This is a genomic window from Mesorhizobium sp. B2-7-1, from assembly GCF_006440735.1.
Classification (GTDB): Bacteria; Pseudomonadota; Alphaproteobacteria; order Rhizobiales; family Rhizobiaceae; genus Mesorhizobium.
In genome coordinates, this window is sequence record NZ_VFUA01000008.1 from 57,672 (window position 1) to 112,992 (window position 55,321).

Below are 55,321 nucleotides of genomic sequence, written 5' to 3' on the forward strand. Positions count from 1 at the left end.
GCTGCAGCGTCCGACGATTTCGTACGTGACCGGTTCAACGGTTACGCGCACATGCCGCGGTTGATGGTGCTGACCAGGAGCGGAACGAAGATCCAGTGTGTTCCCGACGGTTACCGAGTGATTCCGCCAGAGGATGTGGCGCAGAATAGCACTTACCTCGCCATAGCCGGACAATACGGAATTACCAATGACCTGCTGTCGATCGCGAAAGTTTCGGCCGATAGCCCATCGATGCTGCGGACCGGATCGCTATTGGTGGTAAGTTCCTGGGCGAACTCATCGCTGCCGGACTTTAGTTCGATCGCGTATCTCGCAACTTTCAGCTCCACAGCCTCGAGACGCTCTCGATCAATAGTCGGTGACGATAGCAGCAATCCGACTCGCTATGGGCAAATGCTCTCTCGGTCAAAAGTAACTATTCGGCCGACAACAGTTTGTACCCAACGACTGATAGGCGAGATCGGCTTCGCCGGCCGCCAATTATCGAGATGCTAGACCTGCCTCCACCAACCGGCGGAACGCTTCCGATCTAGTAGGAAGATCAGGCTGATTGCGACGCCACTCGTCAACCCGAACTAGCAAATCGCTGGAGAGTCGCAACTCAAAGCGCTCTGTTTTGGTGTCAGCAGGATCAGGCGTATTTGACAATGTGGGTATCCGTAATGTACGGTATGTACGTAATTTGTGGTTTGCGATACTCAGCCGAACGACGTGCTACGACACGCCGTTCGGCCTAACCACATCCCAAGCTGTCTGGAGCTCGGATCATGGCTGATTCCGACAATAGCACGACTTTGCCTTTCGTCACGCGCAGGAGGACACTTCCCCGAGCAGCAACTGCAACGGTGGGGACGCAGCAGGAAGCGCTTGCCCACAGCGACTTAGAAAGAGACCAACCAGCCGATCCAGCGGTGGCGATGTGGCGTAAGTGGCAAGCTGCTTACGAGGAGACTGAACAACTGAGCCGCGAGCAGCAGCGTTTGGAGCGGAAGCTTGCTGAAACCGTTGGCTTTCCCAATATGATGATCCAGTTGACCGATGGTAAGACCGCTACGGTGCTTTCACTTGAGGCGCTTCGCGATGTGCTTCGCGCCGGTTCTGTTGACGTGGCGGTCGGTGCGAAGGCCGAAGCCGATTTCGCGGCGCATCAGGCGCGCTGGGATGCCTTCGACCAAGTGATTGGCTATTCCGCCACGTTGTGTGCTGAATGTGAGGCGGCCGATCGGGCGGACACGTTGCTTGAGTCATTGGCAGAAACGCCAGCTACCTCCCTTGCCGGCGTAGCAGCCAAGCTTGACGCCGTACTCAGGGAGGGGCAGCCGTCGAAAGACGATGCCGAGTTTCCTTGGCCGCAAATCCGCTCGGTCCTGGAGGACGTTGGTCGGATCGGTGGGCAGACAGAGCCGAACTGACTGTGCAAGGCCGTTTCTCGCGGTTATCAACTCCCTTTCATTCGGAAGTTTGGCTAGTCTCGCGAGGGGGAACCTGCCGCGACCAACTTTTCCAAAGGAGTGATGCAATTGCGAAAGGCATTGGCGGAACCAACACGCCCCGCGTCTTCCAAGCATGGCCAAAGCCCAGCAGTAGCGCATCGAATTTATCGCCAGCGCGGAAGGCCGGCGCCTCATTGAAGGGCTGATGCAGCTTCGTCCACGGGTGCGTGGCCGTGTGGCGTCCTTGATTTCCACCTTGGGGGAGGAATTGGCGTTACTTGATAAGAATACCGAGACGACCGACGAATCCGTCCCGGCTGACCGCAAGACCGGCTGACAGATCGTTGCGACTGTCAGCAGCCTGCGACTATAGTCGGTAGGCAGTCACAGTAGGGCGGTTCCCATGCCCCAGCTTCGCACCGGCCACCTTCCCTTTGCGTCCTTCTCCTCTACCGTGAAGTAAAAATCCCTGAATCGTTTCGCCTCGAAGCGTGGCAGCATGTCCGAAAACTGCGCTCTGGTGACGTCGAGGGATAAGCTCAGCGACGGCAGCTCTGCGGTTTGAAAAAGAACGCCCGCGTCGGGATGTTCCGTCTTCATGGGAGTGGGGGCCATGATCATAACGATCCCGGGCCATCTGAATGCTGCATTCGGCATGATGAGCGACGCAGGCAGTATGACATAGGTGAACTCGACTGATTGACGGGGCGGGCCTGGCTGCACGACCTGGCCAAAATTGACGTTGGCTGAGCCGACGATCTCACCGCGCCATTCGCCAGCGACGACCGGCGGCAACTGAAGACGGTTAGCCTTTTTTCGGACTGTCATTCCCTCCGTTTTGCGTCAGGAAGCCGGCAACATCAACACTAGTGCCCATGCGCGTACCTAGCGACCGCGACGACCGCCAGCCCGATCCGTGCGAATCTGATCGAGTCGTCTGTTGACCAACAGGCGGGCCACCATTCGCCAGGCTGCGATATGGTTCGAAGGAATGTCCGTTCTTCCAAAACCGGCTGAAAAGCCGGCTGAATTCTGGAATTCACGCCGGTGCAGTTGCGTTGGCGAAGCCAAAAAGGCAAGCAATTTCAATTGGATGGAATGGCGTGCCCGAAGAGATTCGAACTCCTGACCCCCAGATTCGTAGTCTAAAGGTCCCAGCAGTTTTGGCGCACCCGACAGGATTCGAACCTGTGGCCTTCGCCTTCGGAGGGCGACGCTCTATCCAGCTGAGCTACGGGTGCATCTCACTTACGCAGTGCTTACGCGGAATTTCCGCGACTGTGAGGGACCGGACTTCCCTCGTGTAAGTTCTTGATCTTCTAAGTTCTTTTTCTCTCCATTTCGTCACCCACCGGCTTGACACGTGCCTTCGGAGGGCAGCGCTCTATCCAGCTGAGCTACGGGTGCTTCCCGGGAAACCGGAAAACGAACTAGCCGGTGAGCCGGCCAGCCACGGCTTCTTAGCGGAAGCCGCTGCGGGCTTCAACGGCCAATTGGCGATTGTGCGCGGGGCTGGTGGGTTGATCGCCGTTCCGACGACGATCGGATAGGGCGCTCCCCTCTCCGTCTCGGCTTCGCCGAGCCACCTCCCCACTGCATGGGGCGAGGAACCCAAGCTCCTCGCCTCACGCCTCCGCCGGCGCCTTCGCCGCCTTGCGCCTCACGGCCCGCTTTGCCGCGTGCTTCTGCTTCTTCGCGCTGGCCAGCTCGTTCATCGCGTCGAGCTGCATCTGCTGCATTTCGGCCAGCCGCGTCCATTGGCGCGAGATCAAATAGTCGAGCTTTTCGTGCAGGTGGCGCACTTCGAGCTCGGCCTTGAGGTTGACGCGGTATTCGTTGAAGGAGCGCAGGCGGTCTTTCACCTCCTGGCGCTTCTGGCTCATCATGATCACCGGCGCCTGGATGGCGGCGATGCAGGACAGCATCAGGTTGAGCAGGATGAACGGGTAGGGGTCGAATGCCTTGGATTCGCCCTGGACGAGGTTGAGGCCGATCCACACCAGGAGGATGGTTGCGAAGGAGATCAGGAACCACCAGCTGCCGCCAAAGGCGGCCATCGAGTCGGAGACGCGGTCGGGAAACGTCCGGTGTTCCTCGAACTCCTCTTCCGAGTTTTCCGAGATCGTGTCCTGTTTGGCGATCGATTCCACCACCTGGCGGTCGAGCTCGGAGAATTCGCCGTGTTCCTGCTGCAGCAGTTCTTCCATGTAGCGCATGCGGTAGCGGCCGAGCTCCTCGCGGCTGACGCGGGCGCCGCGCGGCAGGTCGGGATGGTCGGAGCGGATGCGGTCGGCGAGGCTCGGCCGCAGATCGTCGACGCGCACCAGGTCGCGCTTGCGAAATTTTCGCCCCGATATCGCCGAGGGTTTTTTCTTCGGCTTGATCCTGGGAGCGCCGGGAAGATGAGGTTCGGAATGCGGTTCGGAATCCGGTACTTCCGGTGCTTCGAGGATCTCGTCGGCGGCGTGCTCGTCGCCCTCCGACACGGTCTCGGCCTCGAGATATTCGCCGGCGATGTCGTTCTCGTTGTCGGCTTGCTTCTGCGCGGGTGCTTTCGGGTCGCCGGCCATGCTCAGTGCTCCTGTTCGCGGGGCTTCGCGGCTACGATACGCCAAGCCGGCGCGGCATATCCATGGTCAGTGTGAAGAGCGTGTGACGGAACAAGTTCTTGTGATTGGGCGGGGGGGCGGCTGCTGAGGCAATTGCATAGGCCTGCGCAGCCCCCGCTCCGTCCCGGCGCTGCGCGCCGATCCACCTCTCCCCCATTTCATGGGGGCGAGGAAACGCCAATCGCCGAGGGCGCGACCTCCCAAGCTTGGGTTCCTCGCCCCCGCCAAAGGCGGGGGAGAGGTGGCTCGGCGAAGCCGAGACGGAGAGGGGAGCGCCGCTGGCGATCTCGCGCCCACCCCCTGGCGCAATCGTCTCCGCCGGCTGGCCTTGATCCAGATCAAGCCGGCCCCTGTGGCTGGCCTGATAGGCTGACTATATCGAAACCAGGCCTGAGCGTTCAGGCTCCGCCAGTTGGGGCGCGTCGCCCCGAGAAATGAGGGATCGCCACCATGTACAAGAAAATCCTGATCGCCACCGACGGCTCGGAACTCGCCGGCAAGGGCGTCGCCCACGGCCTGGAGCTGGCCAAGGGCCTCGGCGCCAGCGTTGCCTTCGTCACCGTCTCGGAGCCGTTCCCGGCGCTTGCCTGGGGCGGCGCGATGGCGGGCTATGTCGCCGCCGACGAGCTGGTCAATTACGAGGAAAGCGCGCGCAAATATGCCAGCGAGCTGCTCGCCAAATGCAAGGCCGAGGCCGAGGCGAAGGGCGTCGGTGCGAAGACCCTGCACATCGAGAACCGCACCCCCGCCGAGGCGATCCTCGAGGTCGCCGGCGCGGAAGGCAGCGACCTCATCGTCATGGCCTCGCACGGCCGCCGCGGACTGGGACGGCTGGTGCTCGGCAGCCAGACCGCGGAAGTGGTGTCGCTGACGCAGATCCCGGTGCTGGTGGTGAGATAGGGCTAGGGAGGCGCGCCTCCGCGCTTCGTCATTCCAGGGTTTGCGCGCCGCTTCGCTCCTTGCTCCGCCCTGGAATGACGAAGGAACGGACTTCGCCGTCCTTCAGGCGTCATTCCGCAGGAGCGGCAGGCGTTCCTCGCGACCCGCCTCTACTGCGTCGGCAGCAGCGGCGAAGTGGGCGACGCCAGGTCCGCCGACGGCAGATCGGACGCCGGCGAACCCGGCAGCGGTGATGCAGGCGCGGCCGGAGGCGGCGGCAATCCCGGCAAGCCAGAGTCCGCCTGCGGCAAGCCGGGAAGCGGCGCGGCCGACGGCTGCTGCCCGGAATACATCAGCCTGGGCTGGCCGGCATCCGCCGTCATCGGGCCCACGCTGCGCTGGATCAGCGCCTCGACATGGTCGTTGCGCTGGCGCGCCGAGTCGGCGCCCATCACCACCACGATCAGGTGCCTGCCATCGGCATTGTAGGAGGTCACGATGTTGTAGCCCGAAGCCCTTATGTAGCCGGTCTTGATGCCGTCGACGCCACGCACGCGGCCCAGCATGTCGTTATGGCCGCGCACCAGCTTGCCGCGGAACATGAAGTCGCTTTCGGAGAAATAATGGAAATGCTGTGGGAAGCGCTTTTCCAGCGCCATGCCCAGCACCGCCATGTCGCGCGCCGTGGTCACCTGGCCGTCGTCGGGCAAGCCGCAGGCGTTGCGGAAATTGGTGCCGCTCATGCCGAGCGAGCGCGCCTTGGCGGTCATCATGGCGGCGAACTGGTCCTCCGAGCCGCCGCCCAGATATTCGCCCACCGCCACCGCCACGTCGTTCGCCGACTTCACCACCATGGCGCGGATGGCGGAATCGACGTCGATCGTCTCGCCGCGCCGGAAGCGCAGCTTGGTCGGCGGCTGCGAGGCGGCGTGGTCGGAAACCGGGATACGCGTCTCCTTGGTCACGCGGCCGCTCTCCATCGCCTCGAACAGCATGTAGAGCGTCATCATCTTGGTCAGCGACGCGGGATAGCGCTGCGACCTCGAATTGACCTCGAACAGCGTCTTGCCGGTCGAGGCATCGACCACGATCGCCGCATATTTCTGCGGCTGCGCCGGTACGGTCAGCACGCTTTCCGGCGGCGCGGCCGTCGTGCAGCCGGCGACCAGCGCGAGCAATGCCAATATGGCGATGAGTTTTTGCAGGAGAGGGAAGGGACGGGGCAAGACTTGTTCTAAAACTGTTGCTGAGACGCGGCGAAGCTAACGTAACCCATCCGCCGCGTCCAACTGGTTAACGCGCATGACAAGGCATTTGCCCAGCTTTCGGGGGCTAAGCAGGCTCCTTTGCCTTCGATGTTGGCGCCGCCCCTCATCCGGCCGCTTCGCGGCCACCTTCTCCCGAGGGGAGAAGAGGTTGGCGCCGGCGTCGACAATCTCCTCTCCCCTCGGGGAGAGGTCAGCCGAGCGAAGCGGAGGCTGGGTGAGGGGCCGTCAGCGCCCGGCTCGACCCGCTTTGCCATCCGCCCCACCTTTCCGCTAATATGTCGCGGCTTGGTTTGGGGGGATCGGCATGTCGGAAATCGCCACGGGTACGACCTCGCTGCTCAGGGCGTCGCTCAGCCGCACCGGCAAATGGGCGGCGAGTTTCGCCTTTGTCAGCGGCGCGGTCGGCGACGTGCTCAACCCGCTCGGGCCCTTTGCCGCCTATATCGCGCTCGCCGCCGCCGTCACGGCTTTGATCATCGCCATCGCCATGGTGCTGCGCCTGGTGCTGGCGGCGAAAGCCATGCCGGCGCTGATCTTCGCCACCAGCGCCGCGGCGATCGCCGGCGGCGTCTACGGCATCCAGCAGGAGACGAATTCGCAGAACGGCGTCATCGCCAGCCTCGTGCCGGCGGTCGCCGAGCTGCAGCAGTCGCTGGGCATCGTCTCCGAAAAGGTGGCGAAGATCGAAAAGACCGTCACCGAAACCCAGAAGGCCGTCGAGGAGGTCAAGAAATCCACCGACACGGTGGCGAAGACGACCGAAGAGATCGCGCAGACGCAGACCAAGCAGACCGAACAAGGCGCCGAAACCCAGAAAACGGTCGAAGCGGTGAAGCAGACCACCGACACCTTGGCCGCCGGCCAGCAACAGCAGCAGGCGCAGGCGCAAAAGCTGCAGGCGACGACCGAGCAGATCGCCGTTTCCATCGACACGATCGCCAAGGGCTTTGCGCAGCTTTCGGCGCAGGGCGGCGCGATCGCCGACCCGAAGCGCCCGGACGAGTTCTACCACAATGCCCGCGTCTACGAGCTCGCCGGCGATATGCTCAACGCCCGCCGCTCCTACCTCGCCTTTGCCGGCTTCGATGTCGACGCCATCGACCCCTATACGCGCTTCGCCACGCTGCTCAGGGTCCAGGACGGCAAGGCCGGTGCCCGCGAAGTCTTCGGCCAGCTTGCCGAAAAGGCCAAGTCGCCTTCGATCAAGCTCGTCCATCTGTTGCAGTTCGACGATGCGCAGCGGCTCGACAAGCTCAACGCCTTCATCGCGGCCAATCCGGAATACGCGCCGGCTTACTTCCTGTTGGCGCAGGAATTCTCCGAGGATCGTCTCGGCAGCCAGACGCTCGCCGACAAGCGCAGCGAGGCGCAGGCACTGACCAAATTCGTCTCCTATGAGAAGGACGGCGGCCTGCTCAAATATTTCGTCGACCAGACGCAGCTGGCCGACTGGCTGGACCGCAGCCGAACCCGGCTGACGGCGCTGGGCGACGTGCTCGACCCGTCGCGCTTCGTGCCGACATTGACGCCCATGCGCTCCAATGCCGGCTGGTCGATGACGATCTCGCTGCCCGAACCGGCGACGGCAATCTCCTGGCGGCTCGGCGACAGCGGTCCGTTCACCGACACCGGGGTGATGGCGATGAACGACCAGCGCACCGGCAAGCCGATGCCCAATCCGAGCTTCGAATTGCCCGACAGCACCGCGGCCACCAACATCGCCGTCAAATATCTCGACATCAGGGGCCGCGAGACCGGCCCGTTCGACATCCGCTTCGACCCGGACGGCGCGCTGCAGCAGGGCAACAAGCAGATTCTCGACCAGTTCTGGACCTCGTGGATCGCCTTCGATTCCGGTGGTAATCGCGGCCTGGTCTATTTCACCCAGATGCTGTCCTACCGCTGCGCCATCAAGGCGGTGCATTACAGCCTGAACGGCACGACGCTCGACAAGGAGATCAAGATGCCGCCCTGCGACGCCAAGGACCCCTATGCGATTCCGTCCGACTACCAGCCCTACTTCAAGGTCAAGGGCGACGTGACATCGATGGCGGTGCAGGTGACCTATACCGACGGCACGAAATCGCCGGTCAGGGAGTATAAAAGGCAGTAGCAGGCTTCTTTCTCCCCGTTAACGGGGAGAAATGCCCGGCAGGGCAATGAGGGGCAGCGCCTGCGGCCATAAGTTTGCGGTTCGGGTCGTGCCTGATGCAAAATGCCGGTCATCCCGCTTGCGCGCGCTCCAACGGTCAGGTTTTCCTTGCGCAAAGATTCGCGGGAGGCATCCATGGACACCGTCACGATTGGCGCAAAAGGCATCTCGGTCTCGCTTGATCTCGCGGTCGGCCATGTCGCCGCCATGGACATCGAAGCCGACGGCCGCGTTCTAAAACCCCTGCACCGCGCGCCCTGGGTCGGTTCGCCGCGCGAAAGCCTGCCGGAAAACCTGCCCGAAGGCACCGTGCGCCTCTCAGGCGATTTCCTCTGCGCGCCATTCTCCACCAGCGATGTCGAGGCTGCACCCCTGCATGGCTGGTCGGCTAATAGTGGTTGGGACGTCGTCGAGAACGGCGCGGTTGCCGGCGGCTGGCGGGCTGTGTTCCGGCTGCGCCGCAAGGTGATGGGCGCCACCATCGACAAGGTCTTCACGCTGCGCGACGGCCATCCCTTCCTCTACCAGGAGCACATATTCTCCGGCGGTTCCGGCGCGATCTCCGTCGCCCATCATCCGATGACGGTGATGACGGGCGGCGGCCGGTTGGCCTTCTCGCCCAAGCGCATGGCGGTCACGCCCCCGACGCCGCCGGAGCCCGATCCGGCGCGGGGCCGGTCCATGCTGGCCTATCCGGCCCGCTCCAGTGACCTCACGCGGTTCCCGCTCGCCGCCGGCGGCACCACCGACCTCACCGACTACCGCATGGAGGACAGGCGCGAGGATTTCATCACGCTGGTCGAGGCGGATCACGGCGGTCCGGGCTGGACGGCGATTGCGCGGCGCGCCGAGCAGAATCTGGTGCTGGTGCTGAAGAACCCGGCCGAACTGCCGGTGACGATGCTGTGGTTTTCGAATGGCGGCCGCGATTACGCGCCCTGGAGCGGCCGTCACGTCGGCGTGCTCGGCATGGAGGACGGCCGCACGGCCGTCGGCCACGCCGCCTCGCTCGGCGACAACTGGTTGAAGCAGGAAGGCGTGGCGACGGCCTTCGCGCTCGCCGAGGGACGGTCGGTGTCGTTTCGCCATGTCATCGGTGGAGTGCCGTTCGCCGAGGCCGAGCCGCCGGCCGGGGTGGAATCGGCGTTTGACCGCCTGCGCGTCCTCGCCACCGGCGGCGCGGCGCGGGAGTTGCCGTTCGACGGCGGCTTCCTGCGCATCGGCCGTTCTGTTCCGGCGTAAGGCTCAGGGGCAGAGCGTTCCAGGAATTCGTCATTCCAGGGCTTCGCCCGTGGATGACGAACGGACAGGCGTCCCGGCTAATCTCGAAGGCGGGAAACTGCCAAACACGCGGTCGAAACCTTGGCATCTAGAACGAGGTTTGAAATTTCCGCCTTTCACCGCCAAGATGCCGGCCGAACCGCAGCCGGAAAGCAGCCGATGTCCGAGATCGCCCATATCACAGCCGCCATCTTCAAGCGCGCCGGTAGGGCCAAGCGCTTCGTCGTCGCCATCGCCGGTCCGCCCGGCGCCGGCAAGTCGACGCTGTCGGCTTCCTTGCATGAGCTTTTGCCTGAGGGCAGCGCGGAGGTCGTGCCGATGGACGGCTTCCACTATGACGATATCATTCTCAACCGCCGCGGCCTTCGCCCTCGCAAGGGCGCGCCGGAAACCTTCGATTTCGCCGGCTTCGAGACGTTGTTGAAGCGCATCCGCTCGGGCGAGCCCGACATCGCCATCCCGGTGTTCGATCGCAGCATCGAACTGTCGCGCGCGGCGGCCGAAATCGTCGGCGCCGACACCAAGTTCATCCTGGTCGAGGGCAATTACCTGCTGCTCGACGAGGAGCCGTGGTCGCGGCTGGCGCCTTTGTTCGATTTCACCATCTTCGTCGACGTGCCGCGCAATGAACTCGAGCGCCGCCTGATGGAGCGCTGGCGGGAGCATGGCAAGTCGGACGAGGACGCCCGCGCCTGGATCGCCTCCAATGACATGCCCAACATCGAGCGCGTGCTGGCGCGGCGCCGGCAGGCCGACATGGTCATTGGCTGATGACTGGGTCATTGGTCAATGACCTCGGTGATTGGTTAACCTGCTCAATTTTCAATATTTTCCGGCGGGAACTTTAAGGTTTTCACGCCGTTATGACCCTGTCCCGAATTGTCCGGCATCCGAGCAATTCCAGGAAGGTGCACGCCGCTTTCCGTCCCGAATTGCGAAGAAAAAGAGCAGGAGCCGTCAGATGGCAACCAACAGCAGAAAACCCGTGGCCAAGAAAAGCAGGGCCAACCAATCCGGGACGACGCAGGCTCAGCCTGGCGCCGGCCCGGCGACAACGAAAGACGCAAAGCCGAGTTTCGGCAAGGCGGCGCCAAAGAAAGTGACGCCCGGCGCGATCCACAAGGTCGCGGCCAAGAGCGCCAAGCATGCCAAGCCGGCAACGCGGCCGGCGGCAGGCAAGTCGGGTCCGATCCGCACCGTGGCCAGCGTCGCCACCGGAGCGGTCGTCGCCACCGCAAGGCTAGCGGCCTCCGTATTCGGCCGGGGCGGTACGAAGGCCAAGGCGAAATAGGCCATTGAGAGTTTAAACAAATCGGGCGGCGCCGAAGCGCTCGCCGCTAGCACGGTTTTCCGAAGCCAGCGTCAGCCCTTCGCGGGGATGGTGAGGCCCCGCTTCACCGCCGGCCGTGCCAGGCCGCGTTCCAGCCATTCGGCGACGGTCGGGAAATCGTCGAAGCCGACCAGGTCGCGCGCCTCGTAGAAGCCGATCAAATTGCGCACCCAGCCCAGCATCGACACGTCCGCGATGGTGTAATCGTCGTCCATGATCCACTTGCGGCCCTTCAGCCGCGTTTCGAGCACGCCGATCAGCCGGCGCGATTCGTCGCGGTAGCGCTCCAGCGGTCGCTTGTCGGCAATCTCGCGCCCGGCGAATTTGTGGAAGAAGCCGACCTGCCCGAAGATCGGGCCGATCGCCGCCATCTGGAAGAACACCCACTGGATCGTCTCATAGCGCCGCGCCGGATCGGCGGGGATGAGCTTGCCAGTCTTGTCGGCCAGGTAGAGCAGGATGGCGCCGGATTCGAACAGGCCGATCGGCCGGCCGCCCGGACCATCCGGATCGATGATCGCCGGGATCTTGCCGTTCGGGTTGAGTGACAGGAATTCCGGCGTCCAGCTCTCATTCTTGCCGATATCGACGTAATGCGGCTCATAGGGCAGGCCGATCTCCTCCAGCGCGATCGACGCCTTCACGCCGTTGGGCGTCGTGGCGGAATAAAGCTGCAGGCGCTCGGGGTGCTCGGCCGGCCAGCGCTTGGCGATCGGAAAGGCGAACAGGTCGGTCATCGGAAACTCCGGAGGCGGATTGGCGCCGGGCGGCGCTCATGGCGGGTGAAGAAAGAATTAGGACCCTGGCCGACCAGGATCAATACACCGGCAAGCGGCTGGAGCAATTCCAGGAAAAGCGGTTTTCCGTCCGGAATTGCGTAAAAACAAAGAGATAGAGCGGTTCGCCGTTTCCGTGAAACGGTGGACCGCTCTATCCGTGCACACACAGTCAACCCAATGGCTGCGATCAGATCGCCTTGAAGGCCAGCACCGCATTGGTTCCGCCGAAGGCGAAACTGTTGCTGAGCGCCGCGCGCACCTTGCGCTCGCGCGCCGTGTTGGGCGTCACGTCGAGGTCGCATTCCGGGTCCGGCTCGCGGTAGTTGGCGGTCGGCGGCACGACGCCGTCGCGGATCGCCATGACGCAGGCGATCATCTCCAGCCCGCCGGAGGCGCCGAGGCAATGCGCATGCATCGACTTGGTCGACGACACCGAAAGCGAACGGGTATGTTCGCCGAAGACCCGTTTGATCGCCGCCGTCTCGATCTGGTCGTTGGCCTTGGTGCCGGTGCCGTGCGCGTTGAGGTAGTCGACGTCTTCCGGATTGAGTCCGGCATCCGCCAGGCAAAAACGCATCGCCGCTTCCGGTCCCTCGACGGTCGGCGCGACGATGTCGGAGGCATCGGCCGAAAGCCCGACGCCGCCGATCTCGGCCAGAATGGTGGCGCCGCGCGCCATCGCGTGATCGTAGCTTTCCAGCACCGCCATGCCGGCGCCCTCGCCGAGCACCAGGCCGGCGCGATCGGCCGAGAACGGCCGGCAGGTGTCGGGCGAAAGCACCCTGAGCGCCTCCCAGCCCTTCAGCACACCCCACACCAGCGGCGCTTCGGTGCCGCCGGCGACCATCACGTCGGCGCGGCCGAGCCTGATCTGGTCGACCGCCGAGGAAATCGCGTGGTTGGCCGACGAACAGGCCGAAGTGGCGCCGAAAACAGGGCCGCGCAGGCCGAGCGCCATGCTGACCTGGCCGGCGGCCGCGCCCGGCATCACTTTCGGCACGGTGAAGATGGCGGCGCGGTTGCGCCCTTCGAGCAGGATCGCCCGGTAATTCTCCTCGATGGTCTCGAAGCCGGCGACGCCGATGCCGACGATCGCGCCCATCCGGTAGGTGTTGTCGGCATGCGCGACCAGTCCGGATTGCCGCATCGCTTCCCGCGCCGCGATCACCGCCAGCAGGCTGAAACGGTCCATCGACACGACCTGCTTGCGGTCGATGCCGTGGTCCGGCAATTCCTTGATTTCGCAGCCGGTCTTGACCTTCAGGTCATGCAGCGACGGATTGTCGATGGGGCCGATGGCCGAGCGGCCGGCGCGCATGGCGTCCCACATCGCCGGCGCATCGTTGCCAAGCCCGCAAATCCCGCCGATACCGGTGATGACGACGCGTTTTTGCATGCAGTCAGGCTTTTTTCGCGATCAGTTCGCGAACCGCCTCGACCATGTCGCCGACGTTCTTGAGATTGCTCCAGGCGTCGACCGTGTTCATCTCGATCTCGATGCCGTACTTTTCCTCGAGATCGAAGATGATCTCGGTCAGTTCCAGCGAATGGATGCCGAGCGTGCCGAGATCGGTGCTGGTGGTGATCTCCTCGCCGCCGGTATCGGCATGCGCTTTGATCTTTTCGATGATCTCGGTCGTCAGCTGGTCAGCCATTCGGTTTCTTCCCTGTCGTTTCCCGACGCCGACTGATCAGCGCCCCTTTTTGATCCCCGGATCCAACAAACGCCGCGCCCTTACCTCGCCAGGCACCACGCGACCGCTCCAAGGTGGCTTCCCTCTATAGAAACCGAAACGATGTCAAGCAACAAGCGATATCGACAAAGCCACCGGAGTGCTTAACCTGGGATCATGGATAGGATCGGCAACACCTCGACATCCCAACCTGCCTCGCCTTTGGCCACCGCTTCCTTGCCCGCCACGCAACGTGTTGCCGGCCTGGGTAGGCTTTTGTGCGGCAAGATTGGCGGCCGCACGCGCCTGCAGCGGCTTTACCAGGACGGATCGGCCAAAATCCGCCTGCCGGCGGTGCAAGGCGATCCGCTCGAGGCGGTGCTGATCAACACCGCCGGCGGGCTGACCGGTGGCGACCGTCTCGGCTGGGCGATCGAGGTCGGCGCCGACGCTTCCGCTTCCGTCACCACCCAGGCCTGCGAGAAGGTCTACCGCGCCGCCGCCGACAGGGCCGAGACGAGCGTTGGCCTGCGGGTCGGTCCGGGCGGCCGCATCGCCTGGCTGCCGCAGGAAACCATCCTTTTCGACCGCGCCGCTTTCGCCCGCACGCTGGATGTCGATCTCGCCGAGGATGCCGAAGCGCTGATACTCGAAGCCACGCTGTTCGGCCGGCTGGCCATGGGCGAGCGGACGCTCTCCGGCAGTTTCCATGACCGCTGGCGGGTTCGCCAGGGCGGCGCGCTGATCCATGCGGAGGATTTCCGGATCGGTCTGGATATCGCGGCAACGCTCCGGCGGCCGGCGGCGACTGGCGGCGCGCTGGCCGTCGCCACGCTGCTGCTCGTTTCGCCGCAGGCGGAAAGCCTGCTGGAGCCGGCCCGCGCCATCATCGGCGATTCCAGCATCAGCGGCCGGGGCGGCGCCAGTTTCTGGAGCGTCGGCCGATCTGGCAAGCTTCTTGCGAGGCTTTGTGCCGGCGACGGCTACCAGCTCCGCAAGCGGCTGGTTCCGCTCGTCGAACTGCTCAATGGGCGGGCGGGCCTGCCTAAATTGTGGTCACTCTGACCTGAAATACCGGGACATCGCATGAATCTGACGCCGCGTGAAAAAGACAAGCTGCTCATCGCCATGGCGGCGATGGTGGCGCGCAAACGGCTGGAGCGTGGCGTCAAGCTCAATCATCCCGAAGCCATCGCCCTGATCACCGACTTCGTCGTCGAAGGCGCGCGCGACGGCCGCCCGGTCGCCGAGCTGATGGAGGCTGGCGCCCATGTCGTCACCCGCGCCCAGGTCATGAACGGCATTGCCGAGATGATCCACGACGTCCAGGTCGAGGCGACGTTTCCCGACGGCACCAAGCTGGTGACCGTGCACGAACCGATCAGGTGAGGAGAACGACCCGTGCTGGAGCTCAGGCCGAATTGCGAATGCTGTGACAAGGATCTGCCGCCGGAGGCGAGCGATGCGCTGATCTGCACCTTCGAATGCACGTTCTGCGCCGACTGCGTCGAGAATGTGCTTGGCGGCGTCTGCCCCAATTGCGGCGGCAATTTCGCGCCGCGGCCGATCCGGCCGGCGGCGAAGCTGGCGAAATATCCGCCGTCGACCAAACGCGTGCTCAAGGCCGAAGGCTGCGGCCCGCGCAAAGCCGCTTAACCAGATCAATTGGAAGGGCATAAAGATGATCCCCGCCTCGATGAAACGCAGCACGCTCGCCGTCATCCTGTTGCTCGCCGCGGCGATGCCGGCTGAAGCCCATGTCGGCATCGGCACGACCTCGTCCTTCGCCGCCGGCTTCGCGCACCCGCTGTCCGGCCTCGACCACATGGCGGTCATGATCGCCGTCGGCCTGTGGGCGGCTATGAAGGGCGGCAAGGCCATCTGGGCCTGGCCGCTCGCCTTCGTCGGCGTGATGCTGGCCGGCGGCGCGCTCGGCATGCTGCATGTGCCGGTGCCTTTCGTCGAATCGAGCATCCTTGCTTCCGTCGTGGCGCTCGGTCTGCTGGTGGCGCTGGCGGTCGACCTGCCGGTCTCGGCCGGGGTCGCCATCATTGGCCTGTTCGCGCTGTTCCATGGCCATGCCCACGGCACCGAAGTGTCGGAAAATGCGGGCGGGCTGGAATATATGGCGGGCTTTGCGATGGCCACGGCGCTGCTCCACGGGATCGGCATTGCGGCCGGTCTCGGCTTCGGCCTGCGCTTCCGCGGCCTGGCGCGCGCCGCCGGCGCCGCTTGTGCTGCGGTCGGCGTCGGCCTCGCCTTCGGCGTTCTGTGAGGGCGCGATGATCCCCGGCGAAGTCATCGCGGCCAAAGGCGACATCGAGCTCAACAAGGGGCTGCCGACAGTGACGCTCAAGGTCGCCAACAGTGGCGACCGGCCGGTCCAGGTCGGCAGCCACTATCATTTCTTCGAGACCAATGAGGGTCTGAAATTCGACCGCGAACGCGCGCGCGGCATGCGGCTCGACATCGCCGCCGGCACGGCCATGCGCTTCGAGCCGGGGCAGGAGCGCGACGTCACGCTCGTGCCGCTGGGCGGCAAGCGCGAGGTCTATGGTTTCCAGCAGAAGGTGATGGGCAAGCTGTGACGGCGGCCGGCGCGCCCACATCGCTTCGGCGGCCATCACTTCGGGGGCTTGGCGGCGGCATAGATGACGATCCTGCCGGGATTGTCGAACTCCACCGCGAGCACGTCCTCGGCCTGCACACGGCGCGAATCGATCGCGTTGAAGAGCAGGGCATTCGCCTCGATCTCCTGGCGCAGTTCGGCCACGTCGTCCTTATGCTGCTTCACCTTGTTCTCGATCGCCGGCGGCGGTCCGCCTTCGCTGCGCGCCGCATCGGTCAGGAACACGATGTCGACCGTGTCGAGCTTGGTGGTCTTGCGCACCGTGCCGATATTCTCGCGGGTGCGGTCGATGGCCGTGATGACCTTTCCGGCTTCCGTCCTGGAGAGCGTCTCCTCCTGGCGGATGTCGGAATCGACGATTGCGGTGGCAGGCTTGTTGCTGTCCAAGGGTTGCGCCGCGGATACCGCATAGGGCACGGCCATGAGAACCGTCGCGACAACCACGGAACTCCATTTTGCAAAGGGCGGGGCATTCGCCATCGCTCGCTCCTGACTGAACTCGTGGCGGGGCGAAAACAGCGAAACGGCCCTGCCTGGCCGCAGGTTCCCTTCAAAAGCTGGCCGGCGGACCGCAAGGCGGCCCGCATTCTCTTCAAAATATGGTTGGCGGACCGCAAGGCGGTCCGCCAGGGCGCGCAATCAGCTGGCCTTCTTGGTGATCAGCGTCAGCGCGCCGTCGGGCTGCATGCTGGCGGCGATCACCTGCGCCGAGCTGACGCCCTTGGCTTCGAGCGCGGATTTCACCTTGGGCGTGGCGTCGATCGACTTGCGCAAGGTCTGCAGGCCGGCATCGCCGCGCTGCGCCACGATCTGGTTGACCTGCGTCTGCGTGTCCTTGGGCAGTTCGGTGATGTCGACGATGTTGACGCTCTGGATCGCCGGCACCGCGGGCTGGCCCTTCGGCGCGGCCTGAGCGGGCGCGGTCGGCGCCGGGCTGGGCTGCGGCGTCGGCTGCTGCTGGGCGCCGGCAGTGCCTGCCATCATCAAGGTGGCGGCTGCGGCAATGACTATCGTTCTGCGCATGGATGTTCCTTCCATCGGTTTGGCAAACGGTCGTTTTGGGCTGACTCGGGCACCTCAACCGCCAAATGGGCGCGCAAGGTGTCGCCGAACGGGTCATTGCGTGACCATTGGATGGCGACAATGTGCAGCCCTGGCTCAGACAAGCTTACTTTTGGCAACCTTGTTTTTGGCAACCTGAATTCCGGGAGCAATCGCTGATGGCCAGGATAACCCGCGCGTCCTATGCGCAGATGTATGGCCCGACGGTCGGCGACAAGGTGCGGCTTGCTGACACCGAGCTCTTCATCGAGGTCGAGAAGGACCTCACTGTTTATGGCGAGGAAGTGAAATTCGGCGGCGGCAAGGTGATCCGCGACGGCATGGGCCAGAGCCAGGTCACACGGGCGGGCGGCGCGGTCGATACCGTCATCACCAACGCGCTTGTCGTCGATGCGCTCCTAGGCATCGTCAAGGCCGATATCGGCCTGAAGGACGGTCGCATCGCGGCGATCGGCAAGGCCGGCAATCCGGACACGCAAGCCGGCGTCACCATCATCATCGGCCCCGGCACCGAGATCATCGCCGGCGAAGGCAAGATCCTGACGGCCGGCGGCTTCGACGCGCATATTCATTTCATCTGCCCGCAGCAGATCGAGGAAGCGCTGATGAGCGGCATCACGACGATGCTTGGCGGCGGCACGGGTCCCGCGCATGGCACGCTGGCCACCACCTGCACACCAGGCCCTTGGCACATGGCGCGCATGATCCAGTCCTTCGACGCTTTCCCGATGAATATCGGCCTGTCCGGCAAGGGCAATGCGTCGAAGCCGGCGGCGCTGGAAGAGATGGTGCTGGCCGGCGCCTGTTCGCTGAAGTTGCACGAGGACTGGGGCACGACGCCCGCGGCAATAGACTGCTGCCTGTCGGTGGCCGACGACTACGACGTGCAGGTGATGATCCACACCGACACGCTGAACGAGTCCGGTTTCGTCGAGAACACTGTTGCCGCCATCAAGGGCCGCACCATCCACGCCTTCCACACCGAGGGCGCCGGCGGCGGCCATGCGCCCGACATCATCAAGGTCTGCGGCCTGCCCAACGTCATCCCGTCCTCGACCAATCCGACGAGGCCCTACACGGTCAACACGCTGGCCGAGCATCTCGACATGCTGATGGTCTGCCACCATCTGTCGCCGTCGATCCCCGAGGACATCGCCTTCGCCGAGAGCCGCATCCGCAAGGAGACCATCGCCGCCGAGGACATCCTGCACGACCTCGGCGCCTTCTCGATCATCTCCTCCGACAGCCAGGCCATGGGCCGTGTCGGCGAGGTGGCGATCCGCTGCTGGCAGACCGCCGACAAGATGAAGCGCCAGCGCGGCGCGCTGCCCGGCGAGACCGGCGACAACGACAATTTCCGCGTCCGCCGCTACATCGCCAAATACACGATCAATCCGGCGATCGCGCATGGCCTGTCGAAGGAGATCGGCTCGATCACGGTCGGCAAGCGCGCCGATCTGGTGCTGTGGAACCCGGCCTTCTTCGGCGTCAAGCCGGAGATGGTGCTGGTCGGCGGCTCGATCGCCGCGGCGCCGATGGGCGACCCGAACGCCTCGATCCCGACACCGCAGCCTATGCATTACCGGCCGATGTTCGGCGCCTACGGCAAGGCGCTGACCAATTCCTCGGTCACCTTCGTCTCGAAGGCGGCGCTCGACGCCGGCCTGCAAGGCAGGCTGGGCGTCGACAAGGCGATGATCGCGGTCGAGAACACACGCGGCGGCATCGGCAAGCATTCCATGGTGCTCAACGACGCCACGCCGCATGTCGAGGTCGATCCCGAAACCTATGAGGTGCGGGCCGACGGCGAGTTGTTGACCTGCGAGCCGGCGACCGTGCTGCCGATGGCGCAGCGGTATTTCCTGTTCTGATACTGAATCGTGGGCCGGCGCAGCTACGGTTGGCTTGAGATCGAAAACGGCGCATTATGCGACCATGAACAAGATCCAAATACAGCGCCGGCATAAGTCTACACCCTACGAGACCGACTATGCTGTGTGGTGCGCCGAGCAGGGCGCACTATTGCGCGAAGGTCGTCTCTCTGACCTCGATCGCGAGAATCTTGCCGAGGAGATCGAGAGCCTGGGGCGGAGCGACAAGAGGGAAATTGCGAGCAGATTGGGCACCTTGCTCCAGCATTTGCTCAAATGGGAATTTCAGCCTGAAAAACGCAAAACCGGTTGGTTGGCGACGATCCACGAACAGCGATTTCGGATCGAAAATCTACTCGATGAGAGTCCTAGCCTGAAAACCTATCCAGGAAAACAACTTGGTCAGGAATTCAAAATAGCGAAGTTGAAAGCCGCCGACGAGACCGGTCTGAGAGAGCGGGATTTTCCCGTCGATTGCCCGTACACGATCAGCCAAATTCTCGATCATGATTTTTTCCCCGGCATTCCCTGGTCATCGGACAAACTTATCCGCGAATGAAACATCACTTTGCGTCGGCCCGTTGGCTGGCCTCCCAGCATTGACAGCCCTGTCAGTAGGCCATGGCCACCGAAATCGCCTCTCCGCACGACATCTTCCCGCATATCCGCATCGTCATGGGCATGGTGATCGGCCTTGGCGTCACCCGGCTGCTGTCGGGGGTCGCCCGCCTTGTCCAGCATCCCGGCCAGTACCGGCTCTACGTGGTGCATCTCGCTTGGGTCGCGTCGGTGCTGTTGATGATGGTGCATTTCTGGTGGTGGGAGTTCGGCCTCTACGCCATCGAGAACTGGACCTTCGGCAAATATCTTTTCATCATCTTCTACGCCATCACGCTGTTCCTGATGTGCGCGCTGCTGTTTCCGGATTCGATGCTCGATTACACCAGCTACGAGGATTACTTTTATTCGCGCCGCGCCTGGTTCTTCGGGCTGCTGGCGGCGACCTATCTGCTCGACGTCGTCGACACCCTGCTCAAGGGGCCGGAGCATTTCGCCCGCTTCGGCAACGAATATCTGTTCCGCACGCCGGTCTTCGTGGCGCTCTGCCTGATCGCGATCCTGGTGCGCGATCGCCGCTTCCATATCGCCTTCGTCGCGGCCGCGCTCATCTACCAGATATCCTTCATCCTGCGGCTCTTCGACACCATCGTCTGAGCGGCATTGGGCTGACGTTGCGTATGGTCTAGGGTCTCGGAAAAGCAAGGTTCAACCATGTACAAGGCCGTCGGATCGCGCGGCTCCCGCGTCAGCCGGGTGCTCTGGATGCTCGAGGAGCTCGAGCAGCCCTACGCGTTCGTCGAGGTCAAATTGCGCTCGCCGGAAGCCTATGCGCTCAACCCCTCCGGCAAGGTGCCGATCCTGATCGACGGCGATATCGAAGTCACGGATTCGGCGGCAATCTGCGTCTATCTGGCGGACAAGCACGCCGATAAGGGCATGGGCGCGAACCCTGGTCTCGCCGGCCGCGCCGAGATGGACTCCTGGATGCACTTCGCCCAGAGCGAATTGGAAGCGCCGCTGTGGAACAAGCTGCGCCACCGCTTCCTGTTGCCAAAGGATGTTCGCGTCGATGTCGGGCCGGCCGCGGCCTATGATTTCGCCTCCGAAATAAAAGCGCTGGACCGTCGGCTTGGCGACAAGCCCTTTGCCTTGGGAGACCGCTTTTCGGCCGTCGACGTCTTGCTGGGCGACATGGGCGGCTGGGCCCGCGCCGGCCGGTTCCCGATCGAGTCGGACCGGGTGAATGCTTATTTCGACCGTGTGCTGTCGCGACCCGCTCGTGCCCGCGCCCAAGCTAATGGCGGAGCCATGAAATGAAGCTCAACATCAACACCGATTTCACCAAATTCCCACGCGCCGTCTCGGTGCTGCTAGCCGGCGAAGCTGGCTCGGCGACGCCCTATGACAAGGCTGTGCTGCCGCATGACGAGCGTCATCTTCGTCGCCGCGCCATCGAAACCGCGACCGGCGACAAGGTGCTGGTCGACCTGCCCGAACCGGTGGCTTTGGCCAATGGCGACCGGCTGGTGCTGGAGGACGGCCGCCAGCTCGAGATCGTCGCGGCGTCCGAGGAGGTCTACGACATCCGCGCCCGCGACACCCTTCATCTCACCGAGCTTGCATGGCACATCGGCAACCGCCATCTCGCGGCGGCTATCGAGGCGGACCGCATCCTCATCCTGCGCGACCATGTCATCAAGGCGATGCTGGAAGGTCTCGGCGCCACGGTGAACGAGGTATCGCAACCATTCAGTCCGGTGCGCGGCGCCTATTCCGGCCATGGCCACGACCACGGCCATTCGCATGATCATCACGATCATGACCACCATGACCATGATCACGGCCACGCGCATGATCACCACGACCACGGTCACCATCATCATCATGACTGAGCGGCTTTCCAGCGTCGCTCTGCTGCGGCTGATGGCCTGGCTGTCGCCGGCTTTTCCGGTCGGCGGCTTCGCCTACAGCCATGGCCTCGAGTACGCCGTGCACGATGGATTGATCGCCAATCGCGAGGATCTGGCCGGCTGGCTGGAGACGCTGGTCGAGGTCGGCTCGGGCTGGAACGATGCCGTGCTGTTCGCCGAAAGCTGGCGCCGCGCGCGCGACGGTGGTGATCTGGCGGAAGTCGCCGCGCTGGCCGAGGCGATTGCCGGCTCGCGGGAGCGTCATCTCGAAACCATGCTGCAGGGCACGGCCTTTCTCCAGGCGGCGTCCGCCTGGCCGTCTCCGGTGCTGCAGCGTTTGCCGACCGATTGCCCCTATTGCGTGGCAGTCGGCGCTGTTGCCGGGAGCGGCGGCATCGATCTTTCGCAGGCGCTGTCCGCCTTCCTCCAGGCTTTCTTCTCCAATCTCGTGCAGGCGGCGATCAGGCTCGGCGTCGTTGGCCAGGCCGACGCCGTCCAATTGTTAGCCGGCTTCGAATCTCTGGCGCTGATGACTGCATCGCGCGCCGCCGCCTCGACGCTCGACGATCTCGGGGGCGCGGCCTTCATGTCGGATATCACGGCGATGCAGCATGAGACGCAATACTCCAGGCTGTTCCGCTCATGATCGTGCTTGCCGTCACCCTCTCCTTCGTCCTGCTCCTGATCACCACGCTGCATGTCTATTGGGGCATAGGCGGCATCTGGCCGGGCACGGACCAGGCGTCCTGCGCCCGCGCCGTGGTCGGTTTCCGCGGCGTCGACGAGATGCCGTCGTCCTTCGCGAGTTTTGCCGTCGCCGCGTGCCTCACGCTCGCGACGCTCTGGCCGCTGGCGCTCGCGGGTGTCTTTGCGACGCCCTTTCCGAGAGAAGGCCTGGCGGCCACCGCATTGATGATCGGCCTCGTCTTCCTCGGCCGCGGCATTGCCGGCTTCACGCCCTGGTGGCGCCGGCTCGCGCCTGAACAGCCTTTCGCGCGGCTCGACCAGCGTCTTTATTCGCCGTTCTGCCTGTTGATCGGGTTGGGCTTTGCAGTTCTCGCTATCTCGGAGTTCCCGGCATGACGTCGAAAAACGGCCCTCTTCGCATCGGCATCGGCGGCCCGGTCGGCTCCGGCAAGACGACGCTCACCGAAAAGCTCTGCAAGGCGCTGCGCGACGACTTCTCCATCGCCGTCGTCACTAACGACATCTACACCAAGGAGGATGCGATGATGCTCGCGCGGCTGCAAGCATTGCCCGAAGAACGCATCGTCGGCGTCGAGACCGGTGGCTGCCCGCACACCGCCATCCGCGAGGACGCTTCGATCAACCTGCGGGCAATCGCCGAGCTGAACAAAAAATTCCCCGACCTCGACATCATCTTCATCGAATCCGGCGGCGATAATCTCGCCGCCACCTTCTCGCCCGACCTTGCCGATCTGACGCTTTATGTCATCTCGGTCTGCCAGGGCGAGGAAATCCCGCGCAAGGGCGGCCCGGCCATCACCCGCTCGGACTTCCTGATCATCAACAAGAGCGATCTGGCGCCCTATGTGAACGTCAACCTCGAAATCATGGAGTCCGATGCCGGCCGCATGCGCGGCAAGCGGCCCTTCGGCTTCACCGACCTGTCGCGCGGCAAGGGTCTGCAGGACGTGATCGACTTCATCGTCGAGCATGGCGGGCTGCAGTCGGAACGGCCTGCTGCCTGAGCCGCTGACCTACCAGTTTGCGGTTGCTGGCAGCCGTCGGGCACGGCATTCTCACCCAAACAGGAGGATTTTCGATGAGCCTTGCCCGCCTGCACAAGGAACCGCTGAGCAACCTGCCCTATTATGAGGAGCGGGTCGACCTCGCCGCCGCCTTCCGCTGGACCGCCCGGCTCAACATGCATGAGGCGGTAGCCAACCACTTTTCGCTGTCGGTCAACGAGGACGGCACCAAATTCCTGATGAACCCGAACCAGGTGCATTTCTCGCGCATCAAGGCGAGCGACCTGCTTTTGATCGACGCCAACGATCCCGAAACGCTGTCCGGTCCCAATGCGCCCGATCCGACCGCCTGGGGCCTGCACAGCGCCATCCACCGCAATGTCCCGCATGCGCGCTGCGCCATGCATGTCCATTCGATCCACGCCACGGTGCTCGCCTCGCTCGCCGATTCGACGCTGCCGCCGGTCGACCAGAACTCCGCCATGTTCTTCAACCGCCATGTCGTCGACGCCAATTATGGCGGGCTGGCTTTCGAGGAGGAGGGCGAGCGCTGCTCGCAGCTTCTCACCGACCCCAAGGTCAAGGTGATGGTCATGGGCAATCACGGCGTCATGGTCATCGGCGACACCGTCGCCGACGCCTTCAACCGCATGTTCTATTTCGAGCGCGCCGCCGAGACCTACATCAAGGCGCTGTGGACCGGCCGGCCGCTGCGCACGCTCTCCGACGAGATCGCCGAGAAGACCGCGCGCGAGATGGACGACTACCCCGGCCAGGCCGAACGCCATCTGGCCGAGCTGAAGGCGATCCTCGACGAGGAAGAGCCGGTCTACCGGAACTGAAGCTCCTTCCTTCTCCCCGTTCACGGGTAGAAGGTGCCGGCAGGCGGATGAGGGGCAGCGCCGACGCCTGCGGTTAGAGCCCCAACTGCGCCCGCAACTCCGCGGCGCTGTTGATGACGATGGCGCCGGGCGGACCTTCCATCGGCGCTTCCGGCCAGAAGATCGTCTTCATGCCGGCCGCCAGCCCGGCCATGGCGCCGGTCAGGCTGTCGTCGACGGCAAACGCATCTGCCGGATCGACGCCGGCGAGATAAGCGGCGCGCAGGAAGGGTTCGGGAAGCGGCTTGCCGTCGATCACGTCGTTGCGGCTGACCGTCATCATGCCCGGATAGGTGAGGCCGACGGCGCGCAGATTGGCGTCGACGATCAGCCGGTCGGAATTCGACACCACTGCCTGCTCGACGCCGAGCGCGCGCAATTCGTTGAACACTTCGATCGCGCCGGGACGCGGCTTCAGCGTCTCGGCCATCGGCAGATAGTGATCGTATTTGCGCACGATCCAGTCGTCGAACGGCAGGTCGAGGCCGAACTCGTCGCGCAGCATCTCGTAGACCGGCCAAGCGGCGATACCCAGCACGCGCTCATGCAGGTCGTGCGGCGGCGCGACGCCGACGCTGCGCAGCGCCGCCACAAGGGCAGCCTCATGCAGCGGCTCGCTGTCGACCAGCGTTCCGTCCATATCCCAGAAAACGGCTTTCGGCGTCATGCGCGGCTCCTTCGCCGATCCCCTTAAAGCATGTCTCCCGAAAGTGGTAACCAGTTTCGGGACAAAGACATGCGCAAAACAAAAACTAAAGCGCATGGAGCGAATCTGAAAGATCGCGACGCGCTTTAGTACGTTTCCCGGTCGAGATAAACCGTCCCGCCGGCGAATGGTTGGGCAAGCGATGCATCGACCTTTCGGGTGGCATGGATGCCTCCAAGCAATTGCCCTTTCGATAGACAATTGCGCGTCGGCGTATTCGCTGTAAGCTATGGCGCCCGTTTCAGCATTCTCGCGGGCGGGGAGGCAGGACGTGAATTCGCGACAGGAAACCGGCAGCACCAGGTTGGACGACGCCGCGCGCGCCGGCTGGCTTTATTATGTTGCCGGCAACACGCAGGACCAGATCGCCGCCAAATTAGGCATCTCCAGGCAGACGGCGCAGCGGCTGGTGTCGCTCGCCATGTCGGAGGGCCTGATCAAGGTACGCGTCGATCATCCGATCGCCAACTGCCTCGACCTCGCCGCGCGGCTGAAGTCACGCTTCGCGCTCGACCTTGTCGAAGTGGTGCCGAGCGATCCGACGTCGAACTCGACGACGATCGGCATCGCCGAGGCGGCAGCGGCAGAGATCGAGCGCCGGCTGCGCTCGGAAGCCCCCATCGTCATGGCAATCGGTACCGGGCGCACGCTGAAGGCGGCGATCGAGCAGCTGCCGCCGATGGAATGTCCGCAGCACAAGGTCGTGTCCTTGACCGGCAACATCTCGCCCGACGGCTCGGCCGCCTTCTACAACGTCATCTTCACCATGGCCGACCGCGTCAAGGCGCGGTCCTTCCCGATGCCGCTGCCGGTCATCGCCTCCTCGCCGGAAGAGCGCGAGATGCTGCTCAACCAGCCGATGATCCAGCCGACCCTGGCATTGGCCGCCGAGGCCGACGTCACCTTTATCGGTATCGGCGATCTCGGTCCGAAGGCGCCGCTCTATGAGGACGGCTTCATCTCCGAAAGCGAGTTGAAGGCGCTGCAGAAGGCCGGCGGCATCGCCGAGATCGTCGGCTGGGTGTTCGACCGCGAAGGCCGCATGATCGAAGGCATCACCAACGACCGTGTCTCATCGGCCGCCTTGCCGTCGCGGGAGAAGTCGCTGGTCATCGCCTTGGCCATGGGCGAACGCAAGCTGCCGGGCATTCTGGCGGCGGTCAATCGCCGGCTGGTCAACGGCCTCATCACCGATGAACGGACGGCCGCGGCGCTGCTCGCAGGCTGACTGCCGATAAAAACAGCCGCCTATTGCGAGGGCCCGCGCGGATCGTTGCCGTCGAGGAAACCCATGTCGCGCTGCAGATGCTCGGATAGCTCCCGAACATCGATATAGCCGCGCCTGCGGCCCGAAAACCTTGCAAATTCCCGCACCAGCGTGAAAAACCAGCCTTGCGCCGGGGTGGAAACGAGCTTTTCCTGGATCGTGGTCATGATCTTCAGCCTTCGTTGGAGCAATTCCAGGAAAAGTGTGAGCGGTTTTCCGTTCGGAATTGCGTAAAATCAAAGAGTTAGAGCGGTTTACCGTTTCTGTGAAACGGTGAAGCGCTCTAGTGCTTGAACTCGATTGATCGTCGACCCCAAATATCGGGTTGGCTGGTTCGTCCTTCCAATTAAACCTCGATCATGACCCATAAGGAGGTTTTATGCCCGATCTGAAGCCCCCGCAGCTTGCGCCGCTGCCGCCGCTGCAGGCGATCCGGGTGTTCGAGGCGGTGGCAAGGCACCTGTCCTTCACCAAGGCGGCGCAGGAACTGGGCATGACCCAGGCGGCTGCCAGCTACCAGATCAAGCTGCTCGAGGAGCGCATCGGCGGCCCGCTTTTCCTGCGCAGGCCGAAGCAGATCGAGTTGACCGAGCCCGGCCAGCGCCTGGCGCCCGCCGTCAGCGAGGCCTTTTCCATCCTGGGCCAGGCCTATGCCGCGGCGCGCGGCGGCGCCGACGGCCTGCTCTGCGTCACCACCGTGCTGACCTTCGCCTCGAACTGGCTGGCGCAGCATCTGGGCTCGTTCCAACTCGAGCATCCCGCGCTTGCCGTGCGGCTCGACACGTCGAGCCGCCTGACCGATTTCGCGCGCGAGGACGTCGATCTCGCCATCCGCTCCGGCGGCGGCAAGTGGCCGGGCCTGGAGGCGCATAAGCTGCTCGACGCCGATTTCACGCCGATGCTGAGCCCCAGGCTCGCGGCGAGCATCGGCGGCGTCAGCGAGCCGGCCGACCTGCTGCGCCTGCCGATCCTCGATCCCGGCGACATCTGGTGGTCGCAATGGTTCGAGGCCGCCGGCGTTGCCGGGCATGACCTCGCTAAGCGGCCCGGCTCCAGCATGGGCGCGCAGGCCTATGAGGCGAACGCGGCGATGGCCGGCCATGGCGTGGCGATCCTGACCAGGGCCTTGTTCAAGAATGAGATCGCCGACGGCCGCCTGGTCCAACCTTTCGATCTCGTCGGCGACGACGGCCATGCCTATTGGCTGGTCTATCCGACGGCGCGCCGCAACGTGCCGAAGATACGCGCCTTCCGCGATTGGATCCTGGCCGAGATCGCCTGCCCGTAAGCCGGCCACTCCAAGTTCCCCCTTCCAGCAGGCCGGCCACGTCGCCGGACGCGGTCACGTTGCGTCATTTCTGCTGCGCTGCAGCATCGATTCCTCCTTGACATAATTCACTCCAAGTGAGTAATTGCCCAAAGCCAAGGCAAATGCTCATCTTGGTTTATGGGAGGAATTTGATGAAACTTCGCACGCTCACCCTGGGCCTGTTGTCGGCCAGCGCTCTCGCTTTCGCCGCGCATGCCGAATCCATCACCATCGCCACCGTCAACAATGGCGATATGGTCCGCATGCAGAAGCTGACGGACGACTTCACCAAGGCCAACCCCGACATCCAGTTGAACTGGGTCACCCTTGAAGAGAACGTGCTGCGCGAGCGCGTCACCACCGACATCGCCACCAAGGGCGGCCAGTACGACGTCATGACCATCGGCACCTATGAGGTTCCGATCTGGGCCAAGCAGAGTTGGCTGCTGCCGCTCGACAAGCTCGGCGACGACTACGACGTCAAGGACATCATCCCGGCCATCGCCGGCGGCCTTTCGGTCGACGGCAAGCTCTATGCCGCGCCCTTCTACGGCGAAAGCTCCTTCGTCATGTACCGCAAGGACCTGATGGAGAAGGCGGGCTTGAAGATGCCCGACGCGCCGACCTGGGACTTCATCAAGCAGGCCGCCGACAAGATGACCGACCGCGCCAATGGCGTGAACGGCGTGTGCCTGCGCGGCAAGGCCGGCTGGGGTGAGAACATGGCCTTCCTCACCGCCATGTCGAACTCCTTCGGCGCCCGTTGGTTCGACGAGAACTGGAAGCCGCAGTTCGACCAGCCCGAATGGAAGAACACGCTGCAGTTCTATGTCGACCTGATGAAGGCCGACGGTCCGGAAGGCGCTTCGTCCAACGGCTTCAACGAGAACCTGGCGCTGTTCCAGCAGGGCAAGTGCGGCATGTGGATCGACGCCACCGTCGCGGCGTCCTTCGTCTCGGATCCGAAGGCCTCGCAGGTCGCCGACAAGGTCGGCTATGCTCTGGCCCCCGACAATGGCCTCGGCAAGCGCGGCAACTGGCTGTGGGCATGGTCGCTGGCGATCCCCGCCGGCACCCAGAAGGCCGATGCCGCCGAGAAGTTCGTCTCCTGGGCAACCAGCAAGCACTATGCCGAGCTGGTCGCCTCGAAGGAAGGCTGGGCCAACGTTCCTCCGGGCACGCGCTCCTCGCTCTACGCCAATGCGGAGTACCAGAAGGCAGCGCCTTTCGCGAAGATGACGCTGGACTCCATCAACGCCGCCGACCCGACGCATCCGACCGTCAAGCCGGTGCCCTATGTCGGCGTGCAGTTCGTCGCCATTCCTGAATTCCAGGGTCTCGGCACCACTGTCGGCCAGCTCTTCTCGGCCGCCCTTGCCGGCCAGTCGAGCGTCGACGACGCGCTCAAGCAGGCCCAGGACGCAGCCACCGCGGCGATGACCGAAGGCGGCTACATCAAGTAAGGCTCCTCCCGGTGCCGAAGGCCGGTCGCGCATCATGACCGGCAGGTGGCCGCCCGAAACCCAGTTCGGGCGGCCACCCTTCAAAATCGGGAAAATTCTGGCACAACTCTGAAAATCCGGCTGACCTTGGGAGGGTGACCGTCATGGCTACTCAGCAAACCCGTTCGCTCGCTCGTTTCATGATGGCGCCATCGGTGATCCTGCTGTTCGTCTGGATGATCGTGCCGCTGGCTTTCACGCTGTGGTTCTCGTTCCTGCAATACAATCCGCTGAACCCGATCCGTGACGGCTTTGTCGGCTTCTCCAACTACAGGCTGTTCTACGACAATCCGGCGTTCTTCGCCGCCATTCTCAACACGCTGACCATCGTTGTGGCGGTCCTGCTGATCACCATCATCGGCGGCATCCTTCTTGCGCTGCTGCTCGACCAGCCGATCTGGGGCCAGGGCATCGTGCGTATCCTGGTCATTTCGCCGTTCTTCGTCATGCCGCCGGTCGCGGCGCTGGTCTGGAAGAACATGATCATGCACCCGCAATACGGCGTCTTCGCCGACATTGCGCGCTTCTTTGGAGCCCAGCCGATCGACTGGTTCGGGCAGCACCCGCTGACGGCGGTCATCATCATCGTAGCCTGGCAATGGCTGCCCTTCGCAACGCTGATCCTGCTGACCTCGCTGCAGTCGCTCGACGGCGAGCAGAAGGAAGCGGCCGAGATGGACGGCGCCGGCTTCATCAGCCGCTTCATCTATCTGACGCTGCCGCACATGTCGCGCGCCATCACCGTCGTCATCCTGATCCAGACGATCTTCCTGCTCTCGATCTATGCCGAGATCCTGGTCACCACCAATGGCGGCCCGGGCTACGCCTCCACCAACCTGCCTTTCCTCGTCTACCAGAAGGCGCTGCTGGAGTTCAAAATCGGGCAGGCATCCGCCGGTGGCGTGATCGCCGTCATTCTCGCCAACATCGTTGCCTTCTTCGCCATGCGCGCCGTCGGCAAGAACCTCGACAAATAAGGGAGGACAAGATGGCACGCGCAGTCACCACCCAGCACAAGACGATCGCCACGGCCGCGGCCTGGATCGTCGCCCTGCTGATCTTCTTTCCGATCCTTTACACGATCATCACCTCGTTCAAGTCCGAGCAGGAGGCGATCCAGGGCTTTGCCCTGATCCCGTCGGGCACCATGGAAAGCTACGCCGAGGTGCAGGCGCAGAGCGGTTATTTCAAGTTCTTCCTGAACTCGGTGATCCTGTCGGTCGGCTCGACCGTCCTGGCTCTCCTGGTCGCGGTCCCGGCGGCATGGTCGATGGCGTTTTCGCCGACCAAGCGCACCAAGGACATCCTGATGTGGATGCTCTCCACCAAGATGATGCCGGCCGTCGCGGTGCTGTTCCCGATCTACCTGATCTTCCGCGACACCGGCCTGCTCGACAGCCGCATCGGCCTCACCATCATGCTGATGCTGATCAACCTGCCGATCGTGGTCTGGATGCTCTACACCTACTTCCGCGAGATCCCGGGCGAGATCCTGGAGGCGGCGCGCATGGACGGCGCCTCGCTGTGGAACGAGATCATCCATGTGCTGACGCCGATGGCGGTTCCCGGTATTGCCTCGACGATGCTCTTGAACATCATCCTGGCCTGGAATGAAGCGTTCTGGACCATCCGGCTCACCACCACCAATGCCGCGCCGCTGACGGCCTTCATCAGCTCCTTCTCCAGCCCGCAAGGCCTGTTCTGGGCAAAGCTGTCGGCGGCCTCGACGCTGGCGATCGCGCCGATCCTGATCATGGGCTGGTTCAGCCAGAAGCAGCTCGTGCGCGGCCTCACCTTTGGCGCCGTGAAGTAACAACGCCCAAGCGGCGGACGACGAAGACTACCCCCGGGAGGAAACCATGGGAAACATCACGCTCAAGAACGTCTCCAAGTCCTTCGGGTCGACGACGATCATTCCGGATATCGACCTCAATATCGAGGACGGCGAGTTCGTCGTGTTCGTCGGCCCCTCGGGTTGCGGCAAGTCCACGCTGCTCAGGCTGATCGCCGGGCTTGAGGACGTCAGCGGTGGCACCATCACCATCGATGGCCGCGACGTCACTCAGGAGGCGCCGGCCAAGCGCAAGCTCGCTATGGTCTTCCAGTCCTACGCGCTCTACCCGCATATGACGGTCGCCAAGAACATCGCCTTCCCGCTGAAGATGGCCGGCGAGGACCAGGCGACCATCGACAAGAAGGTCAAGGACGCCGCCCGCGTGCTCAACCTCACCAACTATCTCGAGCGCCGTCCCGGCCAGTTGTCCGGCGGCCAGCGCCAGCGCGTCGCCATCGGCCGCGCCATCGTGCGCCAGCCCTCGGCCTTCCTGTTCGACGAGCCGTTGTCGAACCTCGACGCCGCGCTTCGCGGCACCATGCGGCTCGAGATCAGCGAGCTGCACCATCAGCTGAAGACGACCATGATCTACGTCACCCACGACCAGGTCGAAGCCATGACCATGGCCGACAAGATCGTCGTGCTCAACGCCGGCAACATCGAGCAGGTCGGCTCGCCGATGGAGCTCTACAAGACGCCGAAGAATCTCTTCGTCGCCGGTTTCATCGGCTCGCCCAAGATGAACATGATCGAAGGCGCGCCGGCGGAAAAGTATGGCGCCAAGACCGTCGGCATCCGGCCAGAGCATCTCAACATCTCGACCACGTCAGGCGATTGGAAGGCGACGGTCGGCGTTGCCGAGCATCTCGGTTCCGACACCTTCCTGCACGTCCAGGCGGACGGCATCGGCACCGTCAATGTGCGCGCCGATGGCGAGGTTGGGGTGAGGCATGGCGACACCGTCTACCTGACCCCGGACAAGGCCAAGCTGCATCGCTTCGGCGCCGACGGGAAGGCGCTGACCCAGTGAGGACGGGACAGTGAGGCTGAAAGGCAAATCGGCGCTGATCACCGGATCGGCGCGCGGCATCGGCAGGGCCTTCGCCGAAGCCTATGCGCGCGAAGGTGCGACGGTGGCGATTGCCGACATCGACCTCAAAGCGGCGCAAGCGACGGCGAAAGCGATCGGTCCACAAGCTTACGCTGTCCAACTCGACGTCACCGACCAATCCTCGATCGAGGCGGCGGTGAAGGCGGTCGAGGCGAAGACCGGTGGGCTCGACGTGCTGGTCAACAACGCGGCGATCTTCGACCTCGCGCCGATCGTCGAGATAACCAAGGCGAGCTACGAAAAGCTGTTCGCGGTCAATGTCGCCGGCACGCTGTTCATGCTGCAGGCCGCCGCCCGCTCGATGATCGCCGCTGGCCGGGGCGGCAGGATCATCAACATGGCGAGCCAGGCCGGCCGCCGCGGTGAGCCGCTGGTCGCGGTCTATTGCGCCACCAAGGCTGCCGTCATCTCGCTGACGCAGTCCGCGGGGCTCGACCTGATCAAGCATCGCATCAACGTCAACGGCATCGCGCCGGGCGTCGTCGACAGCGACATGTGGGATCAGGTCGACGCGCTGTTCGCCAAATACGAGAACCGGCCGAAGGGCGAGAAGAAGCGGCTGGTCGGCGAAGGCGTTCCGTATGGCCGCATGGGCAAGCCCGAGGACCTCGCCGGCATGGCGGTTTTCCTAGCCAGCGACGAGGCCGAATACATTGTCGCCCAGACCTACAATGTCGATGGCGGGCAATGGATGAGTTGATGGGGATGAGTTGACGGGAATGGGTTGAGGGGGAGGCGCTTCTCTTCTTTCCTCCGGAGAAGACGCCGCGGGGCAGGTGAGGGGCAGCATACTGGAACACCGGGTGTTGCCCCTCATCCTCGCTCCCTCGCAGGAGGCGTAATCAGTCGGGCTGCAGATCGGCCAAAGGGTAAATGAGATGACCGTGAAACTCTCCTCCTCGAACCTCGCCAAGCTGCCGGCCAAGGTCGCCGGCCCGAAATACGACCGCTCCGCCCTCAAGGCCGGCATCGTCCATTTCGGCGTCGGCAACTTCCATCGCTCGCACCAGGCGGTCTATCTCGACGACCTGTTCGGCACCGGCGAGGGTCATGACTGGGCGCTGATCGGCGCCGGCGTGTTCGAAGGCGAGAAGATCGGCCGTTCCAAGCTGCAGGAACAGGACTGGCTGACCACCGTCGTCGAGCAGGACCAGGGTCACATGAGCGCCCGCGTCACCGGCGCCATGATCGATTTCCTGACGCCTGGGGACGCGGCCGCGATCATCGAGCGGCTTGCTGATCCGGCGATCAAGATCGTGTCGCTGACTATCACCGAAGGCGGTTATTTCATCGACCCGGCTTCCGGCAAGTTCAACCCGGCCCATCCCGACATCGTTGCCGACGCGCAGCCGGGTGCAACGCCGAAAACCGTTTTCGGCATCATCCTTGCCGGCCTGCTGCGCCGGCGCGCCGACGGCATCGTGCCGTTCACCGTCATGTCCTGCGACAACATCCCTCACAACGGCCACGTCACCTCCGACGGCGTCATAGGCCTGGCACGGCTGATCGACGAGGACCTCGCCAAATGGGTCGAGGACAAGGTCGCGTTCCCGAACGGCATGGTCGACCGCATCACGCCGGCTACCAGCGACCGCGAGCGCAAGATCCTCGCCAACGATTTCGGGCTCGAGGACAATTGGCCGGTGTTCTGCGAGCCGTTCAAGCAATGGGTGCTGGAGGATCGTTTCACCGCCGGCCGCCCGGCGCTGGAAAGGGTCGGCGTGCAGTTCGTCAAGGATGTCTCGCCCTACGAACTGATGAAGATCCGCATCCTCAATGGCGGCCACGCCACGATCGCCTATCCGGCCGGGCTGATGGACATCCATTTCGTTCATGAAGGCATGCAGGAGCCGCTGGTGCGGGCCTTCCTGTCGAAGCTCGAGCATGATGAGATCATCCCGACCGTGCCGCCGGTGCCCAACACCGATCTGGAGGAGTATTACCAGCTCATCGAGCGCCGCTTCTCCAATCCCAAGATCGGCGACACCATCCGCCGGCTTTGCCTCGACGGTTCCAACCGCCAGCCGAAATTCATCATCCCGACGATCGCCGACCGGCTGAAGGCGGGCAAGGGCGTCGCCGGCCTCGCGCTGGAATCCGCGCTCTGGTGCCGCTACTGCTTCGGCACCACCGACAGCGGCGCCGTCATCGAGCCGAACGACCCGAGCTGGGACCGCATGCAGGCGACCGCGAAGGCGGCGAAGGACGACCCGAAGGCCTGGCTGGCGATGGAGGACATCTATGGCGATGTCGGCCGCTCACCCGTCTTCGCCGAGGCCTTCGCCCATGCCTTGAAGGCGCTGTGGGCGCACGGCGCGCGCGAAACCCTGACGCGCTATCTCGCCGGCAAGCTCTGAAATCTCTTTGACGCAATTCCGGACGGAAAACCGCTCACACTTTTCCTTGCATAGTTGGAAGCACAGCCATGACGCCGGAACTGGTCATCTTCGACTGTGACGGCGTGTTGGTCGACAGCGAGGCGCTTTCGGTCTCGGCGCTGCTCAACATGATCGAGCTCGCCGGCGGCACGGTCAGCGAGGACGCCGCCTACGAGCACTTCCTCGGCAAGAGCATGAAGAGCGTGCGCGAGATCCTCGGCCGCGACTTCGGGCTGGAAATCAGCGACCGGCATCTGACCGCCATGCGCGTCGAGCTGATGCGCAAATTCCGCGAGGAATTGAAGCCGATCCCGGGTGTCAAGGATGTGCTGCCCAAGCTCGGCCTGCCCTGCTGCGTCGCCTCGTCCGGCACGCTGGAGCGCATTCGCTATGCGCTCGACGTTACCGGCCTGCTGCCCTTGCTGGAGCCGCATCTGTTCAGCGCCGCCATGGTCAAGCGCGGCAAGCCGGCCCCCGACCTTTTCCTCCACGCAGCCGCCTCGATGCGCGCGCATCCGCGCAAGTGCCTGGTGATCGAGGACAGCCCGGCAGGCGTTGCCGCGGCGCGCGCGGCCGGCATGCGGGTGCTGGCTTTCACCGGCGGCTCCCATGCCTCCAATCCGGCGCTGAAGGCGCGGCTTGCGTCGACGGAACCGGACTCTATATTCGCTGACATGCTGCAATTGCCCGATCTGATTGCAGGCCTGGGAGCGAGAGACAAAGCATCTTGACGAAAAGTTTCGTTTGCGCGGTCGATGTCGGCACCGGGAGCGCGCGCGCGGGCATTCTCGACGCGCGTGGCAACCTGCTCGGCCGCGCCGATCATCCGATCGCCATGCATCAGCCCAAGCCCGATCACGCCGAGCACGATTCGGAAGACATCTGGTCGGCGGTGTGCAAATCCGTGCGGTCCGCCCTCCAGAAATCCGGTGTCGCCGCCGGCGATATCGCCGGCATCTCTTTCGACGCGACCTGCTCGCTGGTCGCGCGCGACAGGCAGGGCGGCCAGCTCAGCGTCTCGGTCACCGGCGAGAAGCGCTGGGACACGATGGTTTGGCTCGATCATCGCGCCATCGCCGAGGCCGATGAATGCACGACGAGCGGCCACGCCGTGCTCGACTATATCGGCGGTGTGATGTCGCCGGAGATGGAAACGCCGAAGCTGATGTGGCTGAAGCGCCATCTGCCGAACACATGGAATGAAGCCGGCTATCTATTCGACCTTGCCGATTTCCTGACCTGGAAGGCAAGTGGCTCGCTTGCCCGCTCGCAATGCACGCTGACAGCGAAATGGACCTATCTCGCGCATGAGGAAAAAAGCTGGCGGCGCGATTTCTTCGAGTTGGTCGGCCTCGGCGATCTGTTCGAGCATGGCAACCTGCCGGAAAAGGCCAGCCCCGTCGGCGCCGATATCGGCCCGCTGACGGCCGAAGCGGCCGCCGCACTCGGCCTGACCGAAAGATGCCGGGTGGGCGCCGGCGTCATCGACGCCTATGCCGGCGCGCTCGGCGTCTTGGGCGGCTTTGCCGGCGACGAGAAAGACATCGGCCGGCATCTGGCGCTGATTGCCGGCACATCGTCCTGCGTCATGGCCATGTCGCCCGACCCGCAGCCCTTTGCCGGCGTCTGGGGTCCCTATTTCGGCGCCGCATTGCCGACGCTGTGGCTGTCGGAAGGCGGCCAGTCGGCCACCGGCGCGCTGCTCGATCACATCATCCGCTGGCATGGCGCCGGCGGCGAGCCGGACGCGGCCATGCATATGAAGATCGCCGGGCGCGTCGCCGAGCTGCGCGCCGAGGACGGCGATGCGCTGGCCGCAAGGCTGCATGTACTGCCGGACTTCCACGGCAACCGTTCGCCGCTCGCCGACCCGCATGCCGTCGGCGTGATCAGCGGCCTGACGCTCGATTCCTCCTTCGACAGCCTGTGCAAGCTCTACTGGCGCACCGCCGTCGGCATCGCGCTCGGCGTGCGCCATGTGCTCGAGGCGCTGAACGAGAACGGCTATCTGATCGACACGCTGCATGTCACCGGCGGCCACACCAAGAACCCGCTTTTGATGGAGCTCTATGCCGACGCCACCGGTTGCACGGTGGTCGAGCCGCTGGCCGACGAGGCGGTGCTGCTCGGCACCGGCATGGTGGCGGCGACCGCCGCCGGTATCTACGGCGATCTCAACGCGGCCTGCGTCGCCATGCAGCAGGGCGGCAAGACCCGCGCCCCCAACAAGGAAGCCGGCGCCCGCTTCGACCGCGACTACCGCATCTTCCTCGAAATGCACCGCCAGCGGCAGGCGCTCGACGCGGTTCGATAGGGCGCCCAGGAACGCTCTATCCGTCTATTGTCTGCGCAGCGACTTGCCTGTCTCCGCGTCGAACAGATGGAGGCTCTCCTCGTCGAACGTGTAGCGCACGGGCGCGCGCGGCTCGGGGCATTCGCGGGCCGGCACCAGCGCGCTGATCTCCTTGCCGCCCGATCCGAACGTCACCAGCGCGTCGTTGCCGTGGAACTCGATGAGATCGGCGGTGCCTTGCAACAGGTTTGCTGTGCCGGCTTGCGCCGTCTTCAGATCCGGAGGCCGGATGCCGAGCATCACGCGATCGCCGTGGGTGAGATGGAAGTCGCTGCCTTGCAGCGACAGCACCGTGCCGGCGCCGGTCAGCGTCCAGCCATCCCCTTTCCGGCCGACCATGGCCTCGATGAAGCTCATGTTGGGCGTGCCGATGAAGCCGGCCACGAACAGGTTGCCGGGGCGGCGATAGATCTCCGCCGGCGAGCCGATCTGCTCGATCACGCCGTCCTTCAGAAGCACGATGCGGTCGGCCAGCGTCATCGCCTCGAGCTGGTCGTGCGTGACATAGACGGTCGTCGTCTTCAGCGACTGGTGCAGCCTGGCGATCTCGACGCGCATATGGTTGCGCAGCTTGGCGTCGAGATTGGAGAGCGGCTCGTCGAATAGGAACACTTTCGGCGTCTTGATCATGGCGCGCGCGATCGCCACGCGCTGCTGCTGGCCGCCGGAAAGCTCGGTCGGCTTGCGGCCGAGATAGGGTTCAAGCCCGAGCGTTCTGGAGACCGCCTCGACCCGTTTCTTGATGTCGGCCGCCGGCACCTTCTGCCGCTTCAGCCCGAAGGCGATGTTGTCGAAGATGGTCATATGCGGATAGAGCGCATAATTCTGGAACACCATGGCGATGCCGCGGTCGCCGGGGTCGAGATCGTTCACCACCTTGCCGCCGATCGACACCTCGCCGCCGCTGATATCCTCCAGCCCCGCCAGCATCCTGAGCAGCGTGGACTTGCCGCAGCCGGAGGGCCCTAGGAACACGACGAATTCATGCTCTTCGATCGATAGGTTCAGATCGCGGATGACGCTCGTGGCGCCATAGGCCTTGTCGACATGGGAGCAAACGATCGCGGACATCCCTTATCCCTTCTCGCCGGTCAGCAGGATCTGCAGCTTGACGTCCTGCGGCTTGCCTTGCGCGGCGCGCTCGAACGCCTTGATGCTCTCGGAGAAATCATAGGTGCCGGTGATCAGCGGCTTGAGGTCGACCTTGCCGGAGCCGATCAGCTGCAAAGCGCGGTCGAAGATGTTGGCGTAGCGGAACACGGTCTCGATGCGCACTTCCTTCGAAATGGCCGCCGGCACGTTGAGCTCGACCGCCTCCACCGGCAGCCCGACCAGCACCACCGCGCCGCCCGGCCGCACGATGTCGAACAGGTTGGCGAAGGCCTTCGGGCTGCCGCTCGCCTCAAACACGATGTCGGCCCCCCAACTGTCGGTCGCGGATCGCACCGCATCGACCAGCGACTGCTCGCCGATATTGACCGGCACGATGCCCGGATACTGGGCGGCGATCGCAAGCTTCGGCGCGGAGAAGTCCGAGATCAGCACCTTGGAACAGCCGCCCGCCAGCGCGGCCAAGGCGATCATGATGCCGATCGGGCCGCAGCCAACGACGACTGCGACGTCGCCGGGCACGATGCGGGCGCGCGCCGCCGCCTGCATGCCGATGGCGAAGGGCTCAACCATCGCGCCTTCGGCGAAGGAGACATTGTCTGGCAATTTGTAGGTGAAGGCCGCCGGGTGAACGGCGTAGGGCGCGAGCACCCCATGCACCGGCGGCGTGGCCCAGAAACGGACGTCCGGATCGACATTGTAGATGCCGAGCTTCGTCGCGCGTGACGAAAGATTCGGCACGCCGGGCTCCATGCAGACCCGGTCGCCGACCTTCAGGTTCGCGACATTGGCGCCAACCTCGACTATCGTGCCTGACGCCTCGTGGCCGAGCACCATGGGCTGGCGCACGATGTAGCTGCCGATGGCGCCATGCGTGTAGTAATGCACGTCGCTGCCGCAGACCCCGACCGTGTGGATGGCGATCCTGACGTCGTCCGGTCCGACGTCCTGCGGCAGCGCGATCTCACGCAGCGACAGTTCGCCTTTTTTCTCAAGCACCAGTGCCCGCATCGGGTAAGCCTCGCTTCAATTTTTCTTTTGCCGGAAAACGGAATTCAGGAAGCCGCTCAAAACACCGAGAAACAGCAGCGGCGGCAGCGACAGCAGCACGACCGAGGCATTGAGGATGCCCCACGGCACGTTCATGCCTTGCTGCGACAGCTCGGAAGCGACGATTGGCAGTGTCTTGGCGTTGGAGCTCGACAGCATCAGCGCGATCAGGAACTCGTTCCAGACCAGCACGAAGCTGAAGGCGATGGCGCCTATCAGCGAGCGCGCCGCCACGGGAAGCGCGATCCGCCAGAACACCGAATAGGCGCCGTAGCCGTCGACGAAGGCGGCTTCCTCGATCTCCTTCGGCACGCCCTGGAAGGCGGGAATCGCGAGCCACATGATCACCGAGATGGTGAGCAGCGAATAGGTGACGATCAACGCCGGCAAAGTGTCGTAAAGGCCGACCTGCAACCAGATCACCATCAGCGGAATGGCGACCGCCACCGGCGGCAGGAAGCGCAGCGACAGGACGAAGAACTGGATGTCGCCGGCAAAGCGGTTAGGATAGCGCGCCACCGCATAGGCCGCCGGCAGGCCGAGCGCGATGCCGATCAGCACCGCCGAGCCGCAGGCGACGACCGAGTTGTAGAGCCCGGTCAGCACGCTGTCGCGGCCGAGGATGTAGCTGATGTTGGCGAGCGTCGGCGTGAATATCACTTTCGGCACGCGCGTGATGATGTCGACGTTGTTCTTCAGCGCGTTGAGCGCGGTCCAGACCAGCGGGAACACGGCCAGGAATCCGGCCAGCGCCAGGACGGCCTTGGCGATCAGGCGGCCCAGTCTTATCGGATAGGGCTTCATGCCTGCACCCGCTTCCAGAGCATGGTGAAGGTGATGACGGTCGCGATCATCATCAGCACCGCCATGGCCGAGGCGTAGGAGACCTTGCCGGATTCGATGAAGCCCTGCGAGAAGGCGTACATGTCGAGCGTCTCGGTCGCCACGCCCGGCCCGCCGCGCGTCATCACATAGATCAGGTCGAAGGAGCGCAGCGACTCGATCATCTTGACGAACATCAGGCTGACCAGCGGCGCCTTCAGCATCGGCAGGGTGACATAGGCATGGATCTGCCAGCGCCTGGCGTGGTCGAGCCTGGCCGCCTCGATCGGCTGTGGCGGCAAGGTCTCGAGCAGCTTCAGCACGATGACGGCGAAGAACAGCCCCCATTGCCAGACATCCACCGTAGCGACGGCGAACAGCGCGGTCGCCGGTTTGGACAGCGGATCGAAGATCAGCCCGCCGGTGACAAGCCGGTAGGGATAGGTGGCGATGCCGTAGAGCGGGTGATAGGCGAACTTCCACACGAAGGCGGCCGACACACGCGGCAAAAGCACCGGGATGATGAACAGGAGGCAATAGAAATTGCGCATGCGCGGGCCGGCGGCCTCGAACATCAGGACACCCAGTCCGATCGCCACCACCATCGTCGCCACGACCGTGACGATCTCCCATTTCACCGAGACCCAGACGGCGTTGAGGAAGCGGCGGTCGGTAAAGAGATCGGCGAAGTTCGAGAACCAGACCCAGGAATAGCCCGTCGTGCTCAGCTCGCGGTTCTGCAGCGCGATGACGATGGCGTAGAGCGTCGGCACCATCGACAGCACCAGAAGGATGGCCAAAGTCGGAACGAGAAATGTGACTGGCAGGGAAGAGCGTCGGCGCATGGCCTGTCCTCGGATTTTGCTGCTGTCTGGTGAAGATCCCGCGGCGCGGATCCCGCCATTCCTTCGAATGCCGTGGATCGCGCGCCGCGGGCGGGAGGATTACTTCTTCTTCACCAGCTCGTTGGCATAGGCCTCGAGCTCGTTGAGGCCGCCCTTGATGTCGGTGCGGGTGCCGGTGACCAGTTCCTCCAGGATAATGCCCCAGCGGTCGCCGAGATCCGGCCAGCGCGGATCCTGCCAGAAGTTCACCGCCGTCACCTTGCCGGTATCGGCCAGAGCCTTGCCGAGATCGGCGCCATAGATGTCGGCGAATTCCTTGCTGGTGAGGATGCTGGTGCGGTTGAGCTCGCCGAACTGATGCGCGCCGAGCCGGCGTTTCTCGCTCTCCTTGGACGTCGCCCAGGCGATGAACAGGCCGGCGCATTTCTTCGCGGCGTCATCCGCATTGGCCTTGGTGCCGATGGCGAGTCCGTGGCCGTAACCGCCGCCCGGCAGCGGCGAGGGCGGCGGCAGGAAGCCGACCTTGCCGACCACCTGCGAGGTCTTGGGGTCCACCGCCATGCCCGACAGCGGCGTCGATTCGACGAGGATGGCGACCTGGCCGGACAGGAAGGCGCCGGTCGATTCATCCCAGCTGCCGGTCTGCGTGCCGGGCGCCGAGTCCTTGAACAGCTTCAGATAGGTTTCCGTCGCCTTCACGGCGGCGTCCGAATTGAAAGCCGGCTTGTCGCCGTCGAACCACTTGCCGCCATAGGCCTTGAAGAACGGCATCCAGCGCCAGACATTGGCGCCCGAGCCGCGCGCGCCGCGCAGCGCAATGCCATACATGCCCTTGTCGGCATTGGTGAGCTTCGGCACGTCGGCGATCAGCTCGTCCAGCGTCTTCGGCGGCTGGATGCCGGCGGCCTCCAGCACGTCCTTGCGGTAGACCATCAGGTCGCCGCCGCCGGTCAGCGGCGCGAACCAGACCTTGCCGTCATAGGTGGCGACCTTCTGGCGGCCCGGGTCGAAATCGGCGTAGTCGTAGTCGGCCGGATAATAATCGGTCAGCGGCACGATCCAGCCCGAGGACGCGAACAGCGCCACATTGGCCTCGTCGACATAATAGACGTTGTAATTGCCGACGGTGGAGGCGTCGGCGCGCGACTTGGCGCGGCGGTCGTTTTCGTTGAGGTAGTCGATCTGGAACGAGGCGCCGGAGAGTTTCTTGAACTCGTCCTTGGAGTCCTCCAGCAGCGTCAGGCCGTCGCGCGGTTGCGCCAGCACCTTGACCGGCGCGGAGCAGACCGGCGCCTGGGCAAGTGCTGCGGTTGAAACGGAAGCGGTAAGCACGAACGCTGCGCCGAGGCTGGCAGCGAGCCGATTTGAATTCATTGAACTTTCTCCTCCAGGAATACTCGCGGAAGCAGGAAGTCCTTGGGCTAAGCGACCCTCACCGTCGCCTTTGTGACTTCCCATCCGTCGCCAAAATGAGCGGTTGGAAGGAGCGAGACTAGAAGGCCCGTTGCAGCAGACCTGTACTTTTATGCATTGTGCGGCGCAAAATATGGCGATGGCAGAGTCTGCTCGTCACACGAGTATCAGTACCAGCAGAAGTGGTCGGACCTGGCCTGATCAGGCCCGCAGCGTCAGCCGCTGCCGCGACAGCTTGCGGTAGGACGAAGGCGTCATCTTGTGCTTGCGCAGGAAGGCCCGGTTGAAGTTGGAGATGTTCATATAGCCGACCTGGAAGCAGATGTCGGTGATCGGGATCTCGGTATCGGCGAGCAGCTTGCAGGCCTGCCAGAGTCTCAGCTTGGCGACATGGTCGCTGAACGAATTGCCGGTGTTCTTCTGGAAGAAACGCGAGAAGGTGCTTTCGCTCATCCCAGCCAATTGAGCCACGTCGGGCAGCTTCAAATCCTCGGCGAAGTGCTGGAACAGATAGGTTAGCGACCGCTGGATGATGTCGAGCGACTCGGCGTCGAGAAGTGGGGAAAAATCCGGCGACGACAACAGCGCGTATTCGTCTGTGGTGGCCAGGAGGTCCAGCAGTTCGAGGAACAGGCGGAACCTTGCCAGCCCATGCACCTCTCCCATCCGTTCCATCAGCTCGGCGCCGTCGAGCGCGGTCTGGCCATGGAAGACCATGCCGCGCAGCGAGCGTTCCAGGAACGGCTCCAGCTCGCGCAGTTCCGGCAGCAGCCCGGCCGAGCCGCGCAGCCGCTCGGGATCGAATTGCAGCACGATATCGCGGCCTTCGATCAGCTCGCCCGGCTGCACCGCCGTCACCCAGTCATGCGGCAAGCCGCCGCCGACGATGGTCAGGTAGCCCGGCCCGAATTCGCCGATATGGTCGCCGACCAGCACGACGCCGGACGATTTCCTGAGCAGATGGATCTCGTATTCCGGATGGAAATTCCAGACATTGCGCTCCCACGGATAGTCGTCCAGCCGCCACAGGAAACTGTCGCTGGCCTCCGTCACGATGTGCTCGAAGGCGGGCACCGTGCGCGGGATCGCGGCCGTGTTCTTTCTGCGTCTGAACGGCATCCATTCCTCCCGGCGTGGTGCGCCGGCTGTCCGCATCAGAGCAATCCGTAGCAGGCTGGCTCAGCCAAGTGAACGAGCCATTGGCGCCAATCCGAGGCTGTCTCCGGCGAGCCGCTCTAGGCTTTCACCACCCGGTCGCAGACGATGCCGTTGCGCTGCATGGCATTGCGCGTGTCGATGATGAGGCGCGAATGATTTGCCAGGAGCCCGTAGTCGACCCCGTCGTGATCGGTGACGATGACGACCGCGTCATAGGCAGCGATGGAGTCGCGGTTGAGGCGGATGCAATCCTTGCCGGCCAGCGTCGGGTGCTTGCGCGTCTTCGGTATGCGCGCGACGTGGGGGTCGTGATAGGCGATGTCGGCGGCGCGTGTCTCGAGCAGCTCGATCAGCTTGAGCGCCGGGCTTTCGCGCACGTCCGACACGTTCTTCTTATAGGCGACGCCGACGATCAGGATGGCTGCCTGGCTCAGCGGCAGTCCAAGCTGCGTGTCGAGGGCTTCCGACAGCTTCGACATGACGTAGTGCGGCATGGAGACGTTGATCTCGCCGGCAAGCTCGATGAACTTCGTCGACACTTCGAACTCGCGCGACTTCCAGGTCAGGTAGAAGGGGTCGATCGGGATGCAATGTCCGCCGAGCCCCGGGCCGGGATAGAACGGCATGTAGCCGAAAGGCTTCGTCTTCGCCGCCTCGATGACTTCCCAGATGTCTATCCCCATCGCGGAATAGATCACCTTGAGCTCGTTGACCAAGGCGATGTTGACGGCGCGGAAAATGTTTTCCGTCAGCTTCACCACTTCAGCCACCTTGATGCTGGAGACGGGCACCACCTTCTCCACGATCGCGCCGTAGAAGAGCGCAACCAGTTTCGCGGCGATCGGCCCGTCGCCGGCGACGACCTTCGGAATGGTGGCTGTTTCAAAGCCGATGCTGCCCGGATCCTCGCGCTCGGGCGAATAACCGAGGAAGAAATCCCTGCCGGATTTGTAGCCCGTCGCTTCCAGTATGGGCTTCATCACCTCGTCGGTGGTGCCGGGATAGGTGGTCGATTCCAGCACGATCAACTGATGCTTGCGCAGATGAGCCGCGATGGCGCGCGTTGTTCCTTCCACGAAGGAAAGGTCCGGCTCGCGCTGTTTTGTCAGCGGCGTCGGGACGCATATGGATATGACATCGCATTCTTCGAGGGCCGCGAAATCCGATGTCGCCTGGAAAGATCCGCTGGCGCTGATGTCCTGCAGCGCCTCGTCGGTAACGGCGCCGATATAGGAGCGGCCCATCTTCAGTCTCTCGACCTTGCTGTTGTCGATATCGAAGCCGATCACCCGGAAGCCGGCCCGCGCCGCCACCGCGGCTAGCGGCAGTCCGACATAGCCAAGCCCTATGACGCCGATCGTGGCTGTCCGTGATTCAAGTCTTGAATGAATTGTCGCGCCGCGAGCCTGCTCGACCAAAGCCATTGTTGCCTCCATCAGTGGCGCTGGTCCGGAACCGGCGCTCATTGCAATGACGTGAATTCTGACGGAACAGGACTTCTGTAGCCGGCGTCATAACCCCACGTTGCCGCAGGTCGCTATGCAACTCTTGTGCCACGACGTTTCTGCCGCGCCTGAGCCTTGCGCGGAGCCCGCAAAGTCAGGGGAAGCCGCGACCTGCGCGGATCAAGATCCTGCGGATTGTCAAGCGCGCTGGTTGTACCGATTTCGCACACAGCTGCGTCGTTTTAGGCCGCGTTGAAAAGTGAATCTCAAAAAAGGCAACGATTACAATGCGGTAATTAACCACTGTCGTTTAGCATATTATTAACTATCAGTTGCGTTGCCTGGGGAAATCCTCGTTTGATGAAGGAAGGGCGCACAATGAGGGTGCGGCTTTCTTCTTTATGCAAGTGAGGATTGTCGCTCGATGAGCATGAACAGCAACGAAGTGAGGTACCTTATCGCGGGCGGCGCGGGGTGTCTCGGAACCAACCTTGCCCGTCGCCTTCTCGGTCAGGGCGCGCATGTCGATGTCGTCGACAATCTCTCTACCGGTCGCCAGGCGAATGTCGACCAGCTGTCGCGCCACCCGAACTTCGGCTTCATCAAGATGGATGTCGCCGATCCGGCAATTTGCCGGCGGTTGCAGCGCCGTCGATACAGCCACGTCTACAATCTGGCCTGTCCCACGGGCGTTCCCAACATCAGGCGGCTGGGCGAGCAGATGCTCATGGCTTCGTCCGCCGGGACGCTGAACCTGTTGAAGATCGCCCGCAGGTGCAAGGCGACATATCTGTTCGCCAGCACCGCCGAGGCTTACGGCGATCCGGACGTCTTCCCGCAACGCGAGACTTATGTCGGGCGGGTCGATCCCGTCGGGCCGCGCAGTCCTTACGAGGAAGGCAAGCGTTTCGGCGAGGCTCTGACCCGCTTCTGGGGCGGCAAATACGGTATCGAGGTGCGCATCGTGCGCATCTTCAACACCTATGGTCCCGCCATGTCGCCCAAGGACCAGCGTGTCATCCCGCAGATGTTGACCCGCCTCATCGCCGGCCAGCCCGTGCCGATCTATGGCGACGGAACGCAGACGCGAACCTTCCTGCACGTCGACGATCTCGTGAACGGACTTCTCACGGTCGTCGAGAAAGGCGTCAGCGGTGAGGTCTACAATGTCGGCGGCGACGAGCAGATCACGGTCCGCGATCTCTTCGCCACGGTGAAGAAGGCGACCGGCCTCGCCGGCGAAGCCATCTTTCGCGACCATTTCATCGAGGACCACCGCGGCCGCTGGCCGGATACGACCAAGCTCCGGGCCCTCGGCTGGCGACCGAGCATCTCATTGGAAGCCGGTATCCGCCAGAGCTATCAGGACCTGCTTCGCTCGCTGGGCATCAAGCCGGCTCGTCCGGCCTTCCCAGCGCATGGCAAGACCGACCGCGCCCTGGTCCCGGGCGATGCGCCGCAGCTCGCTTAGCCATGAGCGCGACGGCCGTCCTCAATGTCATCTTGATGGTGCTCAGCGCGTCGCTGGGCATCAACATCGCGTTCTGGTGCACGGTCGGGCTGCTGCGTTTCATCACCGAGCTGGGAAGCCGCAAGGCAGCTGCTGGCCCTCGCGCGATTAAGGTCGCCGATGTCGCGGTCGTCATCCCCGCGCATAATGAAGAGATCGCGCTTCCCAAATGCATTGCCGCCCTCAAGGCGATCATCCCGGCTCGGCAGATCTACGTCGCCAGCGACGGATCGAAAGACGCCACGGTCTCCATCGCCCGGAGCATGGGCTGCAGGGCACTCGACATCCGGCCCAACGGGGGCAAGGCCAAGGCCATAGACCGGGCCATCAAGCACTATCGCCTTTGCGAGCGGTTCAAGGCCGTGCTGATCCAGGATGCCGATTCCGAAATCGACCCGCGCTATCTCGATTACGCTCTTCCGCTGTTTGACGATCCGGGCGTCTGCGTCGTCGCGGGCCATGTTCTCTCGCGCTGGCGCGATCAACGCTTGCCGACGCTGGATATGCTCTTCGCCGCCTATCGGACGCGTCTCTACAGGGTCCTGCAGACCGCGTTCCAGTATGGCCAGTCCTGGAAATGGACCGGAGTGAGCTATATCGCGCCCGGCTTTGCAAGCATGTATCGCACCCAGGCGCTGACCCAGATCGACATCACCGCCCCGGGCCTCGTGATCGAAGACTTCAACATGACCTTCGAGGTGCAGCACAAAGGGCTGGGCCGCGTCGCCTATACGCCGAGGGCGCGGTGCTCGTCGGAGGATCCGTTCAACCTCTCCGACTACCGCAAGCAGGTGCAACGCTGGTATCTGGGCTTCTGGCAGACGGTGCGCCGGCACGGGGTCTGGCCAAGCCGTTTCTGGCTTTCGCTCGGCGGCTTGCTGGCGGAACTGCTCGTCATATCGATTTTCGCCCTCGCTTTGCCGCTGGCCACCCTGGCGTATCTGACGACAGGCTTTGAAGTCCCCGCATTGTCGGTCGGCCAATTGGCGATACGGCCGGTCTCGCCGCTCGTTCTCCTCGCTCTGTTCCTCGCGGTCGACTATGCGCTCACTTTTGTCGTCGCGATCATCGAGCGACGGCCGAGCCTGATGCTCTACGGCATCGCCTTTCCGGCCATCCGGCTTCTCGACGCCGCGCTTTTCCTGCGCGCCCTGGTCAAATCCTTCACCGCTAAATCCGATGGCCGCTGGGTGAGCCCGGCGCGATACGCGATCCCCGCTGCCGACAGGAGGCACTCATGAACATAAGCCGGCGTTCGGTTCTTCTCGGCGGCATCAGCATCCCGCTTCTGGCCGTTGCTGGCCGAAGTGTCGCCGCCACGGCCGCGGCGCGTCTGCCCAATCCGCTGATGGTGATCGTCAGCGGCGTCGACGCCGGCGCCGATACAGGCAAGCTCGGCGCTGTCGCAAATGCCTTCTCGTCCGCGACGCTGCCAATCGCCATGACCATCGACATGGCCGGCGACCCCAGCGACATCCCGGACTACAATTCCGGTTTGGCCAACTGGATCAGGCAGTCCGTGGAAATGGCTCCGGACGCCATTGAATTCGGCGTCCATGCCGCGACAATCGCGGCGGACGATCCCTATCTTCAGGCCCGTCAGGCCGGCGAAATGCAGGCCGCGTTCTCGCACATGATCAACGCGTTCGAGCGCTACAAGGCCAAGGCCGTCATCACCGCGCTGACGCTGACCACCAATCAGCCGCTGCAATCGCTTCAAGACGCCGCATCGATGCGGTCCGCCGGCATCCGCACCGTCATCCGTCTCGCGGGAGCGCAGGACGACAAGGTGGGCTCGCTGCCCTCGGATGGGGGTTACTGGACGAGCAGCACCGGCCTTGTGAACACCTTTGCCTCGGCGCGCACCTCCGCCACATCGGGCAATGGGACGCTCGCCCTGACGGCGCCGGACACGCTTGCGCAAAACATCATGGCTCTTGCCGCCAGCAACGATCCGATTGTCGTTGAAATCCCGTTTGCGGCGCTCGCCGGTCTGTCCATCGTCGACGCGGCTGGCTATGCGGCCGGTGTCGCCAAAGCGGCGCTGGCCGCCACCGCATCCGGCGCCGTGCGTGTCCTGGCGCCGCAGAAGCTCTATGCGCAAAGCCGCGACACCGCCAGGCGCTACATCGTGGTCCGGGTGGACGACCTGCGTGTCGACATGGATACCGACCCGAGCCACATGGCCTTCGTTCGCGGCCTTATTGAAGCCGGCTATCCAGTTACCGACGCTATCATTCCGGCTCCCAAAACAGGCATGCTTTCCGCGGACGAGCGCTGCAAAGCCTATCTGCGATCGATGTCCGCCGAGCGGCGGTTCGATATCGCAGGGCACGGCTGGCGCCATACGCCGTCCGAACTGCTCGGAAATTCGTTCGAGAAGGATGTCGACCTCATCAGAAACTGCATGAGCGAAATCTACCGCACCACCGGCAAGCTGCCGATGACCTATATTCCGCCGAACGACGATTTCGACGACAACACGCTCGATGCCATAGCCGGCGCCGGGACGCCGATGTTCGCCGCGGAGAAGGGAGACCTGCGCTGGTTCAACGGGCTGGACAAGCGCGGAATCCTGCACGTGTCCAACACGGTCAAGTTCGAAAGTGCTTGGACCGGCGACATTCCCTACTTCTCCGAGGAGCAGCTTTTCGATTACCTCGGCGCGGATAATGACGCGGTCTTCTGCATCCACCCGGACACCGCCAACACGCCGGAGAAAAAGAAGGTTATCCTCGACTCCTTCGCGAGGATGTCGAGCGAGCCCGGCACGACGCTGGTCAATTTCGCGGAATATTACCAAGCCGTCTGCCCGGCCATGCCGCAAGCGGATCGCATCAGGCAAGCGCGTGCGGACGTATCGGTGAAGGACTGGAGAAGACCCGATCCGCAGCAGCCGGATGCTGACGTGTTGAAAGCCGACGCCGAACTGGCCTGGACCTATTTCGACTGGGGCGCCAAGAATTTCAACGGCATGGCCCCCGCCACGGCGTGGGTCGAATTTGGCAGGTCGACCGGATATCCGTTCACGACGATGTGGGATATCGGATCGAACATCCTGGCGGCGGTTTCGGCTCACCGCCTGGGCATCATCGACCAGACCGCATTCGAGAAGATGACAAATCGCATTCTCGCATTCCTGGGCCAGGGTGATTTCAGCTTCGCGCGGGTGAAGCTGCCCAATACCGAGCGCCGGCTCAGCTCGAAGGGCGGCGAGCGCGACGGTTTCGACAGCGCCGACGCCGGACGCCTGTTGGTCGCCCTGAAGATTCTGGACAGCTACACGGCTGGCGCCTTTCCGGTGTTCAAGCTGGTGCAGCACTGGTCGTTCGGGCCGGTCCTCAAGGACGGCGAGATGCATGTGGTCAGCGATACCGGCAAGATTTCGTCGGTCCAGGAAAACAGCTACGCCGGCTATGCCGGTCGCGGATACAGCCTGTGGGGGGAGGCGATAGCGCCGGTTTTCACCACGCCGGATCCGAGCAACGATATGGACGCCGCCCTCGCGACCATCGCGGAAGTGCAGCGGCGCGGCCGCATCGCGACCGAGCCCCATGTCGCCGAGGAAATCGAGCTGGGCGCATCGCCGCACGGGCGCCTGATCGCCGATATCCTCTACGCCGCCCAGATGAAACGCTTCCAGGATACCGGCATCCTGACCTGCGTCTCGGAGTCCGCCATGGCAGGGCCTCCCTACTTCACCTATCAGGGCTACCAACTGACCGACGATGGCGGCATTTTCCCGGTCGACACGTTGAAGACCTCCGCGCCCGACAAGGCGGCGAAGCTTTCCGACTCGCTGCGGCTGGTAAATTCCAAGGGCGCCTATCTGTGGCTCGCGGCCCGGCCGGGCGACTACGCGCAAAAGCTGGTCGACTACGTCAGGGAGCGCGCCAAGATGAAGGGAATGGGTTTTTCCGCCGGAGTGTCTGAGCGTACGGGCAAGCGCATCGAGGTCAGCGATATCAACACCAACGGCATCATCCTGGAGTCCGTCGCCTATATACTCGGTGGCCGCAAACCGCTGATTTCGCGCGCGGAGGCCTGAACGCCGCCGCATCTGGCGGCGGCTGGATCAATCGCTAGCCGGGCCTCCTCCCTTGCCAACATGTCGCATTTCGTTCACAAGGCGACGCAAATGGCGCCATTTTGCGCCATTGCTGTGCGGCTTCCGGCCCTTTGGCCGACGCGCCGTGTTCTGAAAGAGCGGAACAATGTCTGCGATCGAAGCCGGCGCTCGCGCGCCGGAAAATCTTTGGCGTCAGGAAATCAGGGCGACGATCGCGCTCGCCTGGCCGATGGTGTTGACCAACCTCGGCCAGACCGCCATGACCGCGACCGACGTCATGATGATGGGCCGTCTGGGGTCCGACACGCTCGCCGCCGGCGCGCTCGGCTCCAACCTCTATTTCATGCCGCTGATCTTCGGCCTCGGCCTGATGCTGGCGACCTCGCCGATGATGGCGACCGAACTCGGCCGCCGCCGTCATTCGGTGCGCGACCTGCGCCGCACGGTGCGCCAGGGACTGTGGCTGGCGATCCTGATCTCGATCCCGATCTGGCTTTTTCTCTCGCATGGCGAAGAGGTGCTTTTGGCGATGGGCCAGAAGCCCGAGCTAGCGCATCAGGCCGGCATCTACCTGCATTGGCTGCAATGGGCGGTGCTGCCCTTCTATTTCTATATCGTGCTGCGCTCCTTCATCTCGGCGCTGGAGCGGCCGGGCTGGGCGCTGATCATCGTGTTCGTCGCGGTCGCCTGCAACGCCTTCTTCAACTGGGTGTTCATGTTCGGCAATCTCGGCATCAGGTCGATGGGCATTGCGGGCTCCGGCCTCGCCACCACTTTGTCCAGCACGCTGATGTTCATCGGCATGGCGGCGGTGGTGATCAAGGAGAAGAAGTTCCGGCGGTACCGTCTGTTCGGGCGCTTCTGGCGCTCCGACTGGCCGCGTTTCCGCGGCCTGCTCAGGCTCGGCATGCCGATCGCCGGCATCCTCGCCTTCGAGGTGACGATCTTCAACGCGGCGGCCCTGCTCATGGGCCTGATCGACGCGGATTCGCTGGCCGCCCACGCGATCGCCATCCAGATCGCCTCGATCTCCTTCATGGTCCCGCTTGGGCTCAACCAGGCGGTCACTGTCCGGGTCGGACTGGCGCATGGCGCCGGCAATCCGGAAGGGGTTTCGCGCGCCGGCTGGACCGCCTTCGTCATCGGCGTCTCGTTCATGGCGCTGATGGGCCTGGTGATGATCCTGTGGCCGCATGCGCTGATCAGCGCCTTCATCGATCTCGGAGATCCGGCCAATGCCAGGGTGATCACCTTGGCCGTGTCGTTCCTTGTATTTGCCGCCCTGTTCCAGATTTTCGACGGCGCCCAGGCGGTGGCCGCCGGCATGCTGCGCGGCCTGCACGACACCAAGGTGCCGATGATCTACGCGGCGATCGGCTATTGGGGCGTCGGCCTGCCGCTCGGCGTGCTGCTCGCCTTCCACTTCGGCTTGAACGGCGTCGGCATCTGGATCGGCCTGGCCACAGGGCTCGCCGTGGTGGCGGCGCTTTTGCTGGCGCGCTGGCTGCGGCGCGATCGGATCGCGCCGGCGCTGTCCTTCGGGCATTGACGAGAAAGGCTGCCGGTCTAGCCGGCAGCCTTTCTCGCGCGCCCCTGCGCGCCGCTCCAGCCGCCGCGCGTATTGCGTCAGCGGGAAGCACAGGACGAAGAAGATCAGCGCCACCAGCCCGTAGACCTTGAACGGCTCGAAGGTCGCGTTGTTGATGGCGTTGGAGGTCCTGACCAGTTCCTCGAAGCCGATGATCGAGGTCAGCGCCGTCGATTTGATGAGCTGCACCAGGAAGCCGACGGTCGGCGCCCGAGTGATCGCGAAGGCTTGCGGCAGGATGATCAGCCGAAGCTCCTGCAGATAATGCAGCCCGAGGCTGGCGCCGGCATCCCATTGGCCGCGCGGCAGCGCGTCGACGCCGCTGCGCCAGATCTCGGCCAGATAGGCGCTGGCGAAGAAGGTCAGCCCGAGCACCGCCGCCGTCCACGGCTCGATGCGAAGGCCGAGCATCGGCAGACCGAAGAACATCAGAAACAGCTGCATCAACAGCGGCGTGCCCTGGAACAGCGCGATATAGCCGGAGGCGATCCGCTTCACCCATTTATTCCGGGCGATGCGGAAGAACAGCACCGCCAGCCCGACCAGCGCGCCGCCGATGAAGGCGGCGAGCGACAACAGCACCGTCCAGCGCGCTGCGAGCAGCAGGTTGCGCAATATGTCCCAGAAGGTGAATTCGATCATGACACGCCGGCTCCAAGAACGCGGCGCCCGCCGCCGACCAGCAGCCGGCGCAGCCCCATCGACAGGCCGAGATAGACCATCGTTACGACGAAATAGGTCTCGAAGGCGCGAAACGTGCGCGCCTGCAGCATGTCGGCCTCGTAGGTCAGCTCGCGCACCGCGATCTGCGACACCACGGCCGATTCCAGCATCATGATGACGATCTGGCTGGTCAGCGCCGGATAGATCACTTTCAGCGCCTGCGGCAGCACGATCTTGACGAACACCTGGCGAGGCCTGAGCCCAAGCGCCAGCGCTGCCTCGGTCTGGCCGCGCGGCACCGCGTCGAGCCCGGCGCCGACGATCTCGATCGTATAGGCCGCCATGTTGAGCGTCATCGCCAGCATCGCGGCCAGGATCGGGTCGAGCCTGATGCCGAGGCTGGGCAGGCCGAAGAAGATGAAGAACAGCTGCACCAGGAACGGCGTGTTGCGCATCACCTCGACATAACAGCCGATCGCCAGCTGAAGCGGCCTGGGGCCGTTTCTCTTTCCCGCCGCGCCGAGGATGCTGAGAAAGGTACCCGCGAGCGTGGTGACGGCGATCAAAAGGACCGTCGTCGCCGCGCCGCGCGCGATCGCGCCTGCCGCACCCGCAAGCCAGCCGAAGTCCAGGCTGTAGCCCATGGCGATTGACCTTGTTGGACAGCGCGTTGCGCAGGAAACAAAAGCGGGAGCGGTTCAGCGCTTTATGCGAACTGAACCGCCCGGGAGATCAATCCTTGAGGTTGTCGGGATTGAGCGGCGTCTTCAGCCAGGCCTTCGAGCTTTCGTCCAGCTTGCCGTCGGCCAGCATCTTGGCGACCGCATCGTTCACCGCCTTCTTCAGCCGATCCTCGTTCTTGTTGAGGCCGATATGCGAGGGCGAGGTGAGCAGCTGGAATTTCTGCTCCGGCTTCAGCGCATCCTGCTTGGCCAGCACCTGGGCGCCGACATCGTTACCGACCACCATCAGCTGGGTCTGGCCGGAGATGAAGGCCTGGATGACGGAATTGTAGTTGTCGAAGCGGCGGATGTCGGCCGAGGCGGGCGCCGCCTGGGTCAGCGAGGTGTCCTCCAGCGTGCCGCGGTTGACGGCGATCGACTTGTCGGCGAGGTCTTCCTTGCCTTTGACGGCGAGCTCGGCCGGGCCGATGACGGCGATGTAGTAGGGCGCGTAGGCGGCGGCGAAATCGATCACCTGCTCACGCTCCTTGGAGTAGCCGACGCTCATCAAAATATCGACGCGCTTGTCGGTGAGATAAGGGATGCGGTTCTGGCCGGTGACGCTGACCAGGTTGAGCTTCACCTTGAGTGAATCGGCGATCGCCTGCGCGACGTCGACGTCATAGCCCTTGATGCTCATGTCGGCGCTGGCAGAGGAGAAGGGCGGGAAGTCCGAGAAGATGCCGACATTGATGGCGCCGGCCTTGGTGATGTCGTCGACGGCGTCGGCCTTCGCGGCCTGGGTGGCGAGGCCGAAGCCTGCCGTCGCGAGCATCAGCGCCGCAGCGATGGATGATTTGAACTTGGCATGAAGAGTCATTGTTGTTCCCCTGCTGGAAGCTTGTTGTTGAAACCGGCCGCCGGCTCCAGCGCGGCGGCCGTAATTGGTTTGGCTTTAGCCCTTTTTGATTGCGGGGCTGAACACCATCAGGCTCAGGATCTCGAACAGGACCTGGGCGCCGACATGGGCGGTGTTGGTGGTCGCGTCATATTGCGGCGCCACCTCGACGACGTCGCCGCCGACGATGTTGAGGCCCTTCAGCCCGCGCAGCAGCTCCAGCACCTCGCGCGTCGTCAGGCCGCCGACTTCCGGCGTGCCGGTGCCAGGCGCGAAGGCCGGATCGATGCTGTCGACGTCGAAGGAGATGTAGGTCGGGCCGTCGCCGACGATTTTGCGCGCCTTCTCGATGATGGCCGGAATGCCGAGCCCGGTCACCTCCTCGGCATGCACGACCGTCATGCCAGACTCATAGGTGAACTCCCACAGATATTCGGCCGAGCCGCGGATGCCGATCTGGATCGTGCGCGAAGGATCGAGCACGCCGTCCAGCACCGCGTTGCGGAACGGGCCGCCATGGTGGAACTTGGTCATGTCGAACAGCCCGCTGGTGTCGCAATGGGCGTCGATATGGATCATGCCGACCGGAGCTTGTCTGCCGACCGCCTTCAGGATCGGATGGCTGATCGAGTGGTCGCCGCCGATCGAGAGCGGCAGCACGCCGGCGTCGACAATCTGGTTGGTGCGTTTTTCGATGTCCTCGTGGCTGATCTCCAGCCGGTAACGGCTGCGGAACGGCGTGTCGCCGATGTCGGCGACGCGAAGCTCATGCGTCGGCGCGCATTCCAGCACATGATTGTAGGGGCCGATGCGCTCGATGGCGCGCAGCGCGCGCGGCCCGAACCGCGAGCCGGGGCGGTTGGTGACACCGAGATCCATCGGCACGCCGATCATCGCCACCTGCAGGTCGCCGAAATCCGGGTTCTCGGCGGCGATTTCGCGATAGGGCGCGGCGAGGAAGGTCGGGATGCCGGAATAGGGGGCGAGGCGCGTGCCGGACTTGTTGAAGATCTTGTCGGCGACCTTGCGGAATTTCGGGTCGAACATCTCGCCGCCATGGCTCTCGCCATATTTGCGGCGCAACGCTTCGAGCTTGCCGCGATCGTAACCCATGTCCAATCCTCCTCTTGCCTGCTTGCAGCGTGGCCCGCATGGACGATTTGCCAAGCCAGCCTGTTGTCCGGCTGGATCGTTGCCCGCCGGCTGCGCTGCGGATTTCACGTCTCTTGAAGCTGTTCCGGGTAAAAGTGTCGGGCAGCCGCATTGAAAAATCAATTGATATTGTTAGGGTCCTGGTTGTGAGAAAACCTCACAACGTAGGAGCCCTTCCATGGCCAAGCGCCTGCCGCCGCTGAACCCGCTGCGCGCCTTCGAGGCCACGGCGCGGCACGCCTCGCTGACCAAGGCGGCGGGTGAGCTGAATGTCACCCACGGCGCCGTCAGCCACCAGATCAAGGCGCTGGAGCAGTCGCTCGGCGTAAAGCTCTTCGAGCGCACCGGCCAGCGCGTGAAGCTGACGCCGCATGGCGCCGAGTTCCTGCCGGCGGTCTCGGCCGCCTTCGACGGCATCGCCGCCGCGACGCAGCGGATGACGCGGC

56 protein-coding genes, 1 tRNA gene and 1 pseudogene (2 of these 58 only partly in view) are annotated in these 55,321 nt (G+C 63.9%); 36 read left to right on the forward strand and 22 right to left on the reverse strand.

From position 1 onward, the window contains the following. Together FJ471_RS05370 and FJ471_RS05375 are read left to right on the forward strand one after the other, a co-directional pair. Positions 1-495, forward strand: partial view of a hypothetical protein gene (locus FJ471_RS05370; protein ID WP_140802121.1) — the 3' portion only. Its footprint begins 1,146 nt before the window's first position; only the last 495 of its 1,641 coding nucleotides appear in the window; its start codon lies off the left edge, out of view; it ends in the stop codon at positions 493-495. A 272-nt stretch (positions 496-767) separates the two neighbouring features. Then, positions 768-1,412, forward strand: coding sequence for a hypothetical protein (locus FJ471_RS05375; RefSeq protein WP_140802122.1), 645 nt, complete (start codon positions 768-770; stop codon positions 1,410-1,412). A gap of 405 nt (positions 1,413-1,817) precedes the next feature. Here the strand turns inward: FJ471_RS05375 and FJ471_RS05380 are convergent, their stop codons facing one another. From FJ471_RS05380 to FJ471_RS05390, 3 genes are all read right to left on the reverse strand, one after another. Further along, the gene (locus FJ471_RS05380; RefSeq protein ID WP_140802123.1) at positions 1,818-2,261 is read right to left on the reverse strand and encodes a hypothetical protein; all 444 of its coding nucleotides are present in this window, start codon (positions 2,259-2,261) and stop codon (positions 1,818-1,820) included. A gap of 336 nt (positions 2,262-2,597) precedes the next feature. Continuing rightward, positions 2,598-2,674, reverse strand: a tRNA-Arg gene (locus FJ471_RS05385). Between the two features lie 384 nt (positions 2,675-3,058). Beyond that, entirely contained in the window at positions 3,059-4,003 is a 945-nt protein-coding gene (locus tag FJ471_RS05390) for a DUF1003 domain-containing protein (protein WP_140802124.1), read from the reverse strand. A gap of 489 nt (positions 4,004-4,492) precedes the next feature. On the opposite strand from FJ471_RS05390, the gene FJ471_RS05395 reads away from it, so the two are divergent. Next, the gene (locus FJ471_RS05395; RefSeq protein ID WP_140802125.1) at positions 4,493-4,942 is read left to right on the forward strand and encodes a universal stress protein; all 450 of its coding nucleotides are present in this window, start codon (positions 4,493-4,495) and stop codon (positions 4,940-4,942) included. Positions 4,943-5,091: 149 nt separating this feature from the next. On the opposite strand, the gene FJ471_RS05400 is transcribed toward FJ471_RS05395, so the two are convergent. Beyond that, a complete protein-coding gene (locus FJ471_RS05400) occupies positions 5,092-6,147 on the reverse strand; it encodes a D-alanyl-D-alanine carboxypeptidase family protein (protein ID WP_140802126.1) in 1,056 nt (351 codons plus the stop codon). A 346-nt stretch (positions 6,148-6,493) separates the two neighbouring features. Here FJ471_RS05400 and FJ471_RS05405 point away from each other — a divergent pair, with 346 nt between their 5' ends. The 4 genes from FJ471_RS05405 (at position 6,494) to FJ471_RS05420 (ending at position 10,913) form a co-directional block, all read left to right on the forward strand. After that, positions 6,494-8,302 (forward strand): methyl-accepting chemotaxis protein, encoded by a 1,809-nt coding sequence (locus tag FJ471_RS05405; RefSeq protein ID WP_140802127.1) that lies wholly within the window; start codon positions 6,494-6,496, stop codon positions 8,300-8,302. A 174-nt stretch (positions 8,303-8,476) separates the two neighbouring features. Then, complete coding sequence (locus FJ471_RS05410) at positions 8,477-9,583, forward strand: hypothetical protein (protein WP_140802128.1); 1,107 nt, start codon at positions 8,477-8,479, stop codon at positions 9,581-9,583. Positions 9,584-9,781: 198 nt separating this feature from the next. Beyond that, on the forward strand, positions 9,782-10,393 hold the full coding sequence (locus FJ471_RS05415) for a nucleoside triphosphate hydrolase (RefSeq protein WP_140802129.1): 612 nt from the start codon (positions 9,782-9,784) through the stop codon (positions 10,391-10,393). A 190-nt stretch (positions 10,394-10,583) separates the two neighbouring features. Beyond that, positions 10,584-10,913: a hypothetical protein gene (locus FJ471_RS05420; RefSeq protein ID WP_140802130.1), complete on the forward strand. Its 330-nt coding sequence runs from the start codon at positions 10,584-10,586 to the stop codon at positions 10,911-10,913. A 71-nt stretch (positions 10,914-10,984) separates the two neighbouring features. Here FJ471_RS05420 and FJ471_RS05425 read toward each other — a convergent pair whose 3' ends face one another. The 3 genes from FJ471_RS05425 to FJ471_RS05435 form a co-directional block, all read right to left on the reverse strand. Next, positions 10,985-11,689: a glutathione S-transferase N-terminal domain-containing protein gene (locus FJ471_RS05425; protein WP_140802131.1), complete on the reverse strand. Its 705-nt coding sequence runs from the start codon at positions 11,687-11,689 to the stop codon at positions 10,985-10,987. Between the two features lie 229 nt (positions 11,690-11,918). After that, the gene (locus FJ471_RS05430; RefSeq protein ID WP_140802132.1) at positions 11,919-13,127 is read right to left on the reverse strand and encodes a beta-ketoacyl-[acyl-carrier-protein] synthase family protein; all 1,209 of its coding nucleotides are present in this window, start codon (positions 13,125-13,127) and stop codon (positions 11,919-11,921) included. Between the two features lie 4 nt (positions 13,128-13,131). Beyond that, positions 13,132-13,386 carry an acyl carrier protein gene (locus FJ471_RS05435; protein ID WP_126063251.1) on the reverse strand — a complete coding sequence of 85 codons (255 nt, stop codon included), beginning with the start codon at positions 13,384-13,386 and terminating at the stop codon, positions 13,132-13,134. 195 nt (positions 13,387-13,581) lie between these two features. Between FJ471_RS05435 and FJ471_RS05440 the strand changes: the two genes are divergently transcribed. From FJ471_RS05440 to FJ471_RS05460, 5 genes are read left to right on the forward strand one after another with little or no spacing between them, the layout of a single operon-like run. After that, on the forward strand, positions 13,582-14,469 hold the full coding sequence (locus FJ471_RS05440; RefSeq protein ID WP_140802133.1) for an urease accessory protein UreD: 888 nt from the start codon (positions 13,582-13,584) through the stop codon (positions 14,467-14,469). Between the two features lie 21 nt (positions 14,470-14,490). Next, positions 14,491-14,793: an urease subunit gamma gene (locus FJ471_RS05445; RefSeq protein WP_140802134.1), complete on the forward strand. Its 303-nt coding sequence runs from the start codon at positions 14,491-14,493 to the stop codon at positions 14,791-14,793. Between the two features lie 12 nt (positions 14,794-14,805). After that, positions 14,806-15,060, forward strand: a complete 255-nt coding sequence (locus tag FJ471_RS05450; RefSeq protein ID WP_140802135.1) for a DUF1272 domain-containing protein — start codon at positions 14,806-14,808, stop codon at positions 15,058-15,060. A 25-nt stretch (positions 15,061-15,085) separates the two neighbouring features. Continuing rightward, a complete protein-coding gene (locus tag FJ471_RS05455) occupies positions 15,086-15,679 on the forward strand; it encodes a HupE/UreJ family protein (protein ID WP_140802136.1) in 594 nt (197 codons plus the stop codon). Between the two features lie 7 nt (positions 15,680-15,686). Beyond that, positions 15,687-15,992, forward strand: a complete 306-nt coding sequence (locus tag FJ471_RS05460; RefSeq protein WP_140802137.1) for an urease subunit beta — start codon at positions 15,687-15,689, stop codon at positions 15,990-15,992. A gap of 35 nt (positions 15,993-16,027) precedes the next feature. On the opposite strand, the gene FJ471_RS05465 is transcribed toward FJ471_RS05460, so the two are convergent. Both FJ471_RS05465 and FJ471_RS05470 read right to left on the reverse strand, forming a co-directional pair. Further along, a complete protein-coding gene (locus FJ471_RS05465) occupies positions 16,028-16,456 on the reverse strand; it encodes a hypothetical protein (protein WP_246684621.1) in 429 nt (142 codons plus the stop codon). Between the two features lie 216 nt (positions 16,457-16,672). After that, entirely contained in the window at positions 16,673-17,056 is a 384-nt protein-coding gene (locus tag FJ471_RS05470; RefSeq protein ID WP_140802139.1) for a hypothetical protein, read from the reverse strand. Positions 17,057-17,250: 194 nt separating this feature from the next. Here FJ471_RS05470 and ureC point away from each other — a divergent pair, with 194 nt between their 5' ends. The 9 genes from ureC to FJ471_RS05515 all read left to right on the forward strand — a co-directional run bounded on the left by ureC (position 17,251) and on the right by FJ471_RS05515 (position 23,991). Next, entirely contained in the window at positions 17,251-18,966 is a 1,716-nt protein-coding gene (ureC, locus tag FJ471_RS05475; RefSeq protein WP_181179179.1) for an urease subunit alpha, read from the forward strand. Positions 18,967-19,030: 64 nt separating this feature from the next. Further along, on the forward strand, positions 19,031-19,525 hold the full coding sequence (locus FJ471_RS05480; protein ID WP_140802141.1) for a DUF29 domain-containing protein: 495 nt from the start codon (positions 19,031-19,033) through the stop codon (positions 19,523-19,525). A 62-nt stretch (positions 19,526-19,587) separates the two neighbouring features. Next, the gene (locus tag FJ471_RS05485; RefSeq protein ID WP_140802142.1) at positions 19,588-20,181 is read left to right on the forward strand and encodes a hypothetical protein; all 594 of its coding nucleotides are present in this window, start codon (positions 19,588-19,590) and stop codon (positions 20,179-20,181) included. A 57-nt stretch (positions 20,182-20,238) separates the two neighbouring features. Next, a complete protein-coding gene (locus FJ471_RS05490) occupies positions 20,239-20,844 on the forward strand; it encodes a glutathione S-transferase family protein (protein WP_140802143.1) in 606 nt (201 codons plus the stop codon). Beyond that, complete coding sequence (ureE, locus tag FJ471_RS05495) at positions 20,841-21,419, forward strand: urease accessory protein UreE (RefSeq protein ID WP_140802144.1); 579 nt, start codon at positions 20,841-20,843, stop codon at positions 21,417-21,419. Before FJ471_RS05490 ends, ureE begins: the two co-directional genes overlap by 4 nt. Next, the gene (locus tag FJ471_RS05500) at positions 21,412-22,083 is read left to right on the forward strand and encodes an urease accessory protein UreF (protein WP_140802176.1); all 672 of its coding nucleotides are present in this window, start codon (positions 21,412-21,414) and stop codon (positions 22,081-22,083) included. Before ureE ends, FJ471_RS05500 begins: the two co-directional genes overlap by 8 nt. Beyond that, positions 22,080-22,520 (forward strand): DUF3995 domain-containing protein, encoded by a 441-nt coding sequence (locus FJ471_RS05505; protein WP_140802145.1) that lies wholly within the window; start codon positions 22,080-22,082, stop codon positions 22,518-22,520. Before FJ471_RS05500 ends, FJ471_RS05505 begins: the two co-directional genes overlap by 4 nt. After that, a complete protein-coding gene (gene ureG, locus FJ471_RS05510) occupies positions 22,517-23,149 on the forward strand; it encodes an urease accessory protein UreG (RefSeq protein WP_140802146.1) in 633 nt (210 codons plus the stop codon). The genes FJ471_RS05505 and ureG overlap by 4 nt, the downstream gene beginning before the upstream one ends. 74 nt (positions 23,150-23,223) lie before the next feature. Beyond that, positions 23,224-23,991 carry a class II aldolase and adducin N-terminal domain-containing protein gene (locus FJ471_RS05515; RefSeq protein ID WP_140802147.1) on the forward strand — a complete coding sequence of 256 codons (768 nt, stop codon included), beginning with the start codon at positions 23,224-23,226 and terminating at the stop codon, positions 23,989-23,991. Positions 23,992-24,064: 73 nt separating this feature from the next. On the opposite strand, the gene FJ471_RS05520 is transcribed toward FJ471_RS05515, so the two are convergent. Continuing rightward, positions 24,065-24,697, reverse strand: a complete 633-nt coding sequence (locus FJ471_RS05520; protein WP_140802148.1) for an HAD family phosphatase — start codon at positions 24,695-24,697, stop codon at positions 24,065-24,067. Positions 24,698-25,007: 310 nt separating this feature from the next. On the opposite strand from FJ471_RS05520, the gene FJ471_RS05525 reads away from it, so the two are divergent. Continuing rightward, positions 25,008-25,964 (forward strand): sugar-binding transcriptional regulator, encoded by a 957-nt coding sequence (locus FJ471_RS05525; protein ID WP_140802149.1) that lies wholly within the window; start codon positions 25,008-25,010, stop codon positions 25,962-25,964. A gap of 20 nt (positions 25,965-25,984) precedes the next feature. Here the strand turns inward: FJ471_RS05525 and FJ471_RS05530 are convergent, their stop codons facing one another. Further along, a complete protein-coding gene (locus FJ471_RS05530; RefSeq protein WP_140802150.1) occupies positions 25,985-26,170 on the reverse strand; it encodes a hypothetical protein in 186 nt (61 codons plus the stop codon). Positions 26,171-26,382: 212 nt separating this feature from the next. On the opposite strand from FJ471_RS05530, the gene FJ471_RS05535 reads away from it, so the two are divergent. From FJ471_RS05535 to FJ471_RS05575, 9 genes are all read left to right on the forward strand, one after another. Next, on the forward strand, positions 26,383-27,291 hold the full coding sequence (locus tag FJ471_RS05535) for a LysR substrate-binding domain-containing protein (protein WP_140802151.1): 909 nt from the start codon (positions 26,383-26,385) through the stop codon (positions 27,289-27,291). A 173-nt stretch (positions 27,292-27,464) separates the two neighbouring features. After that, positions 27,465-28,775 (forward strand): sugar ABC transporter substrate-binding protein, encoded by a 1,311-nt coding sequence (locus FJ471_RS05540; protein WP_140682453.1) that lies wholly within the window; start codon positions 27,465-27,467, stop codon positions 28,773-28,775. A gap of 143 nt (positions 28,776-28,918) precedes the next feature. Beyond that, positions 28,919-29,791, forward strand: coding sequence for a sugar ABC transporter permease (locus tag FJ471_RS05545; protein ID WP_140802152.1), 873 nt, complete (start codon positions 28,919-28,921; stop codon positions 29,789-29,791). Between the two features lie 11 nt (positions 29,792-29,802). Then, positions 29,803-30,627 (forward strand): carbohydrate ABC transporter permease, encoded by an 825-nt coding sequence (locus tag FJ471_RS05550; RefSeq protein ID WP_140802153.1) that lies wholly within the window; start codon positions 29,803-29,805, stop codon positions 30,625-30,627. Positions 30,628-30,673: 46 nt separating this feature from the next. Beyond that, on the forward strand, positions 30,674-31,678 hold the full coding sequence (locus FJ471_RS05555; RefSeq protein ID WP_140802154.1) for an ABC transporter ATP-binding protein: 1,005 nt from the start codon (positions 30,674-30,676) through the stop codon (positions 31,676-31,678). Positions 31,679-31,688: 10 nt separating this feature from the next. Beyond that, positions 31,689-32,459, forward strand: coding sequence for an L-iditol 2-dehydrogenase (locus tag FJ471_RS05560; protein ID WP_140802155.1), 771 nt, complete (start codon positions 31,689-31,691; stop codon positions 32,457-32,459). Between the two features lie 178 nt (positions 32,460-32,637). Continuing rightward, positions 32,638-34,116 carry a mannitol dehydrogenase family protein gene (locus tag FJ471_RS05565; protein WP_140802156.1) on the forward strand — a complete coding sequence of 493 codons (1,479 nt, stop codon included), beginning with the start codon at positions 32,638-32,640 and terminating at the stop codon, positions 34,114-34,116. 68 nt (positions 34,117-34,184) lie between these two features. Further along, positions 34,185-34,868, forward strand: coding sequence for an HAD-IA family hydrolase (locus tag FJ471_RS05570; protein ID WP_140802157.1), 684 nt, complete (start codon positions 34,185-34,187; stop codon positions 34,866-34,868). Then, the gene (locus FJ471_RS05575; protein WP_140802158.1) at positions 34,865-36,451 is read left to right on the forward strand and encodes an FGGY-family carbohydrate kinase; all 1,587 of its coding nucleotides are present in this window, start codon (positions 34,865-34,867) and stop codon (positions 36,449-36,451) included. The genes FJ471_RS05570 and FJ471_RS05575 overlap by 4 nt, the downstream gene beginning before the upstream one ends. 24 nt (positions 36,452-36,475) lie before the next feature. Here FJ471_RS05575 and ugpC read toward each other — a convergent pair whose 3' ends face one another. The 7 genes from ugpC to FJ471_RS05610 form a co-directional block, all read right to left on the reverse strand. Next, complete coding sequence (gene ugpC, locus FJ471_RS05580; protein WP_140802159.1) at positions 36,476-37,561, reverse strand: sn-glycerol-3-phosphate ABC transporter ATP-binding protein UgpC; 1,086 nt, start codon at positions 37,559-37,561, stop codon at positions 36,476-36,478. A 3-nt stretch (positions 37,562-37,564) separates the two neighbouring features. Then, positions 37,565-38,611: an NAD(P)-dependent alcohol dehydrogenase gene (locus FJ471_RS05585; RefSeq protein WP_140802160.1), complete on the reverse strand. Its 1,047-nt coding sequence runs from the start codon at positions 38,609-38,611 to the stop codon at positions 37,565-37,567. Positions 38,612-38,626: 15 nt separating this feature from the next. Beyond that, entirely contained in the window at positions 38,627-39,454 is an 828-nt protein-coding gene (locus tag FJ471_RS05590) for a carbohydrate ABC transporter permease (protein WP_181179174.1), read from the reverse strand. Then, on the reverse strand, positions 39,451-40,317 hold the full coding sequence (locus FJ471_RS05595; protein WP_140802161.1) for a sugar ABC transporter permease: 867 nt from the start codon (positions 40,315-40,317) through the stop codon (positions 39,451-39,453). The genes FJ471_RS05590 and FJ471_RS05595 overlap by 4 nt, the downstream gene beginning before the upstream one ends. 99 nt (positions 40,318-40,416) lie before the next feature. Beyond that, complete coding sequence (locus tag FJ471_RS05600) at positions 40,417-41,691, reverse strand: extracellular solute-binding protein (RefSeq protein WP_140802162.1); 1,275 nt, start codon at positions 41,689-41,691, stop codon at positions 40,417-40,419. A gap of 240 nt (positions 41,692-41,931) precedes the next feature. Continuing rightward, positions 41,932-42,849, reverse strand: coding sequence for an AraC family transcriptional regulator (locus FJ471_RS05605; RefSeq protein ID WP_140802163.1), 918 nt, complete (start codon positions 42,847-42,849; stop codon positions 41,932-41,934). A gap of 116 nt (positions 42,850-42,965) precedes the next feature. Continuing rightward, positions 42,966-44,312 (reverse strand): nucleotide sugar dehydrogenase, encoded by a 1,347-nt coding sequence (locus FJ471_RS05610; protein WP_140802164.1) that lies wholly within the window; start codon positions 44,310-44,312, stop codon positions 42,966-42,968. Positions 44,313-44,757: 445 nt separating this feature from the next. Here FJ471_RS05610 and FJ471_RS05615 point away from each other — a divergent pair, with 445 nt between their 5' ends. From FJ471_RS05615 to FJ471_RS05630, 4 genes are all read left to right on the forward strand, one after another. Continuing rightward, a complete protein-coding gene (locus FJ471_RS05615; protein WP_140802165.1) occupies positions 44,758-45,804 on the forward strand; it encodes an NAD-dependent epimerase/dehydratase family protein in 1,047 nt (348 codons plus the stop codon). Between the two features lie 2 nt (positions 45,805-45,806). Continuing rightward, complete coding sequence (locus FJ471_RS05620; protein WP_140802166.1) at positions 45,807-47,084, forward strand: glycosyltransferase family 2 protein; 1,278 nt, start codon at positions 45,807-45,809, stop codon at positions 47,082-47,084. Beyond that, positions 47,081-49,891, forward strand: a complete 2,811-nt coding sequence (locus tag FJ471_RS05625; RefSeq protein WP_140802167.1) for a DUF3131 domain-containing protein — start codon at positions 47,081-47,083, stop codon at positions 49,889-49,891. The genes FJ471_RS05620 and FJ471_RS05625 overlap by 4 nt, the downstream gene beginning before the upstream one ends. Positions 49,892-50,057: 166 nt before the next feature. Beyond that, positions 50,058-51,461, forward strand: a complete 1,404-nt coding sequence (locus tag FJ471_RS05630) for an MATE family efflux transporter (protein WP_140802168.1) — start codon at positions 50,058-50,060, stop codon at positions 51,459-51,461. A 36-nt stretch (positions 51,462-51,497) separates the two neighbouring features. On the opposite strand, the pseudogene FJ471_RS05635 reads toward FJ471_RS05630, so the two are convergent. The 4 genes and pseudogenes from FJ471_RS05635 to speB form a co-directional block, all read right to left on the reverse strand. After that, positions 51,498-52,142 (reverse strand): annotated as a pseudogene (locus FJ471_RS05635) (amino acid ABC transporter permease); the annotation flags it as partial. Further along, on the reverse strand, positions 52,139-52,807 hold the full coding sequence (locus tag FJ471_RS05640) for an amino acid ABC transporter permease (protein WP_140802169.1): 669 nt from the start codon (positions 52,805-52,807) through the stop codon (positions 52,139-52,141). The gene FJ471_RS05640 and the pseudogene FJ471_RS05635, both read right to left, overlap by 4 nt. Before the next feature lie 88 nt (positions 52,808-52,895). Then, positions 52,896-53,705: a transporter substrate-binding domain-containing protein gene (locus FJ471_RS05645; protein ID WP_140802170.1), complete on the reverse strand. Its 810-nt coding sequence runs from the start codon at positions 53,703-53,705 to the stop codon at positions 52,896-52,898. Between the two features lie 75 nt (positions 53,706-53,780). Beyond that, a complete protein-coding gene (gene speB, locus FJ471_RS05650; protein ID WP_140802171.1) occupies positions 53,781-54,836 on the reverse strand; it encodes an agmatinase in 1,056 nt (351 codons plus the stop codon). 217 nt (positions 54,837-55,053) lie between these two features. Between speB and gcvA the strand changes: the two genes are divergently transcribed. Then, positions 55,054-55,321 carry the 5' end (the start) of a transcriptional regulator GcvA gene (gene gcvA / locus FJ471_RS05655; RefSeq protein WP_140802172.1) on the forward strand. 707 nt of this gene lie beyond the right edge of the window, so only the first 268 of its 975 coding nucleotides appear in the window; its start codon is at positions 55,054-55,056; its stop codon lies off the right edge, out of view.

Coding starts and splice junctions, on each gene's coding strand:
- FJ471_RS05375 (WP_140802122.1), top strand. CDS start 768: ATGGCTGATTCCGACAATAGCACGACTTTGCCTTTCGTCACGCGCAGG.
- FJ471_RS05380 (WP_140802123.1), bottom strand. CDS start 2,261: ATGACAGTCCGAAAAAAGGCTAACCGTCTTCAGTTGCCGCCGGTCGTC.
- FJ471_RS05390 (WP_140802124.1), bottom strand. CDS start 4,003: ATGGCCGGCGACCCGAAAGCACCCGCGCAGAAGCAAGCCGACAACGAG.
- FJ471_RS05395 (WP_140802125.1), top strand. CDS start 4,493: ATGTACAAGAAAATCCTGATCGCCACCGACGGCTCGGAACTCGCCGGC.
- FJ471_RS05405 (WP_140802127.1), top strand. CDS start 6,494: ATGTCGGAAATCGCCACGGGTACGACCTCGCTGCTCAGGGCGTCGCTC.
- FJ471_RS05410 (WP_140802128.1), top strand. CDS start 8,477: ATGGACACCGTCACGATTGGCGCAAAAGGCATCTCGGTCTCGCTTGAT.
- FJ471_RS05415 (WP_140802129.1), top strand. CDS start 9,782: ATGTCCGAGATCGCCCATATCACAGCCGCCATCTTCAAGCGCGCCGGT.
- FJ471_RS05420 (WP_140802130.1), top strand. CDS start 10,584: ATGGCAACCAACAGCAGAAAACCCGTGGCCAAGAAAAGCAGGGCCAAC.
- FJ471_RS05425 (WP_140802131.1), bottom strand. CDS start 11,689: ATGACCGACCTGTTCGCCTTTCCGATCGCCAAGCGCTGGCCGGCCGAG.
- FJ471_RS05430 (WP_140802132.1), bottom strand. CDS start 13,127: ATGCAAAAACGCGTCGTCATCACCGGTATCGGCGGGATTTGCGGGCTT.
- FJ471_RS05435 (WP_126063251.1), bottom strand. CDS start 13,386: ATGGCTGACCAGCTGACGACCGAGATCATCGAAAAGATCAAAGCGCAT.
- FJ471_RS05440 (WP_140802133.1), top strand. CDS start 13,582: ATGGATAGGATCGGCAACACCTCGACATCCCAACCTGCCTCGCCTTTG.
- FJ471_RS05445 (WP_140802134.1), top strand. CDS start 14,491: ATGAATCTGACGCCGCGTGAAAAAGACAAGCTGCTCATCGCCATGGCG.
- FJ471_RS05455 (WP_140802136.1), top strand. CDS start 15,086: ATGATCCCCGCCTCGATGAAACGCAGCACGCTCGCCGTCATCCTGTTG.
- FJ471_RS05460 (WP_140802137.1), top strand. CDS start 15,687: ATGATCCCCGGCGAAGTCATCGCGGCCAAAGGCGACATCGAGCTCAAC.
- FJ471_RS05465 (WP_246684621.1), bottom strand. CDS start 16,456: ATGGCCGTGCCCTATGCGGTATCCGCGGCGCAACCCTTGGACAGCAAC.
- FJ471_RS05470 (WP_140802139.1), bottom strand. CDS start 17,056: ATGCGCAGAACGATAGTCATTGCCGCAGCCGCCACCTTGATGATGGCA.
- FJ471_RS05480 (WP_140802141.1), top strand. CDS start 19,031: ATGAACAAGATCCAAATACAGCGCCGGCATAAGTCTACACCCTACGAG.
- FJ471_RS05485 (WP_140802142.1), top strand. CDS start 19,588: ATGGCCACCGAAATCGCCTCTCCGCACGACATCTTCCCGCATATCCGC.
- FJ471_RS05490 (WP_140802143.1), top strand. CDS start 20,239: ATGTACAAGGCCGTCGGATCGCGCGGCTCCCGCGTCAGCCGGGTGCTC.
- ureE (WP_140802144.1), top strand. CDS start 20,841: ATGAAGCTCAACATCAACACCGATTTCACCAAATTCCCACGCGCCGTC.
- FJ471_RS05500 (WP_140802176.1), top strand. CDS start 21,412: ATGACTGAGCGGCTTTCCAGCGTCGCTCTGCTGCGGCTGATGGCCTGG.
- FJ471_RS05505 (WP_140802145.1), top strand. CDS start 22,080: ATGATCGTGCTTGCCGTCACCCTCTCCTTCGTCCTGCTCCTGATCACC.
- ureG (WP_140802146.1), top strand. CDS start 22,517: ATGACGTCGAAAAACGGCCCTCTTCGCATCGGCATCGGCGGCCCGGTC.
- FJ471_RS05515 (WP_140802147.1), top strand. CDS start 23,224: ATGAGCCTTGCCCGCCTGCACAAGGAACCGCTGAGCAACCTGCCCTAT.
- FJ471_RS05520 (WP_140802148.1), bottom strand. CDS start 24,697: ATGACGCCGAAAGCCGTTTTCTGGGATATGGACGGAACGCTGGTCGAC.
- FJ471_RS05530 (WP_140802150.1), bottom strand. CDS start 26,170: ATGACCACGATCCAGGAAAAGCTCGTTTCCACCCCGGCGCAAGGCTGG.
- FJ471_RS05535 (WP_140802151.1), top strand. CDS start 26,383: ATGCCCGATCTGAAGCCCCCGCAGCTTGCGCCGCTGCCGCCGCTGCAG.
- FJ471_RS05540 (WP_140682453.1), top strand. CDS start 27,465: ATGAAACTTCGCACGCTCACCCTGGGCCTGTTGTCGGCCAGCGCTCTC.
- FJ471_RS05545 (WP_140802152.1), top strand. CDS start 28,919: ATGGCTACTCAGCAAACCCGTTCGCTCGCTCGTTTCATGATGGCGCCA.
- FJ471_RS05550 (WP_140802153.1), top strand. CDS start 29,803: ATGGCACGCGCAGTCACCACCCAGCACAAGACGATCGCCACGGCCGCG.
- FJ471_RS05555 (WP_140802154.1), top strand. CDS start 30,674: ATGGGAAACATCACGCTCAAGAACGTCTCCAAGTCCTTCGGGTCGACG.
- FJ471_RS05565 (WP_140802156.1), top strand. CDS start 32,638: ATGACCGTGAAACTCTCCTCCTCGAACCTCGCCAAGCTGCCGGCCAAG.
- FJ471_RS05570 (WP_140802157.1), top strand. CDS start 34,185: ATGACGCCGGAACTGGTCATCTTCGACTGTGACGGCGTGTTGGTCGAC.
- ugpC (WP_140802159.1), bottom strand. CDS start 37,561: ATGTCCGCGATCGTTTGCTCCCATGTCGACAAGGCCTATGGCGCCACG.
- FJ471_RS05585 (WP_140802160.1), bottom strand. CDS start 38,611: ATGCGGGCACTGGTGCTTGAGAAAAAAGGCGAACTGTCGCTGCGTGAG.
- FJ471_RS05590 (WP_181179174.1), bottom strand. CDS start 39,454: ATGAAGCCCTATCCGATAAGACTGGGCCGCCTGATCGCCAAGGCCGTC.
- FJ471_RS05595 (WP_140802161.1), bottom strand. CDS start 40,317: ATGCGCCGACGCTCTTCCCTGCCAGTCACATTTCTCGTTCCGACTTTG.
- FJ471_RS05600 (WP_140802162.1), bottom strand. CDS start 41,691: ATGAATTCAAATCGGCTCGCTGCCAGCCTCGGCGCAGCGTTCGTGCTT.
- FJ471_RS05605 (WP_140802163.1), bottom strand. CDS start 42,849: ATGCCGTTCAGACGCAGAAAGAACACGGCCGCGATCCCGCGCACGGTG.
- FJ471_RS05610 (WP_140802164.1), bottom strand. CDS start 44,312: ATGGCTTTGGTCGAGCAGGCTCGCGGCGCGACAATTCATTCAAGACTT.
- FJ471_RS05615 (WP_140802165.1), top strand. CDS start 44,758: ATGAGCATGAACAGCAACGAAGTGAGGTACCTTATCGCGGGCGGCGCG.
- FJ471_RS05620 (WP_140802166.1), top strand. CDS start 45,807: ATGAGCGCGACGGCCGTCCTCAATGTCATCTTGATGGTGCTCAGCGCG.
- FJ471_RS05625 (WP_140802167.1), top strand. CDS start 47,081: ATGAACATAAGCCGGCGTTCGGTTCTTCTCGGCGGCATCAGCATCCCG.
- FJ471_RS05630 (WP_140802168.1), top strand. CDS start 50,058: ATGTCTGCGATCGAAGCCGGCGCTCGCGCGCCGGAAAATCTTTGGCGT.
- FJ471_RS05640 (WP_140802169.1), bottom strand. CDS start 52,807: ATGGGCTACAGCCTGGACTTCGGCTGGCTTGCGGGTGCGGCAGGCGCG.
- FJ471_RS05645 (WP_140802170.1), bottom strand. CDS start 53,705: ATGACTCTTCATGCCAAGTTCAAATCATCCATCGCTGCGGCGCTGATG.
- speB (WP_140802171.1), bottom strand. CDS start 54,836: ATGGGTTACGATCGCGGCAAGCTCGAAGCGTTGCGCCGCAAATATGGC.